At 44.1% G+C, this 57,671-nt stretch carries 38 protein-coding genes (2 of these 38 running past the window's edge); 2 read left to right on the top strand and 36 right to left on the bottom strand.

Annotation, left to right across the window (positions count from 1 at the left end; all coding sequences use genetic code 11):
* From BLS28_RS02700 to BLS28_RS02545, 32 genes are all read right to left on the bottom strand, one after another.
* Positions 1-124, bottom strand: partial view of a LacI family DNA-binding transcriptional regulator gene (locus BLS28_RS02700; RefSeq protein ID WP_091162931.1) — the start only. It extends 902 nt beyond the left edge of the window; the window shows 124 of its 1,026 coding nt (coding positions 1-124); its start codon is at positions 122-124; its stop codon lies off the left edge, out of view.
* 100 nt (positions 125-224) lie between these two features.
* Positions 225-1,469, bottom strand: coding sequence for an L-fucose:H+ symporter permease (fucP, locus tag BLS28_RS02695; protein ID WP_091162750.1), 1,245 nt, complete (start codon positions 1,467-1,469; stop codon positions 225-227).
* A gap of 68 nt (positions 1,470-1,537) precedes the next feature.
* Positions 1,538-4,504: a discoidin domain-containing protein gene (locus tag BLS28_RS02690; protein ID WP_091162749.1), complete on the bottom strand. Its 2,967-nt coding sequence runs from the start codon at positions 4,502-4,504 to the stop codon at positions 1,538-1,540.
* Between the two features lie 310 nt (positions 4,505-4,814).
* Positions 4,815-7,091, bottom strand: a complete 2,277-nt coding sequence (locus BLS28_RS02685; protein ID WP_091162748.1) for a GH92 family glycosyl hydrolase — start codon at positions 7,089-7,091, stop codon at positions 4,815-4,817.
* 47 nt (positions 7,092-7,138) lie between these two features.
* On the bottom strand, positions 7,139-8,338 hold the full coding sequence (locus BLS28_RS02680) for a DUF5005 domain-containing protein (RefSeq protein ID WP_143020677.1): 1,200 nt from the start codon (positions 8,336-8,338) through the stop codon (positions 7,139-7,141).
* Between the two features lie 10 nt (positions 8,339-8,348).
* On the bottom strand, positions 8,349-9,521 hold the full coding sequence (locus BLS28_RS02675) for a prolipoprotein diacylglyceryl transferase (RefSeq protein ID WP_091162746.1): 1,173 nt from the start codon (positions 9,519-9,521) through the stop codon (positions 8,349-8,351).
* Positions 9,522-9,604: 83 nt separating this feature from the next.
* The gene (locus BLS28_RS02670; RefSeq protein ID WP_091162930.1) at positions 9,605-12,697 is read right to left on the bottom strand and encodes a SusC/RagA family TonB-linked outer membrane protein; all 3,093 of its coding nucleotides are present in this window, start codon (positions 12,695-12,697) and stop codon (positions 9,605-9,607) included.
* 41 nt (positions 12,698-12,738) lie between these two features.
* Positions 12,739-14,445 (bottom strand): RagB/SusD family nutrient uptake outer membrane protein, encoded by a 1,707-nt coding sequence (locus tag BLS28_RS02665; protein ID WP_091162929.1) that lies wholly within the window; start codon positions 14,443-14,445, stop codon positions 12,739-12,741.
* Positions 14,446-14,473: 28 nt separating this feature from the next.
* Complete coding sequence (locus BLS28_RS02660; RefSeq protein ID WP_091162928.1) at positions 14,474-17,572, bottom strand: SusC/RagA family TonB-linked outer membrane protein; 3,099 nt, start codon at positions 17,570-17,572, stop codon at positions 14,474-14,476.
* A 96-nt stretch (positions 17,573-17,668) separates the two neighbouring features.
* Complete coding sequence (locus BLS28_RS02655; RefSeq protein ID WP_091162745.1) at positions 17,669-18,673, bottom strand: DUF4961 domain-containing protein; 1,005 nt, start codon at positions 18,671-18,673, stop codon at positions 17,669-17,671.
* Between the two features lie 24 nt (positions 18,674-18,697).
* Positions 18,698-19,141, bottom strand: coding sequence for a DUF5004 domain-containing protein (locus BLS28_RS02650; protein WP_091162744.1), 444 nt, complete (start codon positions 19,139-19,141; stop codon positions 18,698-18,700).
* Positions 19,142-19,166: 25 nt separating this feature from the next.
* Positions 19,167-20,918, bottom strand: coding sequence for a RagB/SusD family nutrient uptake outer membrane protein (locus BLS28_RS02645; protein WP_091162743.1), 1,752 nt, complete (start codon positions 20,916-20,918; stop codon positions 19,167-19,169).
* Positions 20,919-21,315: 397 nt separating this feature from the next.
* On the bottom strand, positions 21,316-22,149 hold the full coding sequence (locus BLS28_RS02640) for an alpha/beta hydrolase (protein ID WP_091162742.1): 834 nt from the start codon (positions 22,147-22,149) through the stop codon (positions 21,316-21,318).
* A gap of 15 nt (positions 22,150-22,164) precedes the next feature.
* Positions 22,165-23,550, bottom strand: a complete 1,386-nt coding sequence (locus tag BLS28_RS02635; protein ID WP_091162741.1) for an SGNH/GDSL hydrolase family protein — start codon at positions 23,548-23,550, stop codon at positions 22,165-22,167.
* Between the two features lie 42 nt (positions 23,551-23,592).
* Entirely contained in the window at positions 23,593-25,287 is a 1,695-nt protein-coding gene (locus tag BLS28_RS02630; RefSeq protein ID WP_176844349.1) for an RICIN domain-containing protein, read from the bottom strand.
* A 130-nt stretch (positions 25,288-25,417) separates the two neighbouring features.
* Positions 25,418-27,757, bottom strand: a complete 2,340-nt coding sequence (locus tag BLS28_RS02625; protein ID WP_256337323.1) for a GH92 family glycosyl hydrolase — start codon at positions 27,755-27,757, stop codon at positions 25,418-25,420.
* 402 nt (positions 27,758-28,159) lie between these two features.
* On the bottom strand, positions 28,160-29,218 hold the full coding sequence (locus BLS28_RS02620) for an alpha/beta hydrolase (protein WP_091162738.1): 1,059 nt from the start codon (positions 29,216-29,218) through the stop codon (positions 28,160-28,162).
* A 248-nt stretch (positions 29,219-29,466) separates the two neighbouring features.
* Positions 29,467-29,880 (bottom strand): SRPBCC family protein, encoded by a 414-nt coding sequence (locus BLS28_RS02615; RefSeq protein ID WP_091162737.1) that lies wholly within the window; start codon positions 29,878-29,880, stop codon positions 29,467-29,469.
* Positions 29,881-29,883: 3 nt separating this feature from the next.
* Complete coding sequence (locus BLS28_RS02610) at positions 29,884-30,387, bottom strand: SRPBCC family protein (protein ID WP_091162736.1); 504 nt, start codon at positions 30,385-30,387, stop codon at positions 29,884-29,886.
* Positions 30,384-30,704: an ArsR/SmtB family transcription factor gene (locus BLS28_RS02605; RefSeq protein WP_091162735.1), complete on the bottom strand. Its 321-nt coding sequence runs from the start codon at positions 30,702-30,704 to the stop codon at positions 30,384-30,386. The genes BLS28_RS02610 and BLS28_RS02605 overlap by 4 nt, the downstream gene beginning before the upstream one ends.
* Positions 30,705-30,754: 50 nt before the next feature.
* Positions 30,755-31,135, bottom strand: a complete 381-nt coding sequence (locus BLS28_RS02600) for a MauE/DoxX family redox-associated membrane protein (protein WP_091162734.1) — start codon at positions 31,133-31,135, stop codon at positions 30,755-30,757.
* Positions 31,136-31,265: 130 nt separating this feature from the next.
* Positions 31,266-32,465 (bottom strand): Gfo/Idh/MocA family protein, encoded by a 1,200-nt coding sequence (locus BLS28_RS02595; RefSeq protein ID WP_091162733.1) that lies wholly within the window; start codon positions 32,463-32,465, stop codon positions 31,266-31,268.
* A gap of 10 nt (positions 32,466-32,475) precedes the next feature.
* Positions 32,476-33,483 carry an FAD:protein FMN transferase gene (locus tag BLS28_RS02590; RefSeq protein ID WP_091162732.1) on the bottom strand — a complete coding sequence of 336 codons (1,008 nt, stop codon included), beginning with the start codon at positions 33,481-33,483 and terminating at the stop codon, positions 32,476-32,478.
* A gap of 187 nt (positions 33,484-33,670) precedes the next feature.
* A complete protein-coding gene (locus BLS28_RS02585; RefSeq protein ID WP_091162731.1) occupies positions 33,671-34,144 on the bottom strand; it encodes a quinone oxidoreductase family protein in 474 nt (157 codons plus the stop codon).
* 13 nt (positions 34,145-34,157) lie between these two features.
* The gene (locus tag BLS28_RS02580; protein WP_091162730.1) at positions 34,158-36,287 is read right to left on the bottom strand and encodes a family 20 glycosylhydrolase; all 2,130 of its coding nucleotides are present in this window, start codon (positions 36,285-36,287) and stop codon (positions 34,158-34,160) included.
* Between the two features lie 95 nt (positions 36,288-36,382).
* The gene (locus BLS28_RS02575; protein WP_218134331.1) at positions 36,383-38,584 is read right to left on the bottom strand and encodes an alpha-galactosidase; all 2,202 of its coding nucleotides are present in this window, start codon (positions 38,582-38,584) and stop codon (positions 36,383-36,385) included.
* A 60-nt stretch (positions 38,585-38,644) separates the two neighbouring features.
* Positions 38,645-39,571: a metallophosphoesterase family protein gene (locus tag BLS28_RS02570; RefSeq protein ID WP_091162729.1), complete on the bottom strand. Its 927-nt coding sequence runs from the start codon at positions 39,569-39,571 to the stop codon at positions 38,645-38,647.
* 4 nt (positions 39,572-39,575) lie between these two features.
* Complete coding sequence (locus tag BLS28_RS02565; RefSeq protein ID WP_091162728.1) at positions 39,576-41,915, bottom strand: AGE family epimerase/isomerase; 2,340 nt, start codon at positions 41,913-41,915, stop codon at positions 39,576-39,578.
* A gap of 9 nt (positions 41,916-41,924) precedes the next feature.
* Positions 41,925-44,483, bottom strand: a complete 2,559-nt coding sequence (locus BLS28_RS02560) for a hypothetical protein (protein WP_091162727.1) — start codon at positions 44,481-44,483, stop codon at positions 41,925-41,927.
* A gap of 174 nt (positions 44,484-44,657) precedes the next feature.
* Entirely contained in the window at positions 44,658-46,502 is a 1,845-nt protein-coding gene (locus BLS28_RS02555; protein WP_091162726.1) for a RagB/SusD family nutrient uptake outer membrane protein, read from the bottom strand.
* A gap of 18 nt (positions 46,503-46,520) precedes the next feature.
* The gene (locus tag BLS28_RS02550; RefSeq protein ID WP_176844348.1) at positions 46,521-49,946 is read right to left on the bottom strand and encodes a SusC/RagA family TonB-linked outer membrane protein; all 3,426 of its coding nucleotides are present in this window, start codon (positions 49,944-49,946) and stop codon (positions 46,521-46,523) included.
* A gap of 285 nt (positions 49,947-50,231) precedes the next feature.
* The gene (locus BLS28_RS02545) at positions 50,232-51,359 is read right to left on the bottom strand and encodes a FecR family protein (protein ID WP_176844347.1); all 1,128 of its coding nucleotides are present in this window, start codon (positions 51,357-51,359) and stop codon (positions 50,232-50,234) included.
* A gap of 628 nt (positions 51,360-51,987) precedes the next feature.
* On the opposite strand from BLS28_RS02545, the gene BLS28_RS02535 reads away from it, so the two are divergent.
* Positions 51,988-52,557 (top strand): RNA polymerase sigma-70 factor, encoded by a 570-nt coding sequence (locus BLS28_RS02535; protein WP_091162722.1) that lies wholly within the window; start codon positions 51,988-51,990, stop codon positions 52,555-52,557.
* A gap of 257 nt (positions 52,558-52,814) precedes the next feature.
* The gene (rpiA, locus tag BLS28_RS02530) at positions 52,815-53,504 is read left to right on the top strand and encodes a ribose 5-phosphate isomerase A (protein ID WP_091162721.1); all 690 of its coding nucleotides are present in this window, start codon (positions 52,815-52,817) and stop codon (positions 53,502-53,504) included.
* 3 nt (positions 53,505-53,507) lie between these two features.
* On the opposite strand, the gene BLS28_RS02525 is transcribed toward rpiA, so the two are convergent.
* From BLS28_RS02525 to BLS28_RS02510, 4 genes are all read right to left on the bottom strand, one after another.
* The gene (locus BLS28_RS02525) at positions 53,508-54,104 is read right to left on the bottom strand and encodes a TetR/AcrR family transcriptional regulator (RefSeq protein ID WP_091162720.1); all 597 of its coding nucleotides are present in this window, start codon (positions 54,102-54,104) and stop codon (positions 53,508-53,510) included.
* A 4-nt stretch (positions 54,105-54,108) separates the two neighbouring features.
* On the bottom strand, positions 54,109-54,708 hold the full coding sequence (locus tag BLS28_RS02520; RefSeq protein WP_091162719.1) for a TetR/AcrR family transcriptional regulator: 600 nt from the start codon (positions 54,706-54,708) through the stop codon (positions 54,109-54,111).
* Positions 54,709-54,956: 248 nt separating this feature from the next.
* Entirely contained in the window at positions 54,957-56,366 is a 1,410-nt protein-coding gene (locus tag BLS28_RS02515; protein WP_090527198.1) for an efflux transporter outer membrane subunit, read from the bottom strand.
* Positions 56,367-56,386: 20 nt separating this feature from the next.
* Positions 56,387-57,671 carry the 3' portion of an efflux RND transporter permease subunit gene (locus tag BLS28_RS02510; protein ID WP_091162718.1) on the bottom strand. It continues 1,886 nt past the right edge of the window, so only the last 1,285 of its 3,171 coding nucleotides appear in the window; its start codon lies off the right edge, out of view; its stop codon occupies positions 56,387-56,389.

Below are 57,671 nucleotides of genomic sequence, written 5' to 3'. Positions count from 1 at the left end.
TAACACGCTCTACCAGGTCTTCACCTATCCGTTTTTCCTTTGCACGCCCGTTCAGTATAAACGATACGGTGGTTTTAGAAACCTTTAATTCATTGGCGATATCAACAATCGATAGTTTTTTCAATGGCTTATAATTGGCTAAAATCAAATATAAAATATAATCGCTTAATAACCATGATTTATTAAGCGATTATTGGCCAAAATATAAAAATAAATCGATTAAGCTAATTTGCTGATATTCCTTTTTTATTCAGTTTAGGATAACTGATCCCGAATAAAAATATCACCATATAACAAATGATAGGCAGGTAATAAGCTGTCGCAACATTGTGATTAGCAATCAGGCCCATAACCGGCGGAAACAATCCCCCGCCTACAACTCCCATTACTATAAATGAGGACGCGTTTTGCGTTTGTGAACCTAAATTTTTCAACCCCAGGCTAAATATAGTTGGGAACATAATACTGAAGAAAAAGTTGATGAACAGCAATGCAACAAATGACACCACGCCAAATCCCTGTGCTACAATAACACACATCAGGATATTGCCCAGGGCAAATACCGCCAGCAGTTTGTTTGGCGCTATGTAACGCATCAGGAAGGTGCCAATAAAACGGCCGGCCATCATCATCACCATACTTAATGAAAAATAATAGCCTGCGTGTTCATCAGTCAAGTGCATAATTTCGTGTCCGTAGTTAATGAAAAACGCCCATGTACCTCCCTGGGCAGCCACGTTAAACAACTGAGCTATGGCAGCAAATACAAAATGCTTTTTCTTGAATAGACTTTCCTCAATATGTCCTTCGGCAGCAACAGCGTATGAATCCGTAGCTACCACATGTGGATCTTGTAAAGGGGGCACTTTTAAAAATGAAAATGCTACACCAACCAATGCTATCACCGTTCCTATCACAATATATAGGTGTTTGACAGATATCAGGTCGTTAGAATGCTCCTGCCCTCCTTTTAAAACGAAATAGCCGCCCAACAGCGGACCAATAACGCCGCCGACACCGTTAAAGGCCTGCGAAAAGTTAATGCGCTGGTCGCTGGTACGCTGATCGCCGAGAGAGGCAACAAATGGATGAGCAACAGTTTCGAGCGTAGCCAGGCCGCAAGCCAGGATAAACAAGGCTATCCGGAAGAAGTCAAACGATTTAGCATCAGCCGCCGGAACAAACAGGAATGCACCTGCAGCATAAAGCCCGAGGCCTAAAAGCACACCGTTTTTATAACCAAATTTTTTCATGAACATACCTGCCGGGATGCCCATCACCGCGTAAGCGCCAAATAATGATAACTGTACATAAGCCGAACGCGACTTTGAAACATGCAAAACATTTTGAAAATGCTTGTTTAATGTATCGCCGAGGGTCATGGCTATGCCCCAGAGCATAAATAATGAGGTTACAAAAATGAGTACGACAAGGAACTTGCGTTCGGTGAATTTGGGTTTGGTATCCATTATGCAGGTTTGTTTGTTAATTGGACCGGTAAATTAGTTTAAAACTTCAAGGTACCAAAGGCTTATTATTACTTTTCCGTTATTACCGGATCGTTATAAGGCTGTACCAATAGCTTCAGCTTGTCCTTGCCCAGCAACGCTGCATCAAATTCAATCCAAATATCTTTTGATTCGCCCTTCATCAGCGAAAAATAGTTATCATTCATTATTGCGGGCAGTATCTGTTCGCCCGTGCCGGCTTTTGTTGCCTGTACGCGAATAGCAAATGCAGCCGCCTTTGATGAGGATGGGTTGCTGATCTTTGCATCCACATAATACTTGCCGTTAATTTGCTTTATGGTTGATGATACTTTCAGGTTAACCTTTGGCAGTTGGTTAATGGCGGTAAAATCTGTACGTTTATTACCCCGCCAGTAAAAATTATCTGATACCAGTTTTCCGTTTTTATCAATCAATCTTAGTTTGATGAAATGAACATCCGTAAGACTGCTGCTTTTCGGCACGCCGCCGTACACCTCAAAATCCCAAAGAGAGTAGCCCCAACCCGATCCGCGTTGTAATCCATACATACGCACGTATCGGCCTTTCACTTCATCAAAGGTAACCTGTTGAACACCGACATGCCCATCGCCGCTTTCATAAACATCTTTCCAGCTTTTGGCATCGTCAGATACCTGGATCTTGAAAGCTTTACCATATGCCTCCTCCCAGTTTAATTTCACGCCGTTTACTTCTTGCTCTTTACCCAAATCGACATAGATCCATTCGACATCATTTGAATTACTGGCCCACCTGCTTCCTGGATTACCATCCGTTACAGAACCGGCCTTACCCATGGTGGTTGATGATGCAAAAGCAGGTTTGTTTAGTGCCAAATTTTCGCGGTTATCAGCAAAAGCCATGGTAAAGCAATTCAGCGCTGTATTCGATGGCGCATCGATAGTTTTTGACTGGCTGTATTCTTTTACGATCTGTCCATCGCTGTTATAAACATCGGCATAAGCAATGAGGCTGTTTTCGGCAGTGCGAGTAGTGTTGATCACTTTAATAGCATTATTTACCGGGTTCCATTGAATATGCACCGGTTCGCAGGCTTTTTTAGCCCCCCAGTAGGCACCGGTGAGGTCATAGTAGTAATCATAGGTTTGCCACACCAATGAAGGATAGGCCGACTGGCTCATCCAGGTCATAATGCCCGAAGCATCTTCCCATATATTATCTTCCCAGCCTTCGTACATGGCTTTATTGGTTTCGATGTTCAGCAGCTGTGCTTTACGGCAATAATCTTCGATACCCGAAGCGGCTCCGTAACGGTTTTTAATTCCATCGTCGTACCTGTCGGGGCCTGCATTACCTGCGGACGGACCAAAGAAATGCAGGTTCCACATCTCATTGCGGGGCCACCATTTATCCTTCGGCATAAATTTCTTAAAGCTGTCGAAATTAGTAAACACCGCCGTACCTATCTCGCTGCGAAGACCCCAACCCTGGTTACCGCCAAAGCCATTAGGAAAACGGCTGAAATACCAGCGCGGATCAAAGTTAGTCCACGGACCGCTGCCTGTTAAATTCCCTGCATGCGAGTTAGATTGATAATACCTGTCGTTACCATCGTAAGCGCTAATGTCCTCACGAAGCCAGTTATTTAGCGGAGGTAAAGGCTCGCCCTCATTATCACCGCACCAAATGGCAATGGATGGATGGTTCCTGAACCGTTTTATTTTTTCGATGGCATTGGCATTGAAAGTATTTACATCATTAGGCAGGTTGGGGATAGAGTTAAGCCAGAAATCATCCCAGATCATGATGCCGTATTTATCGCAGGCATCATAAAATTCTTCATCCGTGGTTGAGCCTATCCAGTTGCGGATGATGTTAAAATTCATTTCCTTATGCAGACGCACTTTGGTATCATACTCGTCTCCCCGGCAACGCAGCATATACTCGGTCATCCCCCAATTGCCGCCCTTTAAAAATACTTTGGTGCCATTTACATATAAATGCAATACATGGCCTACGGTATCATAGCTGTATTTTTTGATGCCGAACCGGATCTGTTTGCTGTCAGATACTTCATCGCCCAATTTCAGGCTTAAGTTACAGGTGTACAGGTTGGCATCGCCATAGCCATTGGGCCACCACAGTTTTGGGCCGTTGATCACCAGCTGCGAAAAATGTTTTGGGTCGATTTTTACCTCGGCATTGCTGTTAGCACCCACAAATATTTTTTGGGTAAACCGGATATTTCCAGGATTAATAACACCGGTCAAGGTCCCTGTTTGAAAAGTATCCGTGCTGTTTTTCACCTCAACCGAAACCGATACTTCAGCCCGGGCGGTAGTAGGCACATCTGTACGAATCCAGGGATCATTAATGGTAAGGCTACCTGTGTTGCTCAGGTAAACATCATCAGTAATGCCGCTATTGAGGCCCGGTACATAAGGCATCCAATCCCAACTGGCGCTGGGTATATATGTTGGGCTGGCATAATTTACCAATGGGTTCAGCGGACAGTAAACCAAAACAGCCAGCGTATTTGCCCCTGTTTTATTTACGAGTTTGGTTACGTCATACATGCCCCGCTGCATAAAACCATCTAAGCTACCTATCTTCTTCCCATTCAGGTAGATCTCGGCTTTGCGGTTAATACCTTTGAAATTAAGCCAGATTTTTTGTTTGGTGAAATTGGCGGGAGTATTAAACTCAGTACGGTACCAGAAATTGCGGTCGTACTTCTTTTTATCAACCTTATAAATATTATCGCCAAAATTGGGATCCTTTTCCAAACCGGCTGCTACGTATGATGAAAATACAGTACCGGGTACGATAGCCTTTACCCAATCAGTAGCGGCGTAACCGCTTTTGTAGATGTCAAGACTATCGGCTCCCAGGTCGGCCTGGGCTTTTACTTTCCATGTGATTTGTTTATTGGCGTTGTTGAGGTAAAAGATTTCCTGTGCTGATGCCGGGTTGAGCAGCAGCATCACCGAAGTAAGTAATAGAATTGACTTTTTTATTTTGTAAATATTGATCATAAAATCGTTTTAGCGGATATTCTTATAATTCTTATAGTAAACCGTCATTGTGAGGAACGAAGCAATCCCAAACTGTACAAAGCGGACCTGCTAATCGGGGATTGCTTCGTTCCTACCATGACATAATAAAAAATACAGTCATGCTGAACTTGTTTCAGCACCCCACATGCAAGGCCGCTTGCATAGCCGCTCAGCGCGTGGGATCCCGAAATAAATTCGGGATGACGGGTAGTGTAAATGTCATTTCACCTTCAGAGGCCTCCGGATTTAAACACTCGCAATGACGTTTTCCATATTCTTCTTAATTTTGTTATTGAGCTTTTGATAGCGAAAACGGCCTATCTTCAGAAGCGACACCCCGGTTTATAGCCGGTTTGTCGCCCATTTCAAAATGCAGTACACCGCCGTTCATAATATCGGCCTGGGTGATCCAGTTATGGGTATAAGGCTTGCCATTAAGCGTCGCCGACTGGATATACACGTTCTCCTTGTTGTTATTGTTAGCTTCTATCACGAACTTTTTCCCATTTTCCAAAGCGATGGTCATCTTTTTAAATAGCGGACTACCAATCACATACTGATCGGTACCGGGGCAAACACTGTAAAAGCCAGCGGCGCTCAACACAAACCAAGATGACATCTGTCCTTCATCCTCATCACCAGGGTAACCATTTTCGCCGGCGTTATACATCTTATCCATCACACTGCGCAAATGCTGCTGCGCCTTCCATGGCTGGCCGGCATAGTTGTACATGTAAAGCAAGTGATGAATAGGCTCGTTGCCCTGCGCATACTGCCCCATTTTAAAGGCAGCCATTTCCGTCATTTCGTGGATCACCTGGCCGTACCCTCCTACCTTGATGGTTCCAGGCTCAGTAAATACCGAATCAATCTTAGCAGTAAAGTTCTTCTCTCCGCCCATCAGGTTGATCAAACCCTGCGTATCCTGAAAAACAGACCAGGTCCAGTGCCAGGCATTACCTTCGGTATAGGGGCCACCCCAATCCATAGGGTCAAAAGGTTCAACCCAATTACCTTGCCCATCTTTCGCGCGCATGAAACGGGTTTTGGTATCAAACAGGTTTTTATAATTGTACATCTGCCGGGCAAAAACATCTTCATAAAATTTATTACCGGTGAGTTTCGCCAGTTGATATCCGCAAAAATCATCGTATGCAAACTCCAGCGTCCAGGCGGTTGAACCAAGGGTTTGCGGCGTAAAAGGCACATAACCATTGGCATAATATTCCTTCCAGCCCGGGCGGCCATTGGCACTCCCCCACGGACCTTTATTGGTAGCTTCATGATAGTAAGCCTCCAGGGCTTTTTTGGGGTCGAAGGTGCGGATCCCTTTTACCCAGGCATCGGTTAACAGGGATATGGCATGGTTCCCCAGCATCCCTCCTGTTTCACCCGGGAACGACCAGGCCGGCAACCAGCCGCATTGTTGTTGTGCATCAAGCAGCGCATTTACAAGCCGGCCTTCCATTTTGGGGTGCAACACCGTATTCAGCGGGAATTGAGCACGGAAAGTGTCCCAAAAACCATTATCGGTATACATATAACCGTCATGTACCTTGCCATCGTAAGGGCTATAATAGTATGGCTTCCCATCTTTATTATATTCAAAAAACTGGTGTGAGAATAGATTGGCGTGATACATGCACGAGTAGAAAGTCGCCTTCTGATCTTCCGTAGCCCCCTCAATGGCCATACGGCCAAGCAACTGGTTCCATACTTTATCAGCAGCTTTACGGGTATCATCAAATGATTTGTATTTACCCAGTTCAGTTGTCAAAGTAAGTTCGGCCTGCTCCGGGCTGATATAGGACGAAGCTACTTTGGCTTGTACCGTTTCTCCATCTTTAAATTTGATATAGGCCCCAATACCTTCGCCCTCTGCCGATCCGTTCTTTTCCGAAAGGGTATTCTTTTTATTTTCCCAGGTGCCGTAATCGGTAAAGGGCTTATCAAAAATAATGACAAAGTAGTTCCGGAAATCTTTAGGGGCCCAGCGGCAATTGTTTACGTAGCCTGTTATCTTCCGCTCGGCCGGGATAATTTTTACCCCGCTCATTTTAGTGTAGCCATCTAAAACAAGATAAGAGGCTTTACCTTTCGGGAACGAAAACCTCAGGTGTGCTCCCCGTTCGGTCGGCGACATTTCGGTTGTAATATTATTATCAAGTTTTACCTTGTAATAGCTGGGTTGAGCGATCTCGTTATCGTGGCTAAATGATGCCGCCCGTCCGTCTTCATTAACAACCAGTTTACCGGCAACCGGCATGAGCGAAAACACCGCATAATCGTTAACCCACGAACTGCACTGGTGCGATTGCTGAAAACCGCGGATAGTATGCTCAAAGTACTGATATTTCCATCCATCGCCGTTTTTGCCGGTTTGCGCCGTCCAGGTGTTCATGCCGAAAGGCAGCGAAGTAGCCGGATAGGTGTTACCGTACGAGAACTCGTATTTGGTATTGGTGCCCTGCCGGGTATTCACATACTTAACAAGGTTAGCCTTCTGCGCAAACAGGTTTCCGGCATACATAAGCGCAACTGCGCAAATAAGCGAACGTATTTTCATTGGGTTATATTAAACACTAATTCCATTCGTGCTCCTTCAATTCGAGCCTATTCGTGTTCATTAAATTTTACCCTGATAAATCTTGGCCTGTACAGGTTAGGGTATTTTTTCAGATCGTTTAAAAAATCAACGGAGTTAATATTGTAGCTGATCAGCAGTTCACCGGGCTTTGATAAGCTTGGATGCGCCTTGGCATTATAAACCACAAACGTTTTGGCGATAAGGTCAGGCTTGCAATCCCATAATTTAATGATCGGGCCAAACGGACCTACCGGGCTCGCACCTATGCGCATCCCCACCGATGTGGTCATCCCCCCTACCTGGAATATCAGCGCGTAACGCCCATCAGGCAGCGGACTAAAACTTAACTCATTTGATACGCTGCTTGTTACATTGGCAACCTGTTCCATATCGGCAACCCAGGCTTTGCCATTATAGAAAGTCCACTTACTATAATCTTCAAAATCCCCGGGCAGTACACGGGCAACCATCAGGTGCTTGGCCATGCCACGTACCCCATAAACATAAATATAACCATCGGGCTTTGGCGCACCGGCTTCTTGGGTATTTACGTAAATGCCGGCACCAAAAGAGCCGCTTTCCCCTTTCTGATCTACCAGGTAAAACGGCGTATCCATTTGCTTCAGGTCTTTATACGGCGGCTTACTGTTTGCGGGGATTTTGATGAGTGTATTGCCAACTTCCCTGAAACCAAATGCTTCGTTGCTTACGTTATGCACCCTGTACCCAAAAATGTAGATATTGTTATTCAATGCCTGGTTTACAAAGCCATCGCCAAGCCAGTAGTAATCTGTAGCTCCTGTTTTAGGTGTATGGGGGATAAAAATAGACTCCGGTTTTCCTTTAGCATTTTTATCCCAATAAAATTTCATTTGTTTATCCAAAGGCTCGTTGCCTTTTAGTTCAGCTACCGCATTGTGGATCATGATGGCTCCCGGCGCCGTTGTGTTATCACGCACCGCGCCTATCATGCTGTCGCTGAAAACAAAAAGCACTTTATCGCTATGTTTTGCCTGGCCGGTCTCCTTCCCACTCAAAGGAATGGTATAAATACCATCGCCCCCAAACCAGCCCGAATCACGCTTTAACAGGGCCGACCATTCCGGCGCGGCCTCTACCTTAAATTTAATATCGGTAAGATTAACGGTATCAGCTTTTTGCGCAAAGGCCCTATTGGTTAAAACCAGGCCCAAACAAGCTAAACAAACAAGGGTAATTTTCTTCATTAAATAATATTTATACTGGTAAATGTTTATGATGATGGCTTTTGCGTTTAACAAACAGCGCAATAAAGCCTGTTAATCCACCCATCAGCATTAAAAAGCCAATGAAGCCGGCCTGGGTAAATGGCAAACCTAAAAAATGATAAACCGGGTTTATCCGGATCTGCTCTATCAAAAAACGCTCGGTACCGTTGAGCACAAGGTACAGGAAAAACATAAAACCGGGTGTAACTATCCGTTTACGAAAAACCCACATCAGCAAAAACATACCAATGCAAAGTGCAGCCTCATAAAACGGCGTGGGGTATACCGGGTTAGCCAGTTGATTGCAATAGTTACCCAGGCAACCGGGCAGCAGTGTACCGGCATTGATAGCATTATGCGGATAATTGAACGCCCACATCCAATCGGGCAGCCAGCTTAAAAAACCGGGTTTTAGATGTGGGTTAACCTTACCCCAGTCACCGTCACCCGCCAGTTGGCAACCAATACGGCCAATGCCGTACGCCAGCATCATGCCCGGTGAACCGATATCGGCAAGGTGCACCAGTTTAATGTTACGCCGGTGGCCGATATACAAATAAGTCAATGCGCCAAAGATCAGGCCGCCGTAATAAGCAAATCCGTTGGCCGAAAATATAGTACCCAGCGGATCATATCTCAACCTGCCAAAATGCTCAACGATATCAAAAAGCTTGGCGCCAATGAAACCGAAAAATCCAACACTGAAAACAATCAGCCCCATTAATTGATAAGGGTGTACAGTATATTCGGTTGTTTGCGGTTTAGGCAATGCAAATTTCTTTCGATCGCGGTAAATCCAGAAGGCAAATGCACCTCCAATAAGTACGCCGGCTGTTAAATTCCCCTGCAATGAAAGGATATATGCCCGCGGGTTTGCAGCAAAAACCTGGTAGTTAAAAACGGCTCCAAAAAGTTTAAAGCCAAATAAAAAACCGGGCAAAAAATTAATGATCATTTCAGCTGCCGAAGCGGGTTTTCCGATGATTACCTTCCGCTTAAATGCACTGATCTTTCCAATGGCTTCATACCGTTTAAATTCTGAAGTAAACACTATGTAGGCAAATAGAAAGGCGAGTGCAATAAAAAAACCAAGCGTTTGGATAGGAAATCCAATCCGGATATGGAAGAGATAATATATCAGATCGCCGATGGTCGGAAACATATCCTAATTTAAAGTTTATCTGCCAAATCAAAAAAGGAAGCCGGCACCGCACCGCCAGCTCCTTTTGGTTTATCTATTGGTTTTTAAAAACCGGCCTGGATGCCCAGGTTAATCACCCGCTGGTTAATGTACGCATCGCCCGCGGTATTGGTAGCAATTTCGGGGTCCTGCTGATATTTTTTGTAGTTATCAAACGTGAGCAGGTTATATGCGCTCATATAAATGCGGGCGTTATTAATCTTAAATGGTAACAGGTTGGTTGGCAATTGGTAACCTATATCAACGGTTTTTAACCGCACGTAATGTGCATTTAATAACCAGTAATCAGAAAAATAAGCCGTAGGGCTGTTTACGGAAGTTGGATTGGTAGTTAACCTTGGGAAGGCGGCATTAACCGGGTTTTCGGGCGTCCAGCGTTCCTGGTGAATGGGCTGAAACTGGCTTTGAAATGGTTCGATACCTGTACCAATCACCGCGAAACTGTAGTTAAACGATCCCTGCAAAAGCACACTTACACTAAAACCTTTGTAAACAGCCTGCAATGAAAGACCCAGTATGGTATTTGGCAGGTTTGGATTGCCTATCGGCCTTTTGTCAAAAACGTTAATAATGCCGTCACCGTTCAAGTCCTGGTATTTCAGATCGCCGGGCTGTAGTGGGATACCGTTATCAGGTACGGGTACCGATTTGCTTCCCGAATTGATGGCGGCAATATCGGCAGCAGTATAGTATCCCAAAAAGTGATAACCATATTGCTGCCCGATTGAATGACCGGTTTGCGCCAGCCATGGATATGCCGGCGTAGCCTCATCTTCATATAGGATCTTGTTTTTAGCGTACGAGAACACGAAACCAACGTTGTATTGTACTTTGCCAAGCGTGCTATGATAGCTGATCTGCCCGTCAAGGCCCTGGTTACGGGTTTTACCGATGTTTACGGCAGGCAAACCAACACCCAAAATCTCCGGTATACTCCCCGGTGTAATTAGCTGATTGTAACGGATATCGTGGAAATAATCGGCTGTGATGGATATTTTATCATTAAACAAGTTGGCATCCAGGCCTATGTCGATCTTTTTGGCACGTTCCCAAACTACGTTCGGATTGCCCAATGAGCCTTCATATATAGTATTGTAGTTTTGAGCTGTTTCGCCAAAATTGTAACCACCGCCCTGATTGTAGACCTGGTTATATACATAACGGTTACCCGGCGCTGCATCCGAACCAACCAAACCATAACTGCCCCTTATTTTCAAAAGACTAAACATAGGGAGAGCCTTTTCAAAGAACGACTCTTTGGCGATGTTATAACCAAAGCTCACAGCCGGAAAAATCCCAAAGCGATGATTAGCGGCAAAGCGGTCGGTGCCGTTATAGGCTACGTTAAAGTCGAACAGAAATTTCTGTTTAAAGTCATATCCCACCTTGCCCGATATACCGCGGAACTTTTGCGGCACACCAACCTGCGCGCCATCAAGTAGCGGATAGGTGAAATACGTTTGCGAAGTTTGATTGAACAACAACAATCCCGAAAAATGGTGCGAACCACGGAATGTCCTGTCGTAGTTGGCATAAAGCTGCAGGTTGTAATTATTGGTATTGATATCGGTGCTGCCCGTTAAAGCATAAGTTTGATACACATAAGTAGCACCCGGCCTTAAGGAATATTGATTAGTAGCCGGATCGTAATGATAGGCAGGGATACCACCGTTAAAAATTTGCTTGGTAAATTGTGCAATGCTCGAATAAGCAACCCTGCCCGTTACCGAAAGGCCATTGGTTAAAGCATCAAGCCTTTGCGTAGCACCAAAAAGTACATTAAAATCGGTACGGCGGGAGTGTTGATAGCCTCCTGTTGCCAGCCTGGCGTTAAGCGTTGGCAGGTGATCGGGATTAAATGATGAATAGGCGTATGAATAACTTCCGTTAGGATTAAGATATGGCGCCGTAAAAGGCGTTTCCTTGGTAAAATTATATACCTCGCTTACGGCGTTCTGGTTATAAGGCTGGTTCAGATCCGAAAAACGGGTGGTAATGTCCAGTCGCAGATCAAGCGTTTTATTGGCTTTCAGATCGAGGTTTGAGCGAAAGTTATAGCGTTTAAAATAGTAATTGGTATTCACCAAACTTTGCGGATCGGCAAAATCACGTACCAGGCCATTCTGGTTTAGCGCGCCACCCGAGATGAAATATTTTACCCCGGTTGTACCACCCGAAATATCCAGGTTGGCATTGGTTTGATAGGTGTACTTCTTAAAAATTTTATTATACCAATCAACATTGGGGTGACCGTATGGATCGGATCCATTTTTAAAGAGGTCAAGGTCCTGCTGGGTAAAGCTAAGCGGGATGCCGTCATTATGCTGGGCCTCATTAATCAATACCGCTGTATTATATGAATCTAAAAACTGCGGCGTTTTAGTAGGCTGCTGGATGCCGCTTTCCACACGAAGGTTCACTTTAGGGGTGCCGGCCTTGCCGCGGCGGGTGGTCACCACCAATACGCCGTTAGCGCCTTTGATACCGTAGATAGCTGTAGTTGACGCGTCTTTCAGAATCGAGATGCTCTCTATCTCATTAACATTGATCTGCTGCAGCTGGTCATAGCTATACTCGATGTCATCTACAATAATCAGTGGCTGGTTACCCGACGGGTTTAGCGAGCTTACCCCGCGGATATAAAAATCGGAAGCATCCTTACCCGGCTGGCCCGAACCCTGCTGCGAAAAAAAGCCCGGCAATTTACCGGTTAAAGCATTTTGCACGTTGGCCGTTGGCACGGTACGGATCTCACTGGCCGAAATGGAACTTACAGCACCGGTATTAGTGATCCTTTTTTTGGTTCCGTAAGCTACTACGGCTACTTCATCCAAACCGTTGGTATTGGTTTGCAGGATAATATCCATCCTGCCCGATTCCGATACACGGAGCTCACGCGGGATATAACCAATAAAACGCACAATGATGGTATTTGACTGCCCTTTAAGAACAAGCCTGAACTTACCACCCTGATCTGTAATAGCACCATTATTCGGAACACCTTTTTCAATTATCGATACCCCTGGCAATACCCCGGTAATATCGCGTACAGTACCTGTTACGGTCCTGCTTTGCGCAAATGACACCGCCGGGAGCAAGATCATTAATATCTGGAAGAGAAGTATTATTTTTCTCATAAAGCTTAATTTTTTTGGTTTAACTGGCTGAAGTTTTGAGATTACCATCCTGGATTTTGTTTCATATTCGGGTTCTTCAAAACCTCGTCATAAGGTATTGGGTACAGGTACATCTTAGGCGCTTCGAATTTGGTAGTGAGCGCATTCACCACGTTATAGGTAAGGCTGGAGCCTATCTTCACAATGCTGATCCCCTTTTGCGGCTGGTTCATAACCGTTTCAGCAATTTTCCAGCGGCGGATATCCCAGTAGCGGTTCTCTTCAAAAGCCATTTCCAGGCGCCGCTCATTTTGGATGATGGCGCGCATCTCCGCTTTGCTCATACCGGCTTTAAGCCCGTAATTGCCGGTGCCCGCATCTATCCCTGCCCTTTTCCTGATGCTGATAACAGCATTATAAACCTCGGGAGTTGCTCCGGCCGATTCATTGAGTGCTTCGGCATAGCCTAAAACAACATCAGCATAGCGCAGGATCTGCCAGTCTATGACATGAGCGGCGTAGGCATTGGTGTTTTCAAAATTGCCCATGAACTTGCGCATGTAATAGCCTGTTTTGGTTTGTTGTAATGAGCCGTTGGGTTTGCTGGCCCCTCCTTCGTACAATTGCAGATCTGAGTTAAGCCATCTTGCACCGTTATAGAGCACGGTATATGTTAAGCGCGGGTCGCGGTTCTGGTAAGGGTTGTCCGGGTTATAACCTGATGCCGGATCAGTAATAGCCAAACCGCTTTTCATGGGGAAGGCATCAACCAATTGTTGTGTAGGACTGGTTTGCCCCTTGCCTACTGCCCCGGTAAATCCAACGGGACCGTTAGTGGTTTCAATCGAGGATGAATTATCTGTTTGCCGGATAAATATATTTTCAGAGCTGTTTTGAGTCAGAAATACATCTTTAAAGCTGGGCAATAACGAATAAACATTCAGGTCCATTACCGCTTTCTCAGCAGCAGCAGCCTGTGCCCACCTGTCGGAGCTGAAATCGGTATAACCGGTTAGCGGATTTGAGGCATCAATATTCTGTCCGTTAAATAACGGGCTTGCCGCATATAGCAGTACTTTGGCCTTTAAAGCCATGGCGGCACCTTTGGTAGGGCGGTGATAATCAGCATTAGGGTTGCTCAGCGGCGCGCTCATCAGGGTGTCCTTAATGGCATCGCATTCGCTTACAATGTATTTGATACAATCGGCAAAGGAATTACGGGGCAAGGCTACATTATCTGTTATAGTAAACACCTTGTTGCCCAATAAGGGAACGCCACCGTAACGTTTAACCAGCTCAAAATAATATAGCGCCCTTAAAAAACGGGCCTCGCTTTTCCATACATATTTCATGGAATAACCATGATATTGGGCCAGCACCGGCACTACATCAATATTATTCACAAACTCATTTGCCTTGCGGATGCCTGCGTAATAATAAGCCCAAAGGTTTTCGCCGGCGGGGATAGTATATGAATTATAAGATGCTGTTGAAAGTATGGTTACTACATTTGATGATACCGAAGCCGATGACATGGCATCATCACTGGCCGCGTCAAGGTAGTCGTTCCCTACCCTGTTGTGCCCGTTTTGGAGCGCTGCATAAATCCCATACAGGAACATTTGGGCATTGGTGCCTAAGGAATCTTTTTTATCAAACACGTAATTGATAGTAACCTTATCAACCGGGAACTGCTCATATTTTTTACAGCCGGCCATTATGGTTAAGATGCCGGCGGCCGCTAAAATTATTTTGTTGAAACTCTTCATGATCGTAATATTTTTATGATGGCCAAAATCAAAGCTTAATGTTAACGCCGGCATTTATTACCCTTTGAATTGGGTAAGCAGTACCGTATACCTCCGGATCAAAATCTTTGTAGCCATACAGTGTATACAGGTTTTCGCCGTTCACAAATATTCTCAAACCCGATAGCCTGAGCTTATGCGCCCACTCATAAGGCAGATTGTAACCTACTTCGGCATTTTTAAGCCTCACATAATTGCCCTTGCGCAGGTACAAGGTTGAGTTGGCGGTATTATTGGCGTTACCTATTGATAACCTTGGCGCAGTAGCCGTAGCAGCGGTTTCGGGTGTCCACCGGCCTAAAATGGTGTTGTACGCCTGCCCGCTGTAAGTAAGCCCGAGGAAACCCACACCTGCAAAGCCGTTCACCTGCGAGTTATTGAACATCAGCTCACGGTTCGCTACGCCCTGTAACAGGAAACTCAGGCTAAAACCTTTGTAATTGAAACCCGCCGAAAAGCCATAATAAACCAGCGGCCGGTTACCGCCTATAGCCGAAACATCAAACTGGTTGATAATATGATCGCCGTTAAGGTCTTTGTATTTTACATCTCCTGCCTGCGCGGTGTAACCGGTAGTTGTTGCACTGGTGGCAGCATCCTGGGCATCCTTGAAATAACCGATAGCCGTGTAACCATAAATAGCGTTGGTTGAGCGACCGGTGTGCCTGAGCCATGGGTAAGGATATGGCTCTTCGTCGCTAAAAATAATTTTAGACGATTGGATAGAGGCATTACCCGAAATGAAGTAATTGAAATTTTGGATGTGATTTTGATAAGTTAAAGTAAGTTCAGCGCCTTTGTAAAGATTAATACCTAAATTTTCATAAGGATATGAGGTACCCAACAAAGCAATACTGTTTCCTCTAACCTGCAACAGATCGTAATACCTGTCGTGGTAATAATCGGCAGTAATATTGAAATGATTATTAAACAGGGAGATATCGGCCCCTATATCCAGCTTGCGGGCTTTTTCCCAACGGATGTATGGGTTGGCCAATGTGTTTTCAAAATAACCCTGTACCGGGCTTTTGCTGGTACCTGTGCTGTATGAATAGCCCTGCGAAGGGCCGTAGGTTTGCAAAAAATTATAGTAACCGTAATTATCTACGTTGTTGTTTCCGGTTTTACCATAGGTGGCGCGCCATTTCCATGAGTTTATCCAGCTGAAATTATCTTTAATAAAATCTTCTTTACCCATTTGCCAGCCAATACCGCCGGCGTAAAACAAGCCATATTGATTGCCCGGAGGATAACGGTTATAACCGCTGCTGTTGGCGGCCGCTTCAATAAAGTATTTACCGTCATAATTATAACCTGCTTTTAATGCACGGTTTGTTGTTACCTGCGAAAGGTCATAGTTTAATACAACCGAGCGTACATCATACAGTGCCATACCGGTTATATTGCTTTTACCAAAAGTCCTGTCGTAATTAACTGATGCCTGGGCAAACGAGTAGCGGGCGCTTGAAACCGTACTGAACGAATTGTTTTGCGCAACTGATGAGCCCACTGCCGAATAAGAACTGTCGGCGTTAAAAGAATAGGCATTATTTTGCAATGAGCGATTTAAAAAACTTTGCGATGAAAAAGCAAGGTTGCCTTTTGCCTTTGCCGATAAGCCTGGTGTTATGCTGCTGAGGTTATAATTCAGATCGAGGTTGGCCAGTACATCATTGCTGCTGGTGCGCTGATAGCCTGAAAACTCGGTTTGCGAAAGCAGGTTGTTGGTATATGTTGTTGTACCGCCAAATGTGTTATTTGGATTATAAAGCGGATATGCATTGTTTGGCGTGCTGTAAAGAGCGCCCAATATGTTTCCATACCCTGCCCCTGGCTGCGTGCTTTGCTGGATACGGCCAAATAACTGAAGATCGACAGTAAATTTTTTGGTTACGTTAACCGCGAGATCGGAGTTAATGATATAGCGGTTAAGATCATTATTGGTGTTGTAGGGTACAGCTGATGCGGTGCGGAACATCCCGGCCTGGTCAAGGTAGTTTAATGACACGCTGTACCGCGCTACCTGGGTACCGCCGTTAACATTAAGCTTGTAGCTGGTCATCGGCGAATTATCGCGTAATATGGTTTTAAACCAGTTAACATCCGGATGTCTTAAAGGGTCGGTGTGGTTGCGGTAGGCGTTAAAATCGGCACTGCTGTAAAGGGCCGGCTTACCATCGTTTTGTAACGCTTCGTTATATAAATACGCATATTGATAAGCAGGCAGCGGGTTTGGCAAGCCTAAAGGCTGCTGGGTGCCCGTTTGTGCAGTGAATGAAATATGCGGCGTACCCACCTGACCGCGTTTAGTAGTAATAAGTAAAGTACCGCGCGAACTGTTGATGCCCAGCATCATATTTGAAAGCGCGTCCTTTAATACCGAAACCGATTCGATACTTTCCGGATCAAGCGACGCTATCTCACGCTGAACACCATCGATAATCGTTATCGGCCCCTGTCCTCTTAATGAAAGGCCGAACTCGGTATTGTCATTGGCCGAATAATTATTGTGCTGCACTACCGCCCCGATAAAATCATTTACAGTCTGCACGCCGGTTTGAGGTGCGGCGAAACCGCTATACTGCTGGGTATACAAACCGGGGAGTTGCCCGGGTAAAGCATAGGTATATAAAGTTGCAGGAGTGCTGGTAAGCTGATTGGTATAGATAGTTGATATGGCACCCACATTTTTTGATGTGCTGATGGTATCATAAAGCACATTGATGGTTTTAGGTGCCTGAATATAGCTATCTATGAGCCTCACCGTTAATTTAGCAGTGTTTTTAACAGTAACTTGCCGGGCGTTATAATTCGCGGCGGTAAATACCAGCGCATCTCCCTTTATGGCGTTGATGGCAAACATGCCGTCTTTACCGGTAGTTAGGGTACTATTTTTTCCTTTATTAATTACTTTAACACCCTGTAGTGGGTTACCATACTCATCAAGTACAATACCGCTTACCTGACCGGGCCGTGCAGGCGCCACGGAAGCTGTATCCTGCTGCATGGCTGCATAGCTGGTTTTAACCAGTAGCAGCATCAACAGCGTGATACCTGTTAAACATTTATTTATGTAGCAATAAGCCATATTTTTCAGGTTTAAAATTGTTGGCAAAAGGTTTAAATATCGTTTTAGCAAAAGCAATATTGTGTAGTGCATCTGCTTGTTTATTTCATTTACAGATCAACCGCATTTAAATGTATAGGTGAACGGGGCATCAGTATTACCATACCCTACCTTTACCTTGCCCGTTTTATCTGTAAGGAAGTACTCCATTCTTGTGATGGTTTGCGTATCCCCTGCATTAAAGAATGATCTCGGCCAAAACGTAAGCTGGTACTTTTTACTGGTGGCAGTAGTTTGTTTCAATAATGTTTTAGTGGTTTGCTCACAAACTTTTATGGTTTTGCCATCGCTGGTGTAGGCCGTTGCGCACAGGTAAACTTCACTTGCGCCGCTTAACTGTGTATCGGTAACTGTACCATCAAAAGTCAGGGTTACAAAATCGTTATCCAATGATTTTGGCGGATCGATAGTGGTAAGCTGCGGGTTACAAAAGTCAACCAGGTCACCGCTGCCGCCGGTTACTTCAAAACAGGTATTACCAAGCAGCACACTGTAATAAGTACCGTTGCCATCGCTGGTAAAACCGTTACCGCTGTCGGTTATGGTATAGCCCAGTTTAACCAACATGTTATTATTATCAGCGCCTACTTTTGTTTTAATATTCAGGTCGACAATAAACTCTACCCCACCGGTATGGCTGTAGGCTTTATCAGTTTGGTAAGCCACCCATTCCATGTCATCAATAAGGTTACCACCGTTACCGAAAGTTTTTTTCATGTATGCCGACCAGGTAAGGCCGTCGCCCTTTTTAGGTAAAGTACCGTCGGGTATCAGGGACATGGTTCCGTTACCTTGTTTGCTGGTGTAAGTTATAGTGGTATTCTGCGCTGCCTTCCAGCCTTTAGGCACCAAAAAACCAAAAATGAGGTAGTCGGGGCCTCCATCTCCCACGGTAGGGATATCACAGTGTACCGTTATCGGCACAACTGAACCTACGGTAGCTGTGGCCGGCTGATCAACACTGGTAATTTGTTCGCCACAGCAGGCTAAAGCAATACCCAGCACCACCAAAGCACACAGCTTCCATAAATTTTTACCTTTTATATGTAAATATGATCTCATAATTTATCGGTTGCTTTTAGTTTATCAATTGGCTTTTTCAAGCACGTACACATAAGTATTATTGGTACAGCCCGGACTGAAGGTTATGCTTAGCTGCCTCTTGCCGTTTACTATAGGATAAGTAAAAGCTGTTGAAACCGGCTTATCGCCCGTGGCAGTAAAGGTGATCTTAAACGGATACTGCGGATCATCAAGTGCAAAAGCACCGTCCTTGCTTACCAGGAAGGGCAATTTGTTCACCAGTGTATACCCTTTATCGGTAAAGCTGATCCTGAACTGGCTAAAATCAATAATGGAGGTTAAATCGGTGCCATTACGGGTAGCTTTGATCACCCGCCAGTTGCCGGCGATATCCTTGGGGGCCTCGCTTCCGGGAACTATCTTTTCGGTTTTACATGATGATACTGTCATCATAAAGACAGCTATCAACAGCAGGTAAAACCATTTTGCTTTGTAATTATATTTCATATCAATACTACTATACTGTCGGTGATTAATAGCCCGGGTTCTGGATCAGTTCGGGCGATTTGGCTACCTCGCTTTGCGGGAAAGGCCACAGGTACATCGCTTTACGGAAATTGCGTTTGCGCACATCAAATTGTTTATAGGCTACCGCAGCACCATCGCGGTCAACCTCCATGCCTTTGGTTGTAATGTTGTCCGTTTGGTCGGCAATTTTCCAGCGGCGCACATCCCAAAAACGGTGCTCTTCAAAAGCCAGCTCAATGCGGCGTTCATTTTGAATAGCTGTACGCATATCAGCCTGGCTCAAACCTGCGGGCAACTGGTATGGGTTTAAGCCCGCCCGTTGACGGATAGCCTCAACTGCCGAATAAACTAATGCGGTTGGCCCTTCATATTCATTAGCAGCTTCGGCATAGTTCAGCAGGATCTCGGCATAGCGGATCAATGGCAGGCAACGATCTGTCCGGTGCATAAAATCGTTGGCTACGGCAGCCGGGTCGAGCATTTTATTGGTGTAGTATCCGGTGGTAGTACCAACATGTACGGCATCAGGCCCTGTTGTATTTCCGTTATATTTACCGACAAAAATATTTACGGGCGAGGTACCCGACGAAAGCCTGATTTGCAGAGGTGTTTGGTCATGGATGATGCTATAATCCAAACGCGGATCGCGGTTAGCATATGGATTATTGGGATTATAGTTTGATGTAGGGTCTGTTATACTTTTACCGTTGCTCATCGGGAAAGCATCAACCAATCCCTGCAGGGGGAAAGCACCGTTTTTGCCCGTACGGGTTGGCGGCTGCCATAAATTCTCTAAATCCACGTTGCCGGTCGGGCGCATCAACTGGAAAATATATTCGGTATTTACACGCTTGGTAAACAGCTTTTGAAAGCCAAAACCCGGGGCAGTGGCATTGTCAACGTTGAGACTATATACGCCAGTTGAGATAACGGCAGCCGCAGCTTGTTCGGCAAGTCTCCAGCGCTCTTTATCGTAAGCCGGGTATCCCGCCAATTCGAGCGTTTTACCCTCACCGATAGACTGCCCGTTGAACAAAGGGCTTGCGGCGTAAAGCAACACTCTCGCTTTTAAAGCGAGGCAAGCCCCTTTTGATGCCCTTCCATAATTTACCCCCGATTGCACAGTCGGCAGGTCCTGCGCTGCCACGTCACACTCGGCAAGGATATAATTCACGCAATCGGCATAGGTATTGCGGGCAGCGGGGATCTTATCCGTATACGTGTAAACACTGTCGCCAAGTAAATGCACACCGCCGTAATGTTTCAGTAATATAGCATAATACCAGGCCCGTAAAAACCGCGCCTCAGCTTTCATTTGTGTTTTGACGAAATTATTGATGGGTGCCTTAGGCAAATTTTTAAGCAACTGGTTTACCGACCGGATATTGGTATAACAGGTTTTATATGCATCATCGGTAACCACGGCGGCATTGATGGTGCCCGTTTCAAATGCCAGGGCTGTTGATCCGGCAGATGCTGATACTTCCGCTTCGTCGGAGGCAGCGTCGATACCGCCGTTAGGCGTAGGCGAAAGTATTGGCCCGTAGGTAAACCTTCCTGCCGCCGCACTAAAACCAACATTGCTGTAAATGCCGGCTAAAAACGATACGGTATTGGCACTATCGGTAAACACTGTCTCCCCGGTTAGGTTTGATGTTTGTGTTTGCCCCAGGAAACCTTCCTTTTTACATGAAGTAAAAACAAGGAAGCCCCCGAAAACCGAATAAGCAAGAACCTTGAAGTAAAGTTTTTTCATACTATAGGGTTAGTTAACATCATGCTTCGACAGAAAAACATAAAATCGTTTTAGCAATTTCATATTTTAACCCGCGGAGCAAACGTTTTAAAAGCTGTTTGTTAATTGGTTTATAATTCAGATGTCGAAATCCGATACTAATATAGTTTATAAAAACGATTTAGCAAATTTTTCACACTATTTTTTTATAATTTTTAAAATCACAATTTCGATACCGGAATTTTAACAATTACAACATTTGCAATCGGTTGAAAATGTTGTAATTGTTATTATAAAAGCGTTATCTATTTAAGTCGATAATACTAAACCGGAAGCCACTGGACTGATTTTCTCTTTTTTTATACCTGAACGTGTACATTGAACTAAAAACGTAGCGCAATTTATCGGTAACCCGGCACTAACTATTTTTTCCACCAAAAAAAAGACTAAAATACAGTGCCTGGTAGTTAATGGAATTGCCCCAAAATTCCCAGGTATGGCCTCCCGGCCTTACAGTATAATCATGAGGGACTTTGCGTTCAAGCAGCTTTTCATGCAGCTCCTGGTTAGCCTGGTAAAGGAAATCATCATAACCAACATCAAAAGTAATAGCAAGTGAGTTGGGTTTTAACAGGTAAATGAGGTTTACCACGCTGTTTTGTTCCCACCTGTCGGGGTGTTCGCTGTATTTACCCAATACGCGTTCGATGCCGAAACTATCCGGAAAAGGCCTGATATCAACTGCGCCACTCATGCTCCCGGCAGCACCAAATTTATCTAAATGCTTAAACGCTATATACAACGCGCCATGTCCGCCCATACTCAAACCGGTTATGGCCCTCCCCTTCCGGTCGGTTATGGTTGAATAATGCTTATCAACCCAGTTCACCAGTTCGGTACCTACATAGGTTTCGTATTGTGAATCCTTAATGGTTGGGCTATCAAAATACCAGCCCGCAAAGTCGCCGTCGGCACAAACTATGATAAAATGATAAGTATCGGCCAAACCGGCAACAGCAGGGACTTTTTTAATCCAATCGCTGTAATTGCCGCTAAAGCCATGCAGCAGGTATAATACCGGGTACTTTTTGGTGCTTGAATAATCGGCCGGCTTGATCACCACAGCCTTAATATCTTTGTTCATTATGGCACTGTGGGTCAGCACCGTATCAACCGTTGCAGCGGCAGCTTTCAAACTGCAGACTGCAAAGCCGATAAATAATGGAATAAATAGTAACTTTTTAATATTCATCAGTATATAGTGATTTTATTTTGAGGCGATGATGGTGATGCGATGGTTTTGCGGTTTATTGATAGCATAGATCTGGTTGGTAAGTACATCCATTTCTTTTTGCCAGGCATCGCGCAGGCTTTTGTAGCGGGCACGGGTATAATTATCTTTATTTCCATTAACAAAAATGTCTTTTTTGGCATACTTGCTTATGGTATCCATAGCGGCGTTGGTATCATGGAACAACAAGCCTTTGCCTTTTAAAAAGTCAAACTGCATCCAGGTATACATGCGGATACGCCTTTCAATGTCCCAGCGTTCTTCGTTTAGTTCCCTGATCTGGATAGCCTGCTGATATTGCGGTGTTATAGTGATCTCGGCCAGGTTGATACCTGCGCCCAATTGCTCAGTCGACCAACTCCCCATTTTTTCTCCATCGATAATGACATCATAATTAGCTGTTTTTAACCCTTTAACGGTAAGCAACTCCTGGTTCATTTCTTTGGTAAACGGCACAACCTTAAGCGCATCGGCTTGTTTTTTTCGGTTTCCCCAACCACGCGGAATAGTATCAATGGGATAAGGCAATGAATTTGCGAGGTAATTGAACGATACGGAATCTGCCGAAGAAACCACGTTAGTTACTTTACAATTCACCGCCTTAATGGTCTTTTTACTTTTAGCGTCAACAGCCACATCAGCCACTACTTTATTGCTGAAGCCCTGCGCCTTTAAAAAAAGATAAGCCATCACGAGGTGCCCGTCATTGTCAGGATGCACCCTGTCATTAGGCGTTAAGCTGAAGGTGGAATCTTTGGCTTGCTCACGCAGGTTGATCTCTGTCATGGGATGATAGAAATCAACATAACCCCAGTTATTTCTTTTCGCTGCTGCTTGCTGAAAATCGATCACTTTTGAAAAAGCCGCACTTTTTTTAGGATAGATGTTTTTGGTAGTAAACTTGCTGGTTTCGTCATAAGGCGAACCAAGAATAAAAATTTTACGGATCTCAGGGTGTTGCTTTAGTTTGTTTTCCAGCAGTGTATAGTTATCGTATGAGCCCTGGATCCTTTTATCCATAACATCCTGTGCATCGGGGCGGTACCATTCAAAATAACCGGTATCATTCATGCCCCAGGTAAGGGTTAATACATTTGGTTTTTTGCTGAACACATCATCTTCAAAACGATCGTTGATCTGCCCTACAACATCGCCGCCAATGCCGGCGTTATAGCAGGTTATCCGCATGTTAGGGAAACGGGTCATATAGTACAACCATATGTACGAGTGGTAATGGCCCCCATCCGTAATACTGTTGCCAACAAAAGCCACCCGGTCGCCCGCGCGAAATGGCGCTATGTTTTGGGCAGTTACTGCTCCCCGGGCTGCTATCAGTACTAATAATAAAATCAACTTTTTCATTAACTGTTAATTATAATGTGTTCAGCAAAAAATAAATTCAAACTATAAACCCACCAGGCTGTACGGGATCCTTACTGCTTTTACCTGGTAAAAGCTAGGATCCTGGTTATTATTTACGCAGGTGGTTGTGCTGCAGCTGCCGCCATCACCGTTATAATTAAGGCAATAGGTAACAAGCAACTCGTTATGGCCGTTTAAAAACTCAGCGTGGATGGCCGGGGTATAGTACTTAGCCAAATGGCCCTGGTAAACATCATTAATGGTAAAAACCATTTTGGGCGCAGTGAAAGGCCCCTTAGGACTATCGGCCGTTGAAATATAAATGTTATGGCTCGCCGGATCACAAAAATAGCCCAGGTCCATTTGCATCATTACGTACTTATTGTTCACTTTTGATATGGTCACATTTTGCTGCGTGGTATTGCCCGCACCTACAGATAAAGCTGCCGCCGAAGCGGTTGTACGGGTTGACGACCATGAAGAGCCTGTCCAGAACGACCAGTTAGACGGGTTACTTACCGGGAAGCGGGCCAGGAATACATTGGACGTATTAAAGAAAACGCTTTTGCTTCCGTAAACATATACCGAGTCGTTAGTAGCGTTTTTAACCATCCCGTTTGAAAACCCGGTTTCTGTTTGGCCCGACATACCCGCAGGTGTTAACCGCGCGGCTGTACCCCAGTTAAGTCCGGATGTGTTTTGAGTTAAGTCATACAGCACCTGGTTTTCGGGCGTAGCTCCGTTGGCCGATTCAAATGTGTAAAGATAAACGTGGCTACCGGCCTCAATTCCTGCGCCGGGCCAGCGATAGGTTGAGTTATGATCGCCCGGGCTTTCAATGATCTCCATGCTGTTTACCGGCGAATTATTGGTAGTGATATTTGGCGTAAGTGATTGATCCCAGCTGTGACTGGCCGGCTGCAGCAGGGCCGAATTATGATACTTAAAAAACTGGCAATACAACTGTCCGTTACTTTGAAGCTGTGACGATTCATAGGCATCTTCAGTTATCCAAAGCACTTTTCCGTTGTTGGTGCCATAGGTAAGCGGGATACTTTTTCCCTCATCAAAAGCCACAGTGCCATTGGTACGGTGAAAAAAGTTTACTACATCATCATCCCGGTACGCTTCAGCGATAAGCCCGTTAAGCAGCCATGTTTGCGCCGTATTCCCGGCAACAAATACTTCCTGGGTAATAGGTGTACCATTAGTAGCAGATGATCCATGATTAGTGACCGCCAGGCCATTACCCACATTAATAATTTTATAAACACCTGTACTTACTGCCTGAATATACCACTGCTGGGCATTGTTGGTGTTGGCTTTATCCTGCCATAGGCCTGTACCGGGATTCGTGGTGGCCAAGGGTACTTCCAGATATTTACCGCTGGCTACGTTCATGATCTTAAATTTGGTGGTGCTGGTTATAGCACCGCCGCCCTGTTGTACAATTATCCATTTTTGGTTGGGGGCCGTGGCCGTACCACTGCCCGAGTATTGGTTTTGCTGCGCACCGGTGCCATCATTAAGCATACCGTTGCTATTAATTTCAATAGCTTTACCGCTTAACACGTTAGTGATGAAAAAGGTTCCGTATGAGCTTACCGGCGATCCGCTGGTTAGTTGTACAGAATCTGTGCGTACAAAAGGTTTGGGGTACTTAACGGCAGCTTGTTTGCTGCACGAGGCCAGCAAGGCCATAGCCGTCATGGTACAGGTGAACAGGTTTGTTTTCATAATTTGGTTTGGTTTATAATTTGGTTTGATGTTTGGTCGGTGCAGTAAAATCATTCAATTTATAAAATCGATTTAGCAATTATGTATAAAAAATCCCCGCTCATCTTTCCTTCACTCATGTTCTAAATTATCAGATCCCCCAGTTTTTATTGGGCGTTGCGCCCATACTTAGTTCAAGGGTGCCGCCTGCTGCAATATCCTTATAATCGATATAGCATTTATTATAGGCTTTGCCGTTAAGCTTTGCCCCCTGTATATAAATATTTTTTGCCGAATTATTATTGGCGATGATGGTAAAGGTTTTACCCTTTGCGTATTTAGGATCAAGCTTTAACGTTACTTTATTAAATACCGGACTGGTGATCTCCTGCCTGATATCGCCGGGACAAACGGGATGCAAGCCACTCGCTGCCAATACATACCAGGCCGACATCTGCCCCACATCTTCGTTGCCCACCAAACCCTCTACGGAGTTTTTATAAGCCCGGCGGCAGATCTCACGGGTCCATTTCTGGGTAAGCCATGGAGCGCCCAACCTGTTATATAAAAATGGAACATGGTGTACAGGCTCATTGGAATGATTGTAGTAATCATTCCACATCATGTTATCGGGCGTTTTTTCAAAAAGATTGTTCAGATCAGCTATCACTTTGTCGCGGCCGCCCATCAATTTTGCCATACCATCAACATCCTGCGGTACAAACCATCCCTGCTGATAAGGGTTGCTCTCAATACAGCCATACCATTGTTTAATGCGCCCCTCCGCAGGCCATGGAAGCCAGTTGCCGGTGCTATCCTTAGGCCGGAACCAACCTTTATCTGCGTCAAAAATGTTTTTAAAGGCTTCTCCCCTTTCGCCGTATTTTTTTACGTCGTGTGTTTTGTTAAGCGCTTTTGCAAGCTGTGCAACGCACCAATCATTATAGGCGTATTCAAGCGTATAGCTTATGCTGCCACCACCCGGAGTAAAACCTTTATCGCCATTGCCAAATTTTTCAACGGTGCCCACCGCTAATTTATAGGCATCTGGTATATTATAATTACGAATGCCTTTAGCATAAGCATCGGCCATTACTGCTACAGCCGGGTTGCCAAGCATACATCCGCTATAAGCATTTAATAACTCCCAGCGCTCCAGGTAATCTTTCTTTTTTTCGTTGGCAAGGGTAACCAGCGAATTAACCAGGTCATTAACCAGCGAAGGGTTAATAATAGTTTGTAAAGGCATCTGGCTCCTGAAAACGTCCCATCCGCTAAATATGGTGCGTTTTTTAAATGTTGTAGTATGATGCACCTTGCCATCGCCGCCCATATATTGCCCTGTAACATCGCTTACAATGCGGGGATCGATCATGGTATGGTACAATGCTGTATAAAACACCGTTTTTTGCCCTGTGGTGCCACCCTGGATACTTACTTTTGATAAGGCGTTATTCCAGAGGTTAACGGTATGCTGATGAACAGCATCGAAATTCCAGTCTTTTATTTCGGCTTGCAAATTGGATTTGGCACCGGCTATACTCACAAATGAAATACCCGATTTAAGCAATACCTGTTCACCGGCTTTGGTAGCAAATTCGCTATAAAAACCAAGGTGCTTTCCCTGCTTTTCCTTCAATCCTTTAAGGATCTCAGCATTAGCTACGCGTTCCTGGTATTTATCGCCGGTAACGTCGTCCAGCTTACGGCCCCAGTCGCTTGGAATATCGGCACTCCAGATGCCATAGTTTTTAAGCGGCTTGCTGAATTGTGCATAAAAATATACTGTATAATCTGCATGTCCGTCACCATTGCCCCAGCCGCCACCCTCAGGGGTGCATTTCATAAAGCCCTCAATAGTGTGGTCATCAACTACTTTTACATATTGCAGCGTTGACGTTCCCCCTACCCTCCGGGCCAGATCAATCTGGATACTCGATTGTTTATTTTGTGAAAAGGTAAAGCGCAACATGCCGCTATGAGGGGCGGCAGTGGCTTCGGCCTTGATATGATTATCAGTTAGCAGAACACTGTAATATCCGACCGATGCTTTTTCAGTGCTTTTATCGTAAGCAGAACGATATCCAACCCCTGTAGTGCCTGGTTTACCGGCACTGGTTTTAATTGGCCCCGCTGTAGGCATTACCAAAAAATTCCCCAGATCGCCATACCAGCCAATGCCACTCATTTGAGTAAAGGCAAAGCCTTCAATACTTTTATGTTCATAGCTATAGCCCGAGCCATTGTCGCCTCCGGTTATGGTGTTTGGGCTTAACTGTACAAGCCCGTAAGGTGAGGCAGCGCCCGGAAACGTTTTACCTAAGCCATGGTAAACCCCTGCTCCATCGGCACTGGTGCTGGCTCCTATAAAAGGATTAACATAGGAAGCCGCATTTTGCGCTTTCAGCACTGTTGCCGGAATAAACAACATACCCGCGGCAAATACGGTTATTAAACATTTTTTTAAGGCTGGTAGTGTAGTTATGTTCATAATAGCGGTACCGGATAGAAAGTTTAGTTTACCGTAAGTTTTTTATGACAGATAAACCTTCAGAACTAAAATTGACCGGTATTTATTAATTGGTTATTGCACGACCAAATTATATAATAAAATCGATTTAGCAAATTTTTGTTAATTTTATTTTTTAGACTTAGCTGTGTTTAAATTAGCGACTTATTAATTATTCAATAAAATTCATTGCCGTTGACTTCAGCCAACGGAATAATGCCGTAAATTTAAGGGGCTTTAGCCAAAATACCATCTGAATTTGGCTAAAGCCCTCTCCTCATTGGCTATTTTACCGTTGGCTGAAGCCAAAGGCAATGAATAAATCACTCTTTAAACAGCTTCTTAGAAATACTTAATGGCTTCCCTTAATATTACAATGCTGTATTACAACCATTTGCTAAACCAATCCAACGTCATTTTAAAATGTTCAGGCGTAGATGTATGGAATAGCTTTGGCGTTACATCGCGCATAATCTTATCGGTTGCCCCTTTCGATCTATATGCTTGTATGGCCGAAGCGTAAGCTATGTTTGCTCCGGGAAGCGGGCAATTGGGATCATTTTCTGTGCCTACAATCAACATGGCACGTGGCGCTATCAATCGCAGCATCGACGGACAGTCGAACTCGCCTGTGATACCGGGTAATAGTTTATCCCATACAGCCTGTACATTATGCTTGTTTAATACCGAATCGCCAAGGTCTTTGGCTGCCTGCAAATGCGCTCCCTGAATAGTACCTGCACGCCCCTGCCATTTATCATTATCTAACGACCATTTGAAACTTTGCACTGCAATATCCAGCACAATTACTTTTATCCGCTTATCTATTGATGCCGCAAGCCATGTTTCCATCCCTCCCATGGATATGCCGCCCATACCGATGCGGTTAGCATCTACATCAGGCCTGCTTGCCAGGTAATCGGTTACCCTCCAAAGATCGAAAGCGGTATCAAACAAAAATGGATGCGTTTGATGGGCTTTGTCCTTATTTTCCCAGGCAGCGGTAGCAGCTGCAACATATTCTTTTGAGCCGTGCGCGCCTCCGGCAATGCGTTCACCATGAAAGCGGGCATCAATGGCTACGCCCATGATCCCTCTTTTAACCAATTGGTACAACATCTTTTTGCTGTCTTCCTTTTTACCACCTGTACCATGTAAAAAAATTACAGCGGGATATGGCTTGGTCCCGGTAACCGGCTTATAAATAAGAATAGGCACCAGCTCATTCTTTTCGCTATAAATAAAACCGTGTTCTATAATAACTGAATCTGTATGAGTGATAGTAAAAGATGGATTTAACGGAACACGCGGCCTTTCCAGCAGTTTTTTAAAATCGGCAGCAACCTTATCAACAGGAGGATAATTTATTTGCTGCGCAAATGAAAGCACAGAGCATACCGATAATGTAATGCAGGCACAAAGCATTTTGATCTTAAACAACATAACATGATTGATTTACCTGTACAATGTATAAAATATGTGGCTTGATAAATGTAACAATACTAACATGCTACGTGAGAATATTGAAGTGTACAGGCGGGACAGGAAGCGTGGACTTTGTAAAAAGAATGATAGTTTTGTTGGATACATTTTCCTACTCCTAAACTAAGGGCAGAGTAAAAAGTACAAAAGCTGAATGTTTCCATCCAGCTTTTTTAAAACTACCATTAACGGTAACTTTCCTGAGCACGTTAATTTTCTTCGGCGTATTTTTTAAAGTTGTTAAGTATCGCCTGCCAGCCATGTTTTTGCATTTCAAGGGGATTTTGATCTTCAGGATCGAAAGCTACCTCAACTTCAGTTTGATTATCATTGGCTTTGAAGGCAACCAAGGCCTGCCTGCCGTTTGACATGGTATAGGTAAACTTTTCGCCATCAACAATTTCGTCATAAGTAGCTTCAACGTCAAAACCAAAGCTCCCGTCTTTAGCTTCCATTCTTGCCGAGTATTTTCCGCCTACCCGCATATCATTTGATGCAGCAGGACATTGCCATGAAGGATCTGCAAAGTTCCATTTTGTAATGTGTTCGGGATTGGTGTAATAATCCCAAACTTTTTTAGCATCTGCACTTACCGTAGCGGCAACAGTGATCTTATTGCTCATTTTTTACTTTTTTAAGGTCAATAATAATTGGTCGAGTTTTTCGAGGGTTGCCATCATTCCCTGTTCCATGCCCATCTGGATAACCGTTTCCAAATCTGAAAGCGATTTGTAAGTTACAATGGTTTCTACCAAAGCGTTTTCTCCTTTATCGGTAAAATTCACAAACCACTCCGCACGGGGAAGATCCTTATTTATTTCACCTTCTGCGTTACAAAAAGCATCCAATGATGTATAGTAATCAATAGGCTTGATTTTCAGATAGTCTGTCCAGCCCCAATATTCTGTGCCGTTAGGCTCCACCATGGCATAGTGCCAGTGGCCACCTTCGCTAAAGTCCATTGATTTGGTTTTTGTGGTTAGGGGCGCGGGTGCAAACCATTGATCGAGCAATTCGCTTTTAGTATAACAGTCCCAAACCAATGGTCTGTCGGCTAAAAACTCACGTCTGATGGTCAGCGTATTTTTTACTTTGTCGGCAATAAAATCGAAGTGCAAGTTATTTTTCATTTTTGTTGTTTTTTTAAGGTTGCTAAAAGGTTATCGAGTTGCAGGAACCGGGTCTCCCATATTTTCCGGAATTGCTCCAGCCATTTGTCTATTTCTTTCATTTTGTCAATCTCCAATAGATAGTAAATCTCCCGGCCCCGATGCTCCGGTTTCACCAGTTCACATTCGGTTAAAACCCGCAAATGCTTTGAAATTGCCTGTCGGGTAGTATCAAAATGTTCGGCAATAGCATTGGGTGTCATTGCCTGCAATGCTATTAAAGCGATAATAGCTCTGCGGGTAGGATCGGCAACAGCCTGAAAAATGTCTCTTCTCATTGAAGTACTATTTACGAACCGGTTAATAAGACCGCCGGTTCATTTAAAACTTATTTCCTGATCATGGGCAGGTATTTTTCCCAATTGTCAATAATTACCCAAAGAACAATTGCGATCAATACTAATACGATAGGTAAACCTGATGGAGCCATACTAATATTAGCCAATAAAATACCGGTTAAAAGAGGTACAAGTACTAATGCGCCGAGCGCCCTGGTTCTTGGAATAATCAATAATAAACCGCCAAGGATTTCCATGGCACCAACCAGCGGCATGAGCCAGCCTATTTGCATAAAGGCCTGGCCCGCTTTCACCATTTTTTCAGGCATTTCTTTAGGCATGGGCATGTAATGAAAAAATTTGTCACAACCGGCGTTGATAAACATTAGCCCGGTTAACAGGCATAAAACAAATAGGATTTTAGTTTTCATGGTTTGGTTTATTTAAATAAGAAACTGATTGGTTGCAAATATATGCGCAACTAATTGGTTTCGCAAATTTATTTTGATTTTTTTGGTTATAAACACAAAACCCCGATGTCTGCGATATCGGGGCTTCTAATTATCCAATCTTATAACTGTTATCCCAGTTGCAGATCTTTTTGCTGTACAGCGCCTGGTTGCCCAGGTGCACACTGATGGCGGTGCGGGCTCCTGTAAATACATTACTATCCGGTAGCTCATTATGCTGTATTTTCTGATAAAAATCATTGAATGCATACCAGGTACCGTCTTTCGTGGCCTCGGGCAGAATAGGTGTGCCTCCTTCTTTATTCCATACAATGCGTGTTGCACCGGTTACGCCGTCTACTGTCCCTTTTTCTTTCAATAGTTTTTTCTCAGGGTAAAACATGCCCTGGTCGGTTAGCAGGGATACAGTACCCAGGGTACCTTTAATCTTGAAAAGATACCCGTCATGCGCATTGCCGCACATCGCGCCGAAATTACCGATCAGGCCCAGGTCCGGGTAACGTAACATCAGTTGTACGTTATCATAGGTCTCCCGGCCATCTTTAAACACATCTATCCCGCCGGTAGCAAAAAATTCCTGCGGATGGGTATCAAAAACCCAGTTAATAAAATCAATCTGGTGCGAAAGCAGTTCGGCCGCCAGTCCGCCCGAATATTCTTTGTACATGCGCCAGTTGATGGCCCGTTCCAGTGAAGGATCAGGCACCGGGCGGCGCCAGTTGCCATTGCGGTCCCAGCGGCAATCCACTTGCGTCACTTTGCCCAGGTAGCCTTTATTGATCATATCTTTAACCCGGTAATATAAAGGCGAATAGCGGTACTGGTGACCAACCTGCAGCACCTGGTTGCTGCGCCCATGCATCAGGCTCACAAGTTCAAGCGCCTGATCAATGGTATAGGTCATCGTTTTTTCCAGGTATAAATGCTTGCCCGAGCGGATAACATCAGCAGCCACAGCGTAGTGCAGGTACAGCGGAACAGCAACGATGATCGCCTCCACCTGCTTATCATCAATTAATTTACGGTAATCCGTATATATTTTTACTGAACCAGGCTTAACCAGCTTTTGTGCTGCTGTCAGCCTAAAATCGAGCACATCGCACAAGGCAGTAATGCGGAACTGATCGGGCATTCCGTTAAGGATATTCATAATCCCGGTACCACGGTCGCCACAGCCTACCACTGCAATTTTAACGAGATCGGCCCCGGGCTGTATTGCGCTCAGGTTTTGGTTTAGCAATAGTCCGCCTGTTAGCAGGCCTGTATTTTTCAAAAAAGTTCTTCTCTCCATTTATCCAGTTTTATTGTTGATATCCTTTAAAGTAAGCAGTAACCGTATCTGCTATACGGCCATCCGGCTTCCGGTATACAATATAAGCACCCAGATCCTTCCGGTTTTTCAGGAAGCTCAACGTGCGTTTTAATCCCATCGTCATAAACCCGTTATCATAACCATCCGCTGTTATTGCATCTTTTGCATAAACGGTAACACTGATCATTTCGTTTTGTATTGGGTAACCTGTTAACGGATCCATCAGGTGCGAAACCTGTTTGCCGCCTGCTTCATGATGTTTGCGGTAATTGCCGGATGTAGTAATGGCGCCATCTCCCGGTTCGATCACTTTACGCATCGGGGCCGGGTTCAGGTCATCACCACTGATGCCTTCAATGCCTACCTTAAACGGCTCGTTGCCGGGTTTATGGCCTTTAATGCGTAATTCGCCACCCAATTCGATGAGATAGTTATGAATGGAATGCTGTTCCAATAACGAAGCCAGCAGATCGACAGAACAGCCCTGCGCGATGCCGTTGAGATCCAGTTGTACTTCTGGCTGGGTCTTGTGTAAAAAAGTACCTTTCAAACTGATTTTATCCGCTCCTACATGATGAAGTAGGTTTTGCACTTCTTTCCGATCAGGGTCATGTGCCGGTTTAATTACACCAAATCCCCAGGCATCAACCAAAGGTTTCACTGTGGGGTCAACCAGCCCCCCGGTTGCGTGGCTGATCTGCAGCGCACGGGTGATCAGCACACGAAAAATTTCATCTATACGGATACCTTTTGCAGAACGGTTGAACTGACAGATAAGCGAATTAGGCTGATATAGGGACACCGACTGATCAAAATGCTTTAACAGACTATCCGTTTGCGCTGTATTCACCAGGCTGTCGGGCGCATAATACACGATACTATATGTGGTACCTTGTGCATACCCCTTCAGCTCGAAGCGGCGGGGCTGCTCCTGCTGTACAAAAGCACAGCATATCAAAACAAAGACGCAAGGATACGCCAGTAAGGTCGTTTTCATAGTCAGATAGCCAAATGTAAGCATTCAGCCGCTTTTTCATCTCATTGCGTGAAATAAGCTTGATGATCATCTGCGGGCTACCGGAAGATCAATTCCCCGTGCTAAAATTCGTAACCAAAACGATAAATAAACTCCTAAAGGCCGGTAGTTAAAGCGGCTTTAAGTGTTTTATATGCAATGAACTGATTTAAAATTTGATTAACACCTTTCCAAAAGGCTTTTCCTCTATTAAATAACGCTGGGCTTCCGGTGCATCGGCGGCATCAAACACTTTTGCTACCGTTGGTTTTACAGAGCCGTTAGCAAGTAATGGTAATAGCTGGTTCCATACATATTGCTGTTGCTCGGCTGTAAACCAGCCCGAAAGGCTTTGCCCCCGCATTTGAAGGCCCTTCCACACAAAATCAGTAATGTTTGCTGTAAACTGTGCCCCTGCAGAATACCCAATGTTTACGATGATGCCATTTTTGGCCAGGGCCTTAATAGCGTTGCCGGTTAAATTACCACCAACACTATCAATAACGATGTCAACCCCTTTTCCACCGGTAATACGCATAACGCCTTCGTTAATACTTTCATTTTCCAAATTAATTACATTTTCAAAACCTGCTAATTCCGCAGCTTTTGCTTTTGAGGCCGATCCTGCTGTTGTTATTACCAATGATTTTCTTTAATTAATCGACTAATAGTTTAGCATTTAAATACAATGCCATTATTTCATCTCTGTTCAATATCCGGCCGAATACTTTTATATTAGTTAAAAACGCTAAAGCTGAAAGATGGCCGCAGCTGCTTCCTATTGTTTTTAGCGGACAAACGAATTGCTTTTCGACTGATTCTGTCTCTTTGCCATCGATATACAAAGTACAGTTGTTATGCCCGCCGGTCAAGGTTATCTGCGTCCATTTATTTACAGGGACAATGCTATTAAATACCTGCCGGTAAAAATCTTCACCCTCACCTGCGTACTCTTTATAGCCAACAGTCCGGGCAATACCTAAACCGGTCTTGCCTGATTTTTTATCTTTAAGGTTTAGGAAAATTGTTCCGTAGGGCGATTCGAACAGTACCGTCGTTGTATCGCGGGCATCAGTTTTTTTAACCCGGAAGCTCAATGTCCAGGGTTGTTCTAACTCGTCGGCTGGTAAGTTTAGCCGAACAAAATCATGCCCATCAAGCGCCAATACAGATTTTGATTCGTAACCGGTTAAAGATTTTATTAGGTGTTTATTTACAGCGTCGGGTAAACTATGTTCTTTAAAGTCAACATTAATGATTGGATCGCTGTTTTTGGAAACATCCAGCAGCCTTGTATCATTTACCTGAGGTACGTTTTTCAGACCGTCAACTCTCTTTATAAATTCATCAAAAGTAGGTGACATTTTATTGCCCCATAGTTTTTCGGCCATTACGGGTAACGCCACCGCAACCTCGTCTGCCGTTTCATGATAGGTAAAACCCATTGGCCCAAGATCATTCCATACATGCAGCTTCGCCCCTAACAAATCAGGTTCGCCTGGGTTTAGCTGCTGGTTTGGCCCGAAATCATTCGGTGCCCATTTTTCATACAAAAACTTATTATCTACGCCATAGTAATTTGTACCCGGAACAATATACAGCCACCCGTCAGTTGATTGTACTACCTGGTGACCCGCTTTAATCTCCTCCTTCGCATTATTACCCAACCACATATCAATCATTATATTGCTATCAATAGGGGTAAATCCCGGCATTTCGTTGTATCCGGACCATATCATTACGTTTTTCCCTTTAGCACCTATGTATCTGTTGAAATGATTGATATAGTTACAAAACCCTGCTGCAAAAGCCTTACGGTCTTCTGTCGTAGTAGCCTTTTTAAACCTGTATTCGTCAGTTCCGATATGGAAATACGGTGATGGAAATAACGGCACAAATTCATCGTATATTTTTTCCATTATAACGGTGGTTTTGGGATTTAATACATCTAATTGTCCGTCCTGCAACTTCTCATTTTTTAGCTCGGGGGCAATATCCAAAATACTCATGGCATGGGCGGGCGCATCAATTTCCGGGATGATATTTATGCTACGATCTGCGGCGTATTGGATCAATTCCCTGATTTCCTGCTGTGTGTAAAACCCATCTGTTGATGTCAGCTGAGGATATGTTTCGCTTTGGATCCTGAAAGCCGCGTAATGCTGGCCGTGAAAAGCCTGATCGTTTAAATGCAATTGTAATTGGTTCATTTTATACCAGCTCATGCGGCATATGTAATCTTTCAGCTGCGATACCGGGAAAAATTTGCGCCCAACATCCAGCATAAATCCCCTAAAAGGGTAAGCAGGGATATCTGAAATAATATAGCAAGGAATACTTTGCTTATCGGCGCTCTTTTCAATTAACTGCAACAAAGTCCGGGTAGCGTAAAAAACACCTGCCTCATCCATTGCCTTTATAATGATCTTATCCGGTTTGATTTCCAGGTGATAAGATTCCTTTTGGAGTTGAGTTAAGTGAGGCTGGGGTTTTATTTTTATGATGATATCATTCTTCCCTCCTTTTGCCTGTAACCCGGATTGCCGCTCCTTGCCCCGCAACGCAGCCATGTCTTCAAGGAAGATCGCAACGGTTTTTTGCGTTGAAACAGATGGCTTAAACTTAAATAGCGTAGCAGCGCTGATAATAAAACTACCGTTACCTGCCTGCCACTGATGAACCGCCGGTATAATGTTCGGCGCAATATTATTCACCTGGGCGTGCAGGCCCGATTGTATTAAAACAAAGAACGTGATGTACGTGATTAATTTTTTTGTTGAGATCATTCAAATGAATTTCGATGTGGTTGTAAATAACAATTAAGAAAACTGGAGGGGTAGTTTTGTCGCTTCTCCGGTGGTTTTAACCATATCCGTAGCATTTATTCAATAGTAAACCATGTATAACTCCCGGGCGCTATGTTGAAGGTTAGCGTGATCTCATATTTCCTGTCAACAGGATACTTTTTGGCTATCCCTCCCTTTTCCCTAAGCAGGGCCGAACTTGTTAAACCTGTGTAGTATAGGGGTACCTTAATGGTTCTTGTAATCGCAACTTTAAGCGGGTTGTAAAGCATGATCATTCCTTTTGTACCCAGTTTCGGATTCACGTGCAGCAAACCATCCCAATCTCTGCCATCGGCCCGGCGAAGATGAATAATCTCAGAATTTAGGATACTGCGATATTTTTTATACCAATCAATGACACCTACCACCATCTTCCGGGTAGCTTCGGTATCATACAATCTTGGTCCGCGGTAACAGGCCTGAACTCCCGCCCCGTAATATTGCACCATCAATTGTTCATAATCTTTCAAATGATCCGAAAGCGGTTCCAGCACGGCTTCGGGGCCACCACCCTGATACCGGGTAAGCGGTACAAATCCCCAGCCCATGGCAGGGGTCTTTTCCCAGGTACCATCAAAAATATTCTGACGGTTCAGGATCATTTGCTGATCACGCGGCAAAGAAAAGTTAACTTCGCGGTAGCCTAAGGCAATTTTATTGGTGCCATCCAGAAAATACCAGTCGGGAGCGTTTACATAAACACCGTGCTCATTGCACCAATGATATAAACCTTTTTGCAGTTCCATTTGCTGCCATTGGCTATCATCCAGGTTTTTATGGCCGGGGTGTGTAGTTGAAGCACAAACATCGCCGGGATAAGGGCCGTCATTTTCAAAAATGTCGAACCCGGTTTTACTAATAAAGTATTTTAACTTATCCAGATAAGCCAGGCCCCATTTGCTGCCCAAACAAGGGGCATTACCAAAGAAAGCAGCGGCATCCGGCTTTTTTGTTACCGGATCGATCACATCATCTTCATCGCTGATCCGCCTCGAACTAAATAAAGAATAGCCCCCTATCAGGATGTGTTTACTATGCGCATAATTTGACAGTGTTTTCCAGCGTTGGATGTTGACAGCCGAGCTGTCTTCCATATTGCAATGGCTTCCAAAACTGAGGATCAGGGCTTCATACCCTGTCTCCGCGCATTGGTCTATAGCTTTTTTTACATCATCATCGTTACGGCTTACGAGGTGCATAAAAATGGGATTTTCGGTTGTCCATGGAGCTATGGTGCTGTACATTTTCCTGATAGCCAATCCCCGCCTTTCGCGGTCATAACTATCCAACAGTAACTCATAAGTGCGAACCGAGTTAAAAACCTGCCCCTTTCCCAACGCTATACCAGTAGCCTTTTCCGGGTATACCTCTAATAAACACGGGGTCTGATAATTATAATTTACCTGTGATGTATAATTACTATCGGCTTTCCAATGGGTAGTTTGGTCGCTGATATCATATCGCATAGAGTTATTGAAGGCATAATTAGTCTCCAAATAGAGGCCATGCTGTTTTTCCATTTGCGCCGGCGAGCCAACTACGGCACTCTCCTCCTCTACCGTTGCAAGCACCTCATTTATAACCCTGTTTAACGTCATCGCTTTATTTCCTTTATTCTGAACCGAAAGCCATTTTACAATAAGAGGGATGTTATTATACAGTTCATAATGTACAGTAACAAGCAGATCTTTTAAACCGTCAACATTTGATTTATAGGTAAATGACAGCATTTTACCGGAGCCAGGAACAGTATTCAGTGCCCATCCCCGCGGTTTCCAGCGGATGTAGGGAGGAATATCCGTTACCGAAAAGGATTGAAACTGAAAATCATTTTCATTGCCTTTGAATCCGCTAACCCATTCGGGCAGCAGATAGGCATTCTCCTTTTGCCCGTAAAGGCCTCCGATATTATATTCCCTGCCATCAACGGTTAACTTTGCTTCGGGCTTTACAGCCCTCAGCAATTGCTGGCCGTTGCTCATATTGCTGTAATCAATGCAGGCCACATTTTGCTGAATCCGGAAGGTCCTTTTTACTAAACCATTGCTCAAAATAATGTTTTTACCATCAGCATAAACATCGGCTTTTTGCTGAACCGGGTTTACCAGCCAATCCTGAGAAAGGATCGGCCTGTTATTTTCCTTCCAGACAGGTAATTTATTATTCGCTTCTTGTGAACTGGCGATGTTGATGATGCCCCAAAAAGCAATCGTCGAAAAAAACAGCTTTCTTTTCATTTATTTCTTTTCAATTTGTTCAATAATTTAAAAGCAACACTATACGGATAACCTGTTCAGTCAGAACGAATGCGGATAATAGCGGTTACTTACGCTTCCATCCTCAAATAAATCTAATATAGCATAGCCGGGCGGGGTTTCGCGGTAATAACATTTAGCCGCCGAATCACTATCGCCGTCTTCCCACCAAAATCCACTTAAGGCGCCGTTACAATAGTAGCGAACGCCATCATAACCGGCCTCATCAAGTAAATGGATATGGCCGCTTATACACGTGATTGTTTTGTCGCGATGTTTATTAAATAAATTAGTGATATATCTCGCATCTGTATGGTTGCCACCTTCCATTATGGTGCTTACGCCCAAAATCGGGTAATGGCTCATACACAAAACAGGGGTGCCGCGCCGCAGTGACGCCAGGTCGTTCTCCAGCCATTTTCGCTGTTCAGCATCTAATGAACCTGCATTATCATTATTACTGTCGAGAATGATAAAATGCCACCCATGCTTTTCAAAACTGTAAAAGCGGCCCGGCATTTCAAGCTGAGCGATAACATGCGGTTTGCCATACATGCTGTCGGATTTGTCAGGGCAAGCCCACCACATATCATGATTACCCAAACAACTGTATACTTCATATCCCTTAAATCTTTCACGGGCGTTTTTCCATATCGCCCACTGTTCGTTGACCCGTTCACGGGTAATATTATTATAGTCGGCAGCGAATATGGAATCACCTCCGTTTAGAAAAAAATCGACCTTATGCTTCTTTATTTCTTCAATGCAGCGCCCGAAACGTTCAGGTGCATTGTATTCGGGGCGGATATGTACATCTGTAATATGCGCTACCCTTAATACCCGTTTCTTTTCATGCGGACCGGCCAAAGCATTCGGTTCGCGTTTTACTCCCAATGGCAATGATATGGCGAGCAAGCCTATCCCCTTTACCAGGTCCCGCCTTTTTTTTGAGTCGACAGTGTTTGTCATGTTTTTAGTTGAGTGTTTTAATGGCCAAAATTTTGTTGCCCGTGGTGATTTGCAACTGTACTTTTTGTCCTGCTTTTACCATCACTTTAGGCCAATGTAAAAACGCGGTATACGGAAGCGGCTTCTGAGCCTGGGCGCTGCTTTCTGCAAAAACGGCTACGTTGGCATCATACCCAGTGTTGTTGCTCACCAGCAACGTGGTCGATTTCTTATCCTTCTTCAAAACAGCAGCGTGCACATGATCAAAAACCAGGAGTTTTTCCTTATCTGTCTGAAGATAAATTCCGGGCAATTCAATCGCCATTAACATACCGTTGGTTTCCGTCCACGAATTCCGGGTGTTTATGAAATTGCCAACGCTCCCCCCGCCTTCGGCGTCGCTGGGCTGAATTCGTTCCATGCTCGATCCGATAAGGTTGTTTGTAGTATAATGACCTGGCATATTTACTGCTTCGGCGTGCGCATGTTGAATATCCCTTATCAAATCTGCATATAATTTGTTACCTGTTGCACGGTATAATTTGAACAGGTAATCGCCCGAGGCTTCACAAATACCCGGAGCCGAATGTTTATTTTGAATACTGGCCCAAACTGCCCCGGCCATATGGCAGTTCAACTTCGCGATCTGGCTGCCGGCTGGAAAAACAGGATCATAGGACAACACCCAGGTTGAGCAAAGCGCCGCTTCTACCTCAGCTTTTTGCAACCAGCTTTTATCGCCGGTAACGTTATATAAGGCCATCAATGATTCTAAAAAACCAAATGCCGATTCTGAATTAGCATCCATGCTAATATCCCCGCAGTCGCCGCCGGTGAGGCCCTGGTTTACCACATCGCGCTGGTAATAATAATTGGCAGCATCCCTGGCTATTCCAAGCCACTCCGGATGATTAAAGTAATTTGCCGCAATGGCGAGCCCGCCGGGCGCTATCGCTCCCGCCGTGGAGTTAAATACGGCTATCTCGCCAGTTTCGGGTACGATGTACTGCCCAAACTCGCCGTATCTTTTCCAGGTGTTAGTAAAAGCTTCGGCCAGTTTCTTAGCGGCCGACTCCCATTCGGGCTTAATTATATTTCCAAAACCCTGCGCTTTCAGCAGCAACAGATGTTTCATCAGCCACAATAAAGCGTCACTGTTTTTGCGTACCATAGCCTGGCCTTCCGCGAAATCGGGGTGCATTTTTTCAAAAAGCAGGCGGCCATTTGCTTCTATTCCGCCATAAAAAAAGCCGCTTTTCCCCTGAAGTTTATTCACAACAAAGTCGATCTCTTCCGCCACCCGCTCACGTTCTTTTGCATTATTAAGCGCCAGCATAGGATAGGTATTCATCATACCGCTCACCCAACCCAACTGAAAATCGTCATTATTTTCGGGCTTGTAATAACTACCGGCAGGAACATGTATAAAATTACCGCTGCATATAGCCGAACCTACTGCAAGTACCTTACTCATAGGCAATATATTGCGGGGGCTATTTGGCCCGGTTATATCCTTACGTACCTGCATAAACTTCGTAAGCAAATCGGGTATGTTGCGGGCATCAAATACGCACAATCTCATCGCGATGGTTACATGGTCGCCGGGTTTCCAGTCGCGTGCTTTATCGCCACTTTCATGAAAATCCCCAAACCCGGGCGCCAGTCTGCGCACCGCCGGTGCCGAAATGCGAAAGCTGCAACTATCTTGTTTTGCATTTTCTGCAATGGTAAGGCCACTGTTGCCCAACTGGGTCTGCTGGGTGGTCAACAGGATAAAGCCTTTCTTTAGCGATGGTGAATAGAAGCACATTGCCGGCGTTGCTGCATTGCCGGTTTGTAACTGCACCAGCGATGCTTTATCGGGTTCTGCGGATAACCTGGGGTTATTTGAAATGGTTAGCGGTACTTTGGGGTTATAGTACATGTCCCTGGTGTAGGGTGGATTGTACCCGTTTCCAATAGCAGGATACCTGTTCCCGTTATACATACTTGCAGGCATCATAACATAATTCTTCCTGCTCCAACGGCTGAAGTCAAAAGATACCTCCAGGGCCGTGGCAGCTGCATGGCCTTCTTTTAACTTAATATCAGCGGTGATATCCAGTATCCCGGCGCTTGCACCCTGTTTTGCGGTTAAGTTAAGCAACCACTGGGCACTGTCTGTTGTAAGGCTGTTGTTCCCGAACACAAATTTATTTAATGCTTTGGTGCCCTCATATTGGATAGCGCTTACACGTATATTTCCATGCACCGCTTTTAAAAAATCCGGAGTTATAAGCTTTTTTGCTCCCTGCGCGTGGGCAATGCCTGTTAAGCATGTATAAATTATGAATGCGGAAAGGCAGCTTTTTTTGTTAAAGTTCATGTTAAATCATCAAAGTGCTATACCCGGACCTACGGATGAAACCAGCAGTTCCATATTTACTTTTTGATTGCTGTTATGCAAGGCGCTAACCTGGATTGACGATGCCCCGTGCGGAAGGCTCAAATTGCCCTGAGTAGGAATTTCAGCGATCTTCTTTCTGTTCTTATCCGCTACATAGCGAGCATTATCCTTCAGGATAATAAATTCGCCATTGGTAATTTTTTTGTCGATTGAAAGTTCTGTACCGTCCTGAAAAGTGATCCTGATGCCATCAGCATATCCGTCTTTTTCGGTTGATGATATCCGTATCGCACAATCCAGCGGCTGCGCATCAAATTCATTATTTAACCGGCAGGTATTTTTTTCGATAGTGTATTGCTGGTCAGGAAAGCGGGTTTCACGTACAGGATATAAAACGAAAGACTTTTCGCCGTTTTGCACCAGGTGAAATTTATAGTTTAAATTTTTTAAACGCTCTTTTACCGCTTTGGTGAAAACATTCGAGGCCCTTGCATTTTCCCAGGCGCGGTATGCCTTGAAAATGTTATTCTTTTCCGGGCAATTTTCAACAGTGTGCTGGCTCAAACCAAGCATATAAGTTGCATTCCAACCAATTGATTTGGCTTCCAGGTTTTCTGCGTCATATAAACTCCAATCACTGTGCAAATCAACTATTCCGAATGTTGCAGGTAAATAACTGCTCTCAAAAACATATCGCATATCTTTCCCCTCTATTCCCCATTGGTTCAATACCGGATTAAACATATTATTGCCGCCGCCAACATTGCAAACGCTCATATAATGCCAGTTGCCTTCATAAACCGCACTTCCCATTACGCGGAGGTAATCACCTCCATTTTTTGCATAGGTATCAAATAATTTCCTGAAAAACTGTTTAAAGGAATATTGCCCCTGTCCCTGGTATATACAACTCTCCAGGCCATCAAAATCAATATAATCCATCCCTCCTTCTGTGAGCCACTTGCCATAATAATCTGCATATACTTTTTGCAAATTCATATCCGGAACAAAACCACGATAGCAGTTAGGCTGCAGCTTTACTATTGTAGTACCCTTTTTATAGGTACCTCTTTTTGTTCCGTAAAGCCCCCTTTTGATATGTAAAAAGGTGTAAGGCTTGCTCTCGCTAATGCCATTGTATTCTATAAGCTCCTTCCCTATTTTCAGCACATTGGTATGGTTACCTTCCCATCCACCAAACTCGTTGAAATAGGCCCTGTCGGCCACCGTTATAACCGTGTCCTGATCAGTAAGATTTTTGGTTATGGAAGTGCGCTGCATAATGGCCAGGCTATCGCTCGGTACCGGGGCCACATCGCTGTTATTATCAGGCTGCAGAAACTCGCACAGGGTATGCAGTCCATACCTGATCCCATTTTTCTTCATCAATGCACCATAGTCCGGAATGTTCATGGGAGCCGCGTTGTTGAAATTTATTTTTCTGTTAGTCCAGCGATTTTGCGGGTTGGGATAATATTCGCCCCATCCTTCATCCTGTACGCCTTTGATGGCTAATTGATGAGCATAGGTGATCAGGCTGTCATGAGCGCCATGCCATGCAATATCAGGGCGATATGCTTTAGGGTCTTTGATCCATTGACCATCAATTTCGGGATGCGGCAGCCCTTCCTTTAAAACTATTTGTTCGATAGTGCGGAGCCCGACAGAATCGGGACAGGCAAGCAAAGCAACCGACGACCCGATGTAATCGGCATTAACCGGCGGCACCAACTGGTACCTGGCCGAATTTACCTTCCCATCCAAATTATCGGGCAACACCGGGAAGCGTATCATCTGTTCCTTTCTCCGGTCTCTTGAATGCATGCAAACTGTAGAACCAAAAGCGGGTTCAAGTCTTGCCCCGTTTCCGTAGTTCATCCGGTAATACTCTTCCGGATGTGAATAAAACGCCACATCATTTATCCCATCTCCGCCGATTGTGAAAGTTTGACCTTCCTTAAGATTTGGAGGCAAGGGGTATTTCAGGGGATCAGGCGAATGAATAAAATAGTACATGAAAGACATGTCGCCTCCTGTTGGAGGGCCGCCGGTGGTATTGTCATTTAAACCCAGTATGCCAAATGCGAAATCATCATCTCTCACTACGCCCAGGATATCTCCTATTGTTTTAGAGATAGTTAATTTATAAGGGCCCCAAACGATATTATCAACCCCGTTTCGCGGCTTAAGCGATACCAGTTTCAATCGTACATACTCCCCTTTTTCATCAGTTTGCACCGTTGCCACCGAACCATTAGGATAGTGTAGCGTTATACGCTTATTGAGCGTGTTAAATGCAGCGGATACCGGCAGTATATAGTTTTCGCCTTTGTACAGACTAAGCAAGGCAGAAACTTTACCGGCAGGGCAATATTCTTTATGGGATGATTTATCCTTAATACTGGTAATGAACCCACGTTTGTTTATACTAAGCGTGACAAACTTTGTGTTTAAAGTAATGGTTTGTGCATTTGCCTGCGGGTGAATTACCAGCATCATACTGAACGCCAGGAGAACTAAAAAACCTGTGTTCAATTTATTTATCATGTTATAAAAACTCATATATAATTAACTAAAAAGCATTTCCAATTTCTAAGTACCGCTTTCTGATCAATGATAAAAGAGGGCGCCCTGTACCACCATACAGGGACGCCTCTTCAACTAAACCTCATGTAGTCTCATTACCGGAAGTACACTTAAAAAATAAAACACATTCGGCACCTATTGTATCACCGGATTAAATGTTCCGCCATCCCATCCTATATTTTGCTGCAGATTTTTGTTTTGTAAAATATACTGCGGATCAATAGGACCGAAATAATAGGCATCGGGTATATTGATTTGACTGGTGGCACCAGGATCTATCGGCTCATATTTGTAATTGGTAATAGCCTTAAGAAAAGCGTTACGATCAAACGATGCCGGTGAATTGACTATCAGATTAGAAAGCTGTGCGGCAATCCCGCTATTACTTTGCGTAATATTAATACCATATTGAGAGGATGCAGCCGCGCTGTTAAAGTACGGCCCGTAAGCGTGCAGCGTACCCATGCTATTCAGTACATTAAACATCCGCCTGCGCCTTAAATCCCAAAATCGTTTTCCTTCAAAAGCAAACTCTATAGCCCGTTCGGTCATAACAGCGTTCAATGTGGCCTGATAATCAGAGCCAACCGATGCAGCCAATCCATAATTTCCTGCTCCTGCTGTTATATGGGCCCTTTGGCGGATTTGAATAATATAGGCCCTTGCTTCGGCCGGGTGCTGTACTTCATTAGCAGCCTCAGCAAGGTTAAGTAAAACCTCAGCATACCTGATGATAGGCCAATCAAAAGCCTGGCGGTTCCAAACGCTTGAACCCAATGTGGTATCAATCCCCTTACGGCAATAAAAACCAGTGATATTATAATTGGGTGTGGCTTTGTAGGCATCATCCCCGGCTATCGTGTTAAAAATCCATTGCACACGTGGTGTAATATCCGCAAAATCATACCTGGCGCCATTATACACAATTGTTTGATAGAAGCGCGGATCCCTGTCCTTCCAAAACTCTGTAGGGTCATATCCCGAAGCCGGGTCGGAAATTGGGAGACCATTTTTCATGGGATAAGCCTGCACCATCTCCCAGGTAGGATCACAGGAGCCTGCAGCGCCAGAGGTTTCAGTTAAAGGCCTTTGCCCTTGTTGAAAGCCATTTGTTTTTTCGGGATAATGGTAGCGTAAGCTCAAAACCATTTCCTTAGCAGCCCCGGCCTTATCATACCACATGTTTTCATTTGGTTTTGCAGTATTATCGGTATATAAGCCATAACCATCAGCATCTAACTCAGTTTTAGCGGCCAGCAAGGCACTATAAGCATCATTCCAATAAGTGGCATTAGGTGTTTTGCAAAACAGGGGGCTTGCTTTTAGTAACAGGGCTTCGCCTTTTACCGCCATAGCCGCGCCTTTGGTAACCCGGCCAATATCATTTGAACCCCAGGTAGCCGGCAATAAATTAATTGCGCTATCCAACTGTTTGCCAATAAAATCAAAACACTCAAGTGACGAATTTCTTTTTACCAGTAAAGTATTTATATCGGCTGTTGGGTCCTGAACCGCGGTAATGATTGGCACCCCTCCTAATACTTTTACCATCCTGTAGTATAAATATGCGCGGAAGAAGTATGCCTGGCCTTTCAGGCTTTTATAATCGGCATCAGATAGAGCAGATTTACTTTTATCAATATTTGCAAAAAAGTTATTGATAGACCTTACCCTTCCCCAGTCCCAAACCCTGTCGGGGTAACCGCTTTGGCTTGTATAAGTGCCTTTAAGAAAAGAGTTAAGGCCATTGCCGCCGCTGCCACCAGAATAAGCTTCGCCGGCCAGTTCTTCATTTCTGTTCCAGGAAGGTAAAATATTATAGAAATTGGTTACATATCCTTTTACAAAATCAGGACTGCCCCATTCCTGCTCTGGCGTAATTGGGCCTCCCGGATGATCAACATCAAATACCTTTTTACAGGATATTGTTAAAGCAATTATCCCCAATAAAACGAATAGTATATTGAATTTAAGTTTCATGATCTAATAATTTAATGTTTAAAGTGTTACATTAAGCCCGCAGGTAAACCCTCTTAATACAGGGTACATTCTAAAGTCGCCGCCCAGTTCAGGGTCCCAATCGGTTACATGGTTCCATTGATACAGGTTTTCGCCGCTGAAATAAACCTTCACAGCTTTAACTTTTATTTTCAACAACAAGCTTACCGGCAAACTATAGTCAACAATTAAGGACTTTAACCGCAGGAAAGCGCCATTTTTTAACCAGAATGTAGATGACACCTCGCTGTTGCTTGTGCCTTGCCAGTCGGTCATAATAGGACTTGGCATGGTAGCGGTAGAGGCTGTTTGCGGAGTCCATGCATTTTTCCAGATGGTTAAATTATCATTGCCAGGTAAAGGCCGCCTGTAGTAAACATCGGTAGGCATAATGTCGTAACGGCCCAAACCAGCAAATACAGCGGTGAGGTTAAGTCCTTTCCAGCCAAATGTGAAGTTGAAGCCATAATTAACACGCGGTATCCCGTTTTTTGAAATGATCTGCTGGTCGTTCCCGTCAATTTTCCCATCAGGCGAATCGGTACCCAGCGGGCCCCTGATGTCCTTGTACATCAACATCCCGGGCTGTGGCTTGCTGCCAAATATGGTAAAATTGGGGCCGTTAGCTTTTAAAATATTATCCACGTCCTGCTGTGTTCTGATAATTCCATCGGATACATAACCCCATATAATCCCGTTAATGGGTTGTCCTATCAGGTTCTGGTAACCACGAACTGACGCTGCCTGGTCAACCTTCAGATATTTGTTGGCAGAATATGACCAGTTGCCAGACACGCGATAGAAAAAGTCATTGATGTGCCGTTCGTGGCTAAGAGATAGCTCAATACCCCGTGCCGATGCTATCCCATAATTAACTGCAGGCAAGCTTGCTCCAACCGTACTTGGGACCGATGCTACACGTGCACCAAGAATATCGGTGGTTTTTTTGTACCATAAATCAACAGTTCCGGTAAGGATTCTTTTTGGCATGCCAAAGTCTAAACCCAGGTTGTAGTTATGATTTTTTTCCCATGTGATATTGGGGTTGATAGTTGCACCCAACGTTGTTGAAGGCGGAAGCCCGGATCCTATATAAATACCTGAGTTTGCGTTAAAGTTGTAGGTTTGTTGCCATTGCCATGGAGCTGTATTATCTGTACCGGTTATACCGTAAGAAAAACGCAGCTTCAAAACATCAAGGACTTTAGTATAATTTGCAAAGAAGTTTTCATTGGCGATATTCCAGCCTGCTGAAACGGCCGGAAAATATCCCCAACGCTTATTTGACGGAAAGATATAAGAACCGTCGGCCCTCATGGTAAAGCCAAGCAAATATTTTGAGGCGTAATTGTAATCAACCCTGCCAAAATAGGAAGCGAAGCCTGTAGGCTGGTTCTGATCGCCCCTGATATACCAGTCGGTGCTATTGGTTGATCCGCCGTTAATTTGCTGATAGTTAGGGTTGCTGTAATTGTCATCCCAAATGGTTGAATAATGGCCCCGGTATGCCGATTGCTCATAGCCGGCAAACGCGCTGATATTATGAAGGCCAAAAGATCGGTCATAATTCAACATCAAATCCAGTTGGTAATTAGATGACTGCGAATATGACTCCTGCAATTCGGTAGGTGCACCAATTCCGGAAATCTGGGCCTGGTCTAATATCTGATAGCCTCCTGATCGTGTTAAATCCAATTTATCGGTAACGATGTGGTTATGGTCGCCACCGGTTTGGAAATAATAAATGTAAGGTGCATTACGCCATGCTTTGGTGTAATTATTAGTGGTATTGTAAGCGAAAGTACCCTTTGCCGATAGTCCGGTTATTCCTGGGATATCATATTTCAATTGAAAAACCGGGGTAATATTATTGCCCGACGGCTTGGTGTAGCCACCATTTCCCTTTGCCAGGTTGGCGGTATTGGTGTTATCAAAGTTGCCAACAGGAAGGCCATTAATAAAAGAGGGCCGGCCGGGATTTACCATTAACAGCCTGTTGTACATGTTCGACAAATTGAAATCCCCATAATCATAGGCCCAGAACGGACGGCTGCCGTTATTCCATTCGCTTTGGATATTTAAATTATAGCTCCATCGCTCAGAAATTTGTCCATCTATTTTTGCTGTTAAATTATATTTACGGAAGGAATTTGAGGTTGCCCCTTCCTGCTGGAAATACCCTGCCGAGATATAGTACCTGGCTGCTTGCGAACCACCGCTTACGGCTAAGTTATGTGAAGTATTCCATGGATTACGCCAGGTATCTTTTAACCAATCGTACGAATGTGTTTTGAAATAATCTAACTCGTCAGGTGTATAGTAGCTTGGATCGTTTGCCGGCAAACCTTTTTGGGCAAATGCCTCATTGGCAAAAGTATAAGCATCAAAAGCATTCATTCTCCGCGGTGTAATTTCACGGTTATTCATGGTATATGATGCATTGTAGGATATAAAGGTTTTATTGGCTACGCCATGTTTTGTTGTAATCAAAACAACACCGTTACCGCCCCTGATACCATAAATCGCGGTTGACGCGGCATCTTTCAGGATACTGATGTTATCGATATCGGCCGGGTTAATGGTGGCAAATGTTGTTGCATCCCTTACAAAACCGTCTATCACGTATAGCGGGTCTGTCCCGCCCTGCCAGGTTGAGGACTCCCTGATTTTAATATTAGCGCTTGCGCCAGGATAACTACCTTGCGTAGTAACGGTAACGCCTGGTGACAGGCCTTGCAACAAATTGGCTGGGGAAGATGTAGGGCGGTTTTCAAGTGCAGATGATTTAATTACACCTATTGCACCTGTCAGGTTTTCTTTTTTCTGCGTACCATAGGCAACCACAACTATTTCGCTGAGCCCGCTTACATCGGCTTCCATCCTTACCAGCATAGGTGTACCGGGAGTAACCTGCAATTCTTTTTTCACATAGCCAACAAATGAAAAAACAAGTGTTGCGTTCCCATCCGGAACCTCTATGTTGAATTTACCACTGGCGTCGGATATTGTGATGGCTTGACTTCCCTTTACTGAAATAGTCACGCCGGCCAGCGGTATATTTTTGTTATCAAATACCTGCCCGCTTATCTTAACCGGGCTTACATTTAAGCTGGTAACCACATTATCAACAGTCTTTTCAATTTGCTGAAGAACAATGTTGTTATTAACCTTTTTATAAGTTAAGGACTGATTTTTAAGACATTCCTTTAATGCCTCATCTATTGAGGCATCTTTCAGATGAATGGTTACACTTTTATTTTGTACATCTTTTGAATCATAAAAAAACACATATCCTGTTTGTTTATTTATCTGGTTAAGTACTTTTTTCAGTGAGGAATTTGTTTCATCCAGGTTAATTTTTTGACTATACACTTTTGCGCTACATTCAAGAAGGGCAACTAACATGATCAAGGTAGTCAATTTCATAACTAATAACATTTTGCGCGGCCACGGACAACGCATGGCCATTAAAAAAGCATTTAATTTCATACTTTTGTTGAGTTGGGTTAACAGATAGTTAGAGACACTAAACATATTCCCGTTTTGCGGGGAGGGTTAACTCAATATTTAACCGCATTCCGATTGCCCTCGGGATGCGTTTTTTTTGAGTTAACCTTGTGGGGATGGGCCCAAATTTTGAAGGCCGGATGTGTATTTATTTTTCCATAGGGTTCTCGTCTTTTTAGGTGAATAATTGGTTAATTACAGGTGTTAATTCATTACAATAATTGTTTTCCCATCTATTTTGTAATGTATTTGCTTAAAACTCAGAATATCCAGTATTTGTGAAAGATTGACGTTCCTGGAAATTTCGCCCGAGAATCTTCGTGAGGGTAATTGTCCTTCATATTTTATTTCAACACCATACCAGCGCGAAAGCTGCCGCATTACTTCCTGAATATTATTGTCTTCAAAAAAGAAAAATCCATTTTTCCAGGCCACCACTTCATCCGCATCTACATTCATAACATCGATCAGGCCGTGGTCAAACCTTGCCTGCTGCCCAGGTTTAATGATATTACTCACTTTCCCGGCCGATACTTTTACACTGCCTTCGAGCAGGGTAGTTTTAACAGCCTGCTCATCATTATAGGCATTGATATTGAAGTGGGTGCCTAATACCTCCACTGTTTGCCCGTTTGAAATAACTTTGAAGGGCTTTTTGGCATTGTGTGCAACTTCAAAATAGGCCTCGCCGGTAAGTTCTACCCTGCGTTCGTTACCATTAAAAACTACCGGGTATTTTATTGATGACGATGCGTTTAACCATACTTTAGTACCATCGGCCAAAATAAATTGATACTGCCCGCCTTGCGGCGTAGTAGCGGTGTTATATATAATGTTCTTTGACGGATGGAAGTCCACAACAACATCCCTATAACTAATTTGGCCGTCGGCGGCTTTTTTTATAAGGATGTTATCCTGACGTGCGAGTTTTCCAATCTTTGCACCATTTAATACGATAGTGCTTCCATCGCCTAATGTTAATATGGCTTTGTTTCCGCCCGGGGCCACATCCTGTTTTTGAGGCTTAACTGCAGCTATTTGCCGGCGGGAATTATTATTAATGCTAAAAAAGTATCCCCCCACAGCCATAAAAAAAAGTATTGAAGCAGCAATTGCCCAACGCGATAATTGTATCCTTTTTGTCCTTCCCTGTATTTCATTCAGCAGATTATCAAGGCTCTCTTTCTGATCTTCTTCCAATTGCTCCTGCGACAAATAAGGATCGCCGTGCTTGTATTTTAAATACCAGCTTTCAACCAAAGCGTTCTCTGCCGGAGTAGTCATGCCGCTGTTATACCGTTCTATTAAATCTTCGATGTCTTGTGGTTGCATAATCGTTAAAGGATATATCATCCTTATTACCCTATATACAACTACTACCGGGGGGAGGGAGTAGATAAAAATTAAAAAATTGAAAATAATTTACCCGATGATAGGTTGGGGAAGGTATCACCTCCTATTACTGTAAGAAAGCTTATTGAAAACTGACTTTTGGTTTAGCTATTCCAAGTTGCCGGATAGTGTCGTTAATGCTTTCAGACATAAGAATTTGTCAAAAATAAGTTCAACGCAAACGTTTGTTTATCGTAACAAGGCTCATAAATATGTTTTTTGAGTTTTATAACCGCGAAGTGTTGTTATTGAAAGCCTGTATTAATTACCCCGACGGTAAAATCTTTACCAATCAGTTAAAAATAGCGCTCTTAATCAGCGGATTAAAGCGACATAGCGCTCGCATTGAGGGCAAGAACCTTTTTGTTAAAGCTGATTCGCCCAAATTAACGCAAACGGTTGCGTAGAACTTTAGCGCTTAAAATCACTCCAGTCCTCTTAATTTGTAACAACAATTATACGATTAGATAAACAGGAACCCGGTTTCAGGCGATTCGTTTATCCCGGGCCTCAATGGTCATCAATCAATAAATATCGCTTTGCAAATTTATAATCAATGTAAACTTTAATGGCTTTGTACGGTAAATATAGTGACGACGATTTGATAACGCTGTTAAGGCAAGATGACATATCTGCTTTTACGGCGATTCATTCGCGCTATTACGGAGCGTTATATCAGCATGCGTATAAAAGATTGCCGGACAGGGATACTGTTAAAGATATTTTACAGGAGCTTTTTATCCATTTATGGGACCAAAGAACATCAATTGATATTAAAGGCAGTTTGCAGGCTTATTTATGTACCGCTATACGGAACAAGGTTTTAAACGTTTTTAAGCACGAGAAAGTAAAAGCCAATTACATTACCTCATTAATTAATTTTAAGGAAACCTGCGAATCTACAACGGATGAAAATTTAAGAAATAAAGAACTTATTGCCCTGATTAAGGCCGAAGTAAGCTCTTTACCTCCAAAAATGAAACTGATATTTGAGTTAAGCAGGGATTCAAACCTGTCGCACAACGAAATTGCCGAAATATTGGAGATAAGCCCCTTAACTGTTAGAAAGCAGGTAAACAATTCTTTAAAAATACTGAGGGCAAAATTAGCGTCACATCTGCTAACGCTGTTTTTATAACCAGGTTTTAACACTTACGTGGTGTATTTTGATATGCGATAATACCATCCTGACAGATTACAAAAAATTTATGCTGTTTTAAAATGTTCCCGGTTTTGATTCGTCTTCATTATTAAAGAAGGTTAAAATCATTAAATAAACAATAACATGAAAAAGCATATCATATCAACAGCACATAGTCAGTTGTGGGAGGGCATAGACGACTAAAAGAGTAAATTAACAAAGGTTATTAGCGGCAGGTGCTGTATCTTAGCGCCATGACGGATTATAAACTGGAAGCAGCTAAAGCCGCTTTAACCTTGATTACCCCCAATCAAATTATTGGTTTGGGAGCCGGGAGCACCATAGCTCATTTGGTTAATATGTTAGCCCAGGATCGTAAGCTTGCGGCTTCCTTAATATTTACCTCATCATCATTCAAAACAACTCAACTGCTAAGCACATACGGTTTGCGCATTCAGTCGCCTGCCTTGCTTAATAAACTCGATATCTATTTTGATGGCTGCGACCAGTTTGACAGCGAACTAAACGCCCTGAAAAGCGGCGGCGGGATCCATACTACCGAAAAGGTCCTTGCCTCAATGGCGCATGAATTTATTTTGCTGGGCGATGAGGGAAAATTCTCAGCCCAACTTAACGCTACATATCCGCTGGTTATAGAGATATTACCCCAGGCTTTACAAATTGTACTGGCAAAACTGGCAATCCTATTTCCCCAGGCTACGCTTACCCAACGTATGAGCACACAGAAAGATGGGGCTTTGATATCAGATAATGGTAATATGCTGATCGATGTACAATTTACTGAACTGCCCGAACCGGTTAAATTAAATACCCTGGTTAAAATGATACCGGGTATTGTTGAACACTCTTTATTTTACCAAATGGCCGGCAGGGCAATTATTGCAGGCGAAAATGGTATCCGGACCATAAGGCCTCAACGGTAACTATCAGTCGGCATTATTTAAAACGGCGATACCTTTTAACGTACAAACGCCATAGTTAAAATGGTTTAAAAGCTGCAGCTGGACATCCCATAAATTAAATTCGGCATGAGGATATACGGAGGCGTTAAAACCAAGTTCAATCTGGTTAACCCGCATAATGGCAATTATTCTGGTATCAATTTCGGGACGGACATACCCTTGATCGATACCTTTTTTTAACAGCTTCTCAATGATATTGACCATGAAGCCTGTTTTAAATTTCAGGTATAACATCCAGCCTTCGTGATGGTACTTTTGCAGATCGAACAAAACAGCAGGGTTAACCCTCGAAAAGATCTCCCCTGTACATTTGGTGAGCTCAACCATCTCATCCATCATATTACCCGTGTCACTAATAATTGAGCAAAGCATTGCCTCATCATCGGCCAGCCGCTTTTTTACAAGAGCAGTAACAAGTTCATTTTTGTCCCTGAAATGCTGGTAAATTGTTTTTTTGGAGATCCCCAGATGCCGGGCAATATCATCCATGGTAATGCTTTTTATCCCTGCTTCAAGAAAAAGCGCTTCACTCCCATTTAAAACCCGCTCCTTCTCAATCATAGCGTTAGGTAGTTATCAAAGCGGTGATCCCCCTGATAGCGCCAATCAGGATCTCCTGGTTCATTTTTTCATCCCGCGTGAGCTGGATCATGTTAATGGCTATCAATCCATGAATTACGGCCCAGTAGGTGTAGTATTTTTTTTGAACTTCCTCCTCACTTACCTCCCGGGGTGCATACAGCGCCCGTATCACTTCAGAAACCATCGCCGGAAAAACCAATGCTTCCGCTATCCGGTTTTCTACCGGGCTGCAACCTGTACCAACAGCAAACATCAGCTGGTAAAGCTCCTTATAGGCAATTGCAAAGTTCCAGTAAGCCAACCACATAGCCTCCATCTGTTCAATGGCGTCTGTATGTGCCTCTTTTGCCAGCTTTACCATAGCTGCCAGCTTCAGGTGCCCCTTGCGGGCAAGCTCGGTATACAAAGCTTCCTTGCTTTCAAAATACTCGTAAATAGCAGGAGCCGTGTACTCGATATGCTCAGCAAGTTTCCGCATACTTAACGCATCACATCCCTCACACTTGATCATATCCAATGCAGCGTCCAGTATTTTTCGGCGGGTATCATCCTTTTGCCGCAATATCCGTTCTTTACTTCCCATGTTTTAACCTCTCAATCACAAGCAAAATTCACTTTAATTTATTCATTAATAAATAATTAACCATAATTAAATTATCAATTTGGTTTAGATGATTGTATGATAACAGGCTTTACAAAAATCAATTAGTTGGCATAGATAATAAATGTTTAAACAACTTCAAAATATGTCAAAATCACCACCGACTATAAAAGAAGCCCGGCAGCTCAATTGCAAACCGGGCTTCATGATTAACATGGTGCCAATATCATCTATTTCCAACCGCCCCCTAGAGCGCGGTAAAGGTTAACTATGGCTTGCAATTCCTGCAAATGATCGTTAACGCCGCTTAACTGGGCAGCAAGCAAGTTTTGTTCTGAAGTTAAAACATCGGTATAGTTAGTTGCCGAGCTGTAACGCAGCAACTCTTTGGTATAATCAACCGATTTTTCAAGCGCCTGCAACTGTTTAACCCTTGAGCCTTGTTTTTCAATGGCGTTTTGGTAGGAGAACAACGCATTGGTTACCTCCTGCCCCGCCGTGAGTAATGATTTTTGATAAGCATAATAAGCTTCCTGTTGCTGGGCTTGCGCTGTTCTTAAACGCGCCCGGTTTTGACCTTTGTTAAAAATGGGCTGGGTAATGCCGCCAACAAAGTTGTAAAATATGGAATGATCAAAAAAGTTCTTCAACTGCAGGGTTGATAAACCGGCCTGCCCGGTAATGGTAAGCTGCGGATAAAAATAAGTACGTGCCAGGTTGGTATTCTCAAACGCACTCCTGAAGGCAAACTCAGCTTCCTGCACATCCGGGCGATTTTTTAAGAGCTGGGATGGGATGCCCGTTTTCAGGTCGGCCACAGGTTTCTGTTCGCTTAGCGTTGTACGTTTGATAGTACCGGGTGCTCTTGCCAGTAAAATACTTAATGCGTTCTCGGCTTCGCGGATGCTTTGTTTAAGATCGGGTATGGTAACCTCGGCGGCATAGCGGTTAGCTTCGCTTTGTACAACGGCCGCGCCGTTTACCACAGCACCTTCCTTCAGGGCTTTTACGGTCTCTACATCTTTTACCCGTATGGTAAGCGTTTGCTGAGTGATAGCCAATTGCTCATCAAGCGCCAGCAGGTTATAATAAGCGTTTGCTATATCGGCTATGAGCTGGGTTTGAACCGCTCTTTTAGCAGCGTCACTTTGCAGCAATGACGCCAGCGCCGCTCTTTTCGAACTGCTTAATTTACCCCAGATATCGGCCTCCCAACTGGTACTTAACGCTGCCTGGTAGGTGGTTGTTTTCAGGTTGAACGAGTTGGCAAACTCAGGCGGAAAATTTAAGCTTGCTGCTGATGTCTTTGCTCTTGTAACAGTTCCGCTCCCTTCCAGGCTTGGCAGATATGCCGCCTTGCTTTGGTTAAATGTTGCCTGGGCCTCATTAATGCGCTGTACGGCAGTTTTTAAATCGAGGTTTTCACGCAGCCCCTCCTGGATCAGGTTTACCAGTACGGTATCAGAAAATAGCTGGCTTACCGGCATGCTGGCCATTGATGTGGTATCGCTGATAGTGGTATCGCGATACAACTTATCGGTATTTACTACCGGCTGCTGGTATTTTTTTGTAACACATGAGGCAAGTACCGCGGTTGCTGCCAGCGTAGCCAGTATTTGCCGTTTATATGAATGGATCATTTTTTTGCTTATTTATCGTTTTAAAAATTTTGCTCTGAGGCTACCGTTTCGGTCTCAATCTCTATTTCTTTTCCAACAGGTTTACCGCTTACGCGTTCCTGGAGTGATTGGAAGATGATGAACAGTACCGGGATCACAAACACACCGAATATGGTACCGATCAGCATCCCGCCTACAGCGCCTGTACCTATTGAGCGGTTACCTTCGGCACCTGCTCCTGATGCAATCATTAGCGGGACTAAGCCCAGTATAAATGCGAAAGAGGTCATCAAAATAGGCCTTAAACGGGCAACCGAGCCATCAATAGCGGCCTGCACAATGCTTTCGCCGTTTCGCCTGCGGGCTACCGCAAACTCAACTATCAGAATGGCATTTTTGGCTAACAGACCGATGAGCATGATAAGGGTGATCTGCAAATAAATATTATTTTGAATGCCGAAGATCTTAGCGAAAATGAACGCGCCGGCCAAACCTATAGGCAGTGACAGTAATACAGCAAATGGCAGGATATAGCTCTCGTACTGCGCACTTAATAAGAAGTATACAAACACCAAACACAGCAGGAAAATAAAAATAGTTTGGCTGCCGCTGGCAATCTCCTCGCGCGTAAGGCCCGAAAACTCGAACCCATAACCGGCAGGCAATGTTTTTGCGCCTACTTCCTGAATGGCTTTAATGGCATCGCCCGTGCTGAAGCCCGGTTTCGGAGCACCGTTTACCGAAATAGAAGTAAACAGGTTAAAACGGTTAACTGATTCAGGGCCGTAAACCTTTTTCAACGTAACAAACTCAGATATAGGCGCCATGGTATTATTGGCATTGCGTACATACATATTGTTCAGGCTGCCGGTGGTACCCCTGTAAGCGGCATCTGCCTGGATCATTACACGGTATTGCTTGCCAAACTCATTGAAGTTGGAGGCATAAACACCGCCAAAATATCCCTGTAAAGCGCTTAATACCGAATTTACAGTAATACCGGCATCCTTACATTTAGCCACATTGACATCAACCAAAAACTGCGGGAAGTTGGTGTTAAAAAACGTAGACGCATATTGAATTTCGGGACGCTGGTTTAATGCGCCCAGGAACTTGCCGTTTATTTCGGCAAATTTCACAATATCGCCGCCGGTTTTGTCCTGCACCTGGAACTCGAAACCGCTGCTGTTACCAAAGCCCTGCAAAGTTGGCGGGGCAAAGAACAGGACGGTAGCACCTTTAATTCCGGCTGTCATGCCAAATAGTTTGCCGATAACGGTGTTCACATCAGACCCTTTGGCCGTGCGTTTGTCCCAGGGTTTCAGC

The organism is Mucilaginibacter gossypii (genome assembly GCF_900100945.1).
Lineage (GTDB): Bacteria > Bacteroidota > Bacteroidia > Sphingobacteriales > Sphingobacteriaceae > Mucilaginibacter > Mucilaginibacter gossypii.
Note: the sequence above shows the minus strand (reverse complement) of the source record. Positions and strands in the feature narration are given on the sequence as shown.

Bases quoted from the DNA above. Each gene is read 5' to 3' on its own strand.
- BLS28_RS02690 (WP_091162749.1), bottom strand. From the start codon at position 4,504: ATGATCAATATTTACAAAATAAAAAAGTCAATTCTATTACTTACTTCG.
- BLS28_RS02545 (WP_176844347.1), bottom strand. From the start codon at position 51,359: ATGCAACCACAAGACATCGAAGATTTAATAGAACGGTATAACAGCGGC.
- BLS28_RS02640 (WP_091162742.1), bottom strand. From the start codon at position 22,149: ATGAATATTAAAAAGTTACTATTTATTCCATTATTTATCGGCTTTGCA.
- BLS28_RS02550 (WP_176844348.1), bottom strand. From the start codon at position 49,946: ATGAAATTGACTACCTTGATCATGTTAGTTGCCCTTCTTGAATGTAGC.
- BLS28_RS02590 (WP_091162732.1), bottom strand. From the start codon at position 33,483: ATGAAAACGACCTTACTGGCGTATCCTTGCGTCTTTGTTTTGATATGC.
- BLS28_RS02660 (WP_091162928.1), bottom strand. From the start codon at position 17,572: ATGGCTTATTGCTACATAAATAAATGTTTAACAGGTATCACGCTGTTG.
- BLS28_RS02635 (WP_091162741.1), bottom strand. From the start codon at position 23,550: ATGAAAAAGTTGATTTTATTATTAGTACTGATAGCAGCCCGGGGAGCA.
- BLS28_RS02620 (WP_091162738.1), bottom strand. From the start codon at position 29,218: ATGTTGTTTAAGATCAAAATGCTTTGTGCCTGCATTACATTATCGGTA.
- fucP (WP_091162750.1), bottom strand. From the start codon at position 1,469: ATGGATACCAAACCCAAATTCACCGAACGCAAGTTCCTTGTCGTACTC.
- BLS28_RS02685 (WP_091162748.1), bottom strand. From the start codon at position 7,091: ATGAAAATACGTTCGCTTATTTGCGCAGTTGCGCTTATGTATGCCGGA.
- BLS28_RS02575 (WP_218134331.1), bottom strand. From the start codon at position 38,584: ATGAAAAGAAAGCTGTTTTTTTCGACGATTGCTTTTTGGGGCATCATC.
- BLS28_RS02675 (WP_091162746.1), bottom strand. From the start codon at position 9,521: ATGTTTCCGACCATCGGCGATCTGATATATTATCTCTTCCATATCCGG.
- BLS28_RS02625 (WP_256337323.1), bottom strand. From the start codon at position 27,757: ATGAACATAACTACACTACCAGCCTTAAAAAAATGTTTAATAACCGTA.
- BLS28_RS02615 (WP_091162737.1), bottom strand. From the start codon at position 29,880: ATGAGCAATAAGATCACTGTTGCCGCTACGGTAAGTGCAGATGCTAAA.
- BLS28_RS02565 (WP_091162728.1), bottom strand. From the start codon at position 41,915: ATGAACTTTAACAAAAAAAGCTGCCTTTCCGCATTCATAATTTATACA.
- BLS28_RS02560 (WP_091162727.1), bottom strand. From the start codon at position 44,483: ATGATAAATAAATTGAACACAGGTTTTTTAGTTCTCCTGGCGTTCAGT.
- BLS28_RS02655 (WP_091162745.1), bottom strand. From the start codon at position 18,673: ATGAGATCATATTTACATATAAAAGGTAAAAATTTATGGAAGCTGTGT.
- BLS28_RS02610 (WP_091162736.1), bottom strand. From the start codon at position 30,387: ATGAAAAATAACTTGCACTTCGATTTTATTGCCGACAAAGTAAAAAAT.
- BLS28_RS02595 (WP_091162733.1), bottom strand. From the start codon at position 32,465: ATGGAGAGAAGAACTTTTTTGAAAAATACAGGCCTGCTAACAGGCGGA.
- BLS28_RS02520 (WP_091162719.1), bottom strand. From the start codon at position 54,708: ATGGGAAGTAAAGAACGGATATTGCGGCAAAAGGATGATACCCGCCGA.
- BLS28_RS02570 (WP_091162729.1), bottom strand. From the start codon at position 39,571: ATGACAAACACTGTCGACTCAAAAAAAAGGCGGGACCTGGTAAAGGGG.
- BLS28_RS02605 (WP_091162735.1), bottom strand. From the start codon at position 30,704: ATGAGAAGAGACATTTTTCAGGCTGTTGCCGATCCTACCCGCAGAGCT.
- BLS28_RS02555 (WP_091162726.1), bottom strand. From the start codon at position 46,502: ATGAAACTTAAATTCAATATACTATTCGTTTTATTGGGGATAATTGCT.
- BLS28_RS02670 (WP_091162930.1), bottom strand. From the start codon at position 12,697: ATGAGAAAAATAATACTTCTCTTCCAGATATTAATGATCTTGCTCCCG.
- rpiA (WP_091162721.1), top strand. From the start codon at position 52,815: ATGACGGATTATAAACTGGAAGCAGCTAAAGCCGCTTTAACCTTGATT.
- BLS28_RS02580 (WP_091162730.1), bottom strand. From the start codon at position 36,287: ATGATCTCAACAAAAAAATTAATCACGTACATCACGTTCTTTGTTTTA.
- BLS28_RS02515 (WP_090527198.1), bottom strand. From the start codon at position 56,366: ATGATCCATTCATATAAACGGCAAATACTGGCTACGCTGGCAGCAACC.
- BLS28_RS02650 (WP_091162744.1), bottom strand. From the start codon at position 19,141: ATGAAATATAATTACAAAGCAAAATGGTTTTACCTGCTGTTGATAGCT.
- BLS28_RS02525 (WP_091162720.1), bottom strand. From the start codon at position 54,104: ATGATTGAGAAGGAGCGGGTTTTAAATGGGAGTGAAGCGCTTTTTCTT.
- BLS28_RS02680 (WP_143020677.1), bottom strand. From the start codon at position 8,338: ATGAAGAAAATTACCCTTGTTTGTTTAGCTTGTTTGGGCCTGGTTTTA.
- BLS28_RS02600 (WP_091162734.1), bottom strand. From the start codon at position 31,135: ATGAAAACTAAAATCCTATTTGTTTTATGCCTGTTAACCGGGCTAATG.
- BLS28_RS02630 (WP_176844349.1), bottom strand. From the start codon at position 25,287: ATGAAAACAAACCTGTTCACCTGTACCATGACGGCTATGGCCTTGCTG.
- BLS28_RS02535 (WP_091162722.1), top strand. From the start codon at position 51,988: ATGGCTTTGTACGGTAAATATAGTGACGACGATTTGATAACGCTGTTA.
- BLS28_RS02645 (WP_091162743.1), bottom strand. From the start codon at position 20,918: ATGAAAAAACTTTACTTCAAGGTTCTTGCTTATTCGGTTTTCGGGGGC.
- BLS28_RS02665 (WP_091162929.1), bottom strand. From the start codon at position 14,445: ATGAAGAGTTTCAACAAAATAATTTTAGCGGCCGCCGGCATCTTAACC.